This is a genomic window from Pseudoxanthomonas daejeonensis, assembly GCF_010093205.1.
GTDB classification, from domain to species: Bacteria; Pseudomonadota; Gammaproteobacteria; order Xanthomonadales; family Xanthomonadaceae; genus Pseudoxanthomonas; species Pseudoxanthomonas daejeonensis.
Window position 1 is genome coordinate 1 of the sequence record NZ_PDWN01000017.1, and the last position, 54,588, is coordinate 54,588.

Below are 54,588 nucleotides of genomic sequence, written 5' to 3' on the forward strand. Positions count from 1 at the left end.
ATAGTTAGTAGATATGTGAGAGTAGTAGTACTTGAATGATTAGAGTCAGTATTTTTTTTTAAAGAAGAAGACGGCAAACGAGTTTGGCTTTGGTCTGGTGGGCTGGGAGTTGGTAATAGAAGACAGGGGCGGGGGTGGGCGGGCTGAGGTCGAAGCGGCTCATGGCGTCTCCATCGGGACCGGGGGCAGGGGAGGGTGGATCGAAGGCCTTGCGGCCTGTCGATGATGCACGACCCGCGTCTCCACCATATGGAGGCGCGGCGCCGTTCGCGCAAGCCGCGACGCGGCTCCCTACGAAATCCTGACGAAGCGTGCGCGGCGCGCTAACACCCGGGTTCCTACTTTCGGGGTGGGTTCCCTCTCGCCGGAAGTTTCCCACCCCCAATTCCAACCCACCTACAAGGAGAAACCATGCGCAGGCTCCCCCGCGAAACCTGGGTGCTGGTCGCCGATGGCGCGTCCGCGCGCCTGTTCCGCAACCTCGGCAGTGAAACCGGCGCGGTCAGGCTGCACCAGGAAGAAGCGCTGGCGCTGGATCCGGCCGAAGGGGTGATGCCCTCGGTCCTTCCGTCGGACACGCCGGCGCGCGAGGCCGACGAGGCGTCCTTCGCCCGCCAGCTGGCTTTGCGGCTCAACCACGACGCGCTGGGCGGGCGCTACACCCACCTGGTCCTGGCCGCCGATCCACAGACCCTGGGCCAGATCCGTTCGCTGCTGCACGAACAGGCGCGCAGCCGGGTGGTGGCCGAACTGCCCAAGAACTACACCAACGCCCCGCGCGAGCAGATCGAGCGCGCGCTGGCGCCGGAGTTCTGAATCAGCCGGCGTCGCCGCGGGCCACCGCCTGCGGCGACGGCAGTTCGCGCCGCAACCAGTCGTCGATCATCCGCTTCTCGTAGCGCAGGTTGTCGGTGTTGATGGTGGAACCGGTCTGCAGGTAGCTCATGTCCGACAGCTTGCGCTCGCCCTCGGCCAGGACCTGTCCATCGGCGCCGGTGATGCGCAGGTTGAGGGTCATCCGTGGCGGATAGATTTCGCGCATCACCCGGATATGGCTGTAGTTGATGCCCGCGCCCGGCTCGTAGCGCCCGGCACGCTGGATGTCGGTGATGGTCACATCCATCCGCTGGCCGGCGGGCAGGCGCGCCTGGGCGCGTTCCTGCAGGTGCCGCGCGAGCTGGGTGACCCAGTCGCCTTGCTGGGCTTCCCAGCGGTTGTTGCTGAAGCGCAGGTCGGAAAACTGCGCCGGGTCGGTCCATTCCACACTGACCGCGCCATCGGCGGGAAGGGCGCGTGGCAGCGATGGATCGGTGACGGTGCGCGCGGCATGCGCCGGGGCGGCCACCAGGGCGGCAATCAGGGTGAGCAGGAAGAGCGGTCGCATCGTGGCGGCCCTCGCATGACCTGGGCCCGATTCTGCGCCGCCCGCTGTTTCCGGTGAAGGCCCCCGCGCCTGCCGTTGCCGCCGCTTCAGGCGCCGGCAGCGACGCGTCGATGCAACGCTGTATCACTGCTGCGCGGGCATTTGCGGCGCGATCGGGCAGGGGCGCTGCATTAGAATCTGCGTCCGTCCCCCGCGGTCTTTCCCCATGTCCGTCTCCGCACAGGCTCCGGCGCGCGCCGCCGGCCTGGCCGTCGTCGTCGCCCTGGCCATCGTCTACGTGGTGTGGGGGTCGACCTACCTGGCGATCCGCTTCGCCCTGGAAGGCGGCTGGCCGCCGCTGCTGGCGGTGTCGGGCGCCCGCTTCGTGGTTGCCGGCGGCGCCATGTACGCCTTCCTGCGCTGGCGCGGTGTCGCCGCGCCCACGCGCGCGCAATGGAAGAACCTGGCGGCGATGGGCGCGATGCTCCTGCTGCTGGGCAATGGCTGCGTGGTCCTGGCCGAACAGCATGTCTCTTCCGGCCTGGCTGCGGTGGCGGTGGCGTCGGTGCCGCTGTGGATGGGCTTCTTCGGCCTGTTCTACGGGGCGCGGCCGAGCCGGATCGAATGGGTCGGTATCGCGATCGGTTTCGCCGGCGTGGTCTGGCTCAACGCCGGCAGCAGCCTCAGCGCCAGCCCGACCGGGCTGGTGATGCTGCTGGTCGCGCCGCTGGGCTGGGCCTTCGGCTCGGTGTGGTCGCGCGGACGCGACCTGCCGTCGCCGTTCATGGCCGCGGCGGCGCAGATGCTGTGCGGCGGCGTCCTGCTGGTGGGCGTGGGCCTGCTGCGCGGCGAAAGCTTCACCGCGGTGCCGACCCTGCACGGCACGCTGGCGCTGCTGTACCTGGCCGTGTTCGGTTCGGTCATCGCCTTCAGCACCTACGTCTGGCTGCTGCACCACGTGCGTCCGGCGCTGGTCAGCAGCTACGCCTACGTGAACCCGGCGATCGCGGTGGCGCTGGGCGCGTGGCTGGCGAGCGAGCGCTTCACCGCGCATGACCTCGGCGCGATGGCGGTGATCCTGGCCGGCGTGGTGATCATCACCCTGGCCAAGGTATTGCGCCGGTGAGCGCGGCCGCCGCGGCGCAGCCGGGCATGGACCGCCGCGGCCTGGCGGTCACCGCCGCCACCTTCGTCATCTGGGGCGTGGTGCCGCTGTACTGGCACCTGCTCAAGGCGGTGCCGGCGCTGCAGATCATGGCCCACCGCGTGGTCTGGAGTGCGCTGCTGGTGGTCGGCTGGCTGCTGCTGCGCGACGGCTGGGGCTGGCTGCGCAGGCTGGCTGCGCAACCGCGGGTGCTGCCAGCCCTGGCGGTGAGCAGCGTGCTGATCGCGGTCAACTGGGGGTTGTACATCTGGGCGGTCAATGCCGGCCACGTGGTCGAGACCAGCCTGGGCTATTTCATCAACCCGCTGGTCAACGTGGTGCTGGGCGTGCTCGTGCTGCACGAGCGCCTGCGCCGGCTGCAATGGATCGCGATCGGTTGCGCCGCCGCGGGCGTGGCCTGGCTGACGGTCAGCGCCGGTTCGCCGCCGTGGATCGCGCTCGGACTGGCCGCGTCGTTCGGCCTGTATGGACTGGTGCGCAAGCTGGTCTCGGTTGATCCGGTGGCCGGGCTCGGGCTGGAGAGCCTGTACCTGTTCCTGCCGTCGCTGGCGTACGTGGTGTGGGCCGAGAGCGGACACGGCGGTGGCTTCACCGGCGACTGGAGCCTGCGCACCGACCTGCTGCTGGTGTTCGGCGGCGTGGTCACCGCGGTGCCGCTGATCGGCTTCGCCTACGGCGTGCGCCGGATCCCGCTCAGCGTGGTCGGCCTGCTGCAGTACATCGCGCCGACGCTGCAGCTGCTGCTGGGCGTGTGGTTCTTCCACGAACCATTCGACGCGGCGCGCGCGCTGGGCTTCGGCGCGATCTGGCTGGGCCTGGCGATCTACGCCGGCGAAGGCCTGTGGCGCAGCCGGCGCAGGGTGCCGGCTGCGGAATAGACGAGCGAGTCGAGACGCATCGCGGCTTCGTGCTTTTGCAGGAGCGGGCACGACCGCGACACCGACATCCTTTGAATCACGACGGCGTCGCCCGTACCCAGGGCGTCGGTGTCGCGGTCATGCCCGCTCCTACGCGACGGGGTATGTGGGCTGTCGGTCCGTACGGCGGAACCAGCGCGCCGTCGCCGCGCCGTACGACAATCATGACGTGCGTGGACCGGCCACCTCGCCCCGTGCACGGAACTGGCGCAGCACGGCGCACCATGACGTGCGAGGGTCACTGCCTTCTACCTGGATCCGGTGACAGTGCGATGCCAGCGCCGGCTCCGTTCATCGGAGCCGACACCGGATGCCGCGGACCGTCAGAGCGCCCGCAACGCCGTCGTGATCGGCAACCGCGCCGCGCGCAGCGCCGGGAACAGGCCGCCGACCAGTCCAATCCCCAGCGCCCACTTGAGCCCCGACCACAGCAGTTCGGGCGTGACCTTGAACTGGAACACCACCGCGCTGAAGTTGCTGCCCATGGTCGAGGCGCTGTAGCCGTTGAAGATCAGCCACGCCAGCAGCCCGCCAAGGATGCCGCCGAGCAGCGCCAGCAGCATCGTCTCCAGCATCACCGCCATCACCACCGGCAGGCCGCGGAAACCAATGGCGCGCATCGTCGCGATCTCGCGCGCCCGGCCCGCGACCGCCGCGTACATGGTGTTGAGCGCACCGAACACCGCGCCCACCGCCATGATCGCGCCGATCACCGTGCCCAGGATCGTCAGCAACTGGTTGAGCTGGCCGCTCTGCTTGGCGTAGTAGGCCTTGGTGGTTTCCACGTCGAGCTTGAGCCGCGGGTCGCCCGCCATCGCCGCCTTGAACTGCTCGAAGCCGGCCTTGCCCTCGGTGCGCACGCTGACCAGCTGCCAGGCGCCGCGGTTGTAGGTGCTGGCCAGGGTCTGCGCGTCGGTCCAGATCTCCGAATCGTGGACGTCGCCGGAGGCGAACTTGCCCACCACCTGCCACTGCTGGTTGCCCAGGGTGAGCGTGCTGCCCACGTCCAGGTCGCGGAACTGCTTCTGCGCGCCCTGGCCGACGACGATTTCGCGCAAGCCGCTGCCGTACTTGCGGCCCTCGACGATCTTGACGCTGTCGTGCACCGCCCAGCCCAGCTCGCCGACGCCGCGGAACTGCGCGTTGACGTCGTTGCCGTCCTCGCGCGAGACCAGGTTCACGACCTGCGACAGTTCCGGCGACACCAGCGGCCGGCCTTCGCCGTCGCGGGCGATGCCGGGCAGGCTGGAGATCAGCGGGACCTGGTCGCGCATGATCACCGAGTTGGTCTCGGCCTGCGAACCGCCACGCAGCACGATCGCGGTGTTCTCGTTGCCGGTGCTGTTCATGGTCGTCTGGAAGCCTCGGCCCATCGACAGCATCGCCACCAGCACCGCGACCACGCCGGCGATGCCCACGACAATTACCGACGAAGCGCCCCAGCGCTGCGGCAGGCTGGCGATGCCGATCCCGGTGGCGGCCAGCGCCAGCCGCCCTTGGCGGGTCAGGAACAGCCACAGCGCAAGCGCCACGGCGACGGCGAGCACGCCCTGCCAGGGCAGCATGATCCACGCGACCAGGCCCACGACGAGCAGCACGATCGTGAGCAGGTTCCAAAGCCATTGCTTGTTCATGATCAGGTTTCCTCAGCGGCCAGCCAGCGCATCGACGATCTTCAGCCGCTTGGCGCGCAGCGCCGGCAGCACGCCCACCACCAGGCCGATCAGCACGATCAGCACGGCGCCCACGATCCAGGTCTGCAGCGGGATGGTCGCCGGCAGCATGCCCTGCGCCTTGCTCGCCAGGCCCGGCAGGATCACCCGCGCCAGGGCCATGCCGATCACGCCGCCCAGTCCCACCAGCAGCACCGATTCCACCAGCACCAGCCACAGCACCGTCCCGTCCTTGAAGCCCAGCGTCTTGAGGATCGCCAGCTCCGGAATGCGCTCGCGCACCGCCTGGGCCATGGTGTTGCCGGTCAGCAGGAGCAGGGTGAAGAACACCGCGCCCATGATCGAGGTGACGATCAGGCCGATGTCGGCGAACTGCTTGGCGAAGGATTGCTGGAACGCCGATTCGGTCTGGCTCTTGGTCTCGCGGTCGGAGTTCATCGACAGCGCATCGATGGCCTGGGCCACGCGCGAGGCGTGCGCCGGGTTGTCGAGGGTCACCGTGTACCAGCTCACCTGGCCCTTGATGTAGTCGTTGGATTCGTCGAAGTACTTCCAGTTCATCACCAGCTGGCGTTCCTCGCCGCTGGCCGCGGCACGGTCCTTGGAACGGAAGATGCCGACCAGCTGCAGCGGCCAGTCGTTGCTGCCCTGGCGCGGGAAGATCGTCGCCTGCAGCGGAATGGTGTCGCCGACCTTCCAGCCGAATTCCTTGGCCAGCGTCTCGCCGACCACCGCGCCGGTGCGCGTGTCCTGGAACGCCTTGAGCTGCTCGGGCGGCAGCTGCAGGTTGGAGTACACCTCGAAGTAGTTCGGCGCCACCGAGAAGCTCGGGAAGAAGTTCTTCGGGTCCTGGTAGATGCCGCCGAACCACATCGCGTAGGTGGCGTCCTTGACCCCGGGCACGGTGCGGATCTGTTCCTGCAGCCGCACCGGCAGGCTCTGGGTGATCGACAGGCGCGAAGTGGTGACCAGGCGGTTGGCGCCATCGACGCTGCCGCCGGAATTGAACGCCACGCGCACCGAGTCGAGCATCCCGAACAGCAGGAACGCGGTGACCACCGAAAGCAGGGTCAGCAGGGTCCGCGTCTTGCTGCGGAACAGCTGCGCCCAGACGAGCGAGAAGTATTTCATCGCTGCACTCCGTCAGTGCGCGGCCGGCGCATCGGCCAGCTCGCCCTTGTCCAGGTGGATGGTATGGGTGGCGTACTCGGCCGCCTTCGGATCGTGCGTGACCATGATGATGGTCTTGCCGTGCTCGCGGTTGAGCATCTGCAGCAGGTCGAGGATCTCCTCGGCCGAATGCCGGTCCAGGTCGCCGGTCGGTTCGTCGCAGATCAGGAAGGTCGGGTCGGAGACGATCGCCCGGGCGATCGCCACGCGCTGCTGCTGGCCGCCGGAAAGTTCGTTGGGGCGGTGGCTGCGGCGGTCGGCCAGGCCGACTAGGGTCAGCGCGATCTGGGCGCGGCGCGCGCGGTCGGCGCTGCCCAGCTTGGTCAGCAGCAGCGGCAGCTCGACGTTCTTCTGCGCGGTGAGCATCGGCATCAGGTTGTAGAACTGGAACACGAAGCCGACGTGGTGGCTGCGCCAGCTCGACAGCTGCCCGGCCGAAAGGCGGTCGATGCGCTCGCCCTCGATCTCGATCTCGCCGCCGCTGGGCGTGTCCAGGCCGCCGATCAGGTTGAGCAGGGTGGTCTTGCCCGAGCCGGACGGGCCCATCAGCGCGACGAAATCCCCCTTGGGGATGTCCAGGTCGATGCCATGCAGCACCTGCACCTGCTCGGGGCCGCGCTGGTAGGTCTTGGTGACGTTGCGAAGGTTAACCAGGGCCGTCATCGCTTTGCTTCCTTGTCGTGGCCGTCGCGGGTGGCGCGTCGGCGGGTTCGGGATGGTGCGGAACAGTTCGGAAGGTGGTTCGTGTGGCGCGGCGCGTTTGTCACGCGCCGCGGGGTTACTGTCCTTCGGCGCCGGCCAGGCGCACGCGGTCGCCGTCGGCCAGGGTCTCGGGAACATCAAGTACCACCGTTTCGCCGGCGGTCAGGCCCGACAGCACCTGGCGGTCCTGGCCCATGGCGATGCCCGGCTTGACCGCGCGCTGTTCGACCGTGTCCTCGTTGCCGAGCACGAAGGCCACGTCGCTTCCGCCGCGCTGCACGATCGCCGCGGCCGGCACGCGCACGCCCTGCGGCTTCTGCTCGCCGGGTTCGGGAGCCTGCTCGAGGAAGCTCACCCGCACGCCCATGTCCGGCACGATGCGCGCGTCCTTTTCCTTCAGGGCGACGCGCACCTTGACCGTGGCCTTGCCGCGGTCGGCGGCCGGAATGATCGCGATCACCTCGCCGGGAATGCGCCAGTCCGGATAGGCGTTGAGCACGATCTCCACCGGCATCTTCGGCTGCACGCGGCCGATGTAGGACTCGCCGACTTCGACTTCGACCTCCAGCGACTCCATGTCGACGATCGTGCCGATGCCGGTGCGGGTGTAGCCGCCGGTGGCCAGCGGCGAGACGATCTCGCCCGGCTGCGCCGCCTTGGAGGTGACGATGCCCGAGAACGGCGCGCGCACGATGGTGTTGTCCACGCCTTGGCCGGCGATGCGCAGCTGGTCGCCGGCGACCTGCGCGTTGCGTTGAGCGGTCACGAGCTGCGCACGCAGCGCGTCGCGCTGGGCCACGGCCTGCTCGTACTGCGCGCGCGACACCAGCTGCTGGCCCACCAGCGAGGACAGGCGTCGCGCGTTGGCCTCGGCATCGACCAGCTGGGCACGCACGCTGTCGGCCTGGCTATGCGCCGCCGACACCTGCGACGCGGCCAGCGCGCGCTGCGCATCGGCGTCGATCGGATCGAGCCGGGCCAGCACCTGGCCTTCCTCCACGCGCATGCCTTCCTCGATCAGCACTTCCTTGACCCGGCCGGTGACCTTGGCCGACACCGTGGCCATGCGTCGCGCGACGATATAGCCGCTGGCATCCAGGACCGAGGCGCTGGCGCCACCGGCGCCGGAAATGGCGACCACCGGCGCGGTGCGCACTTCGGGCGCCTTCTCGCCACCGAGCACCAGCCATGCGACCACGGCGGCGAGCAGCACGGCGGCGGCCACGGCCAGGCCGATCCACAACCCGCGCCGCGACGGCGGCGGCGTGGACGGTGCCTTGCCGCGTTCGATGCGGAGTTCCTTGAGCAGTTCAGCGGAAGCGTTCATCAGGTTCTCGTTGCGATCCCGGTCCAGTGTCGGCGGCAAGGGTACACGGCGGCCAGCTGCCGGAAGTCACTTTCTGGCGGAGGGCCACCACGCGGGATGGAATACCTCCATGCCAGGACGGACGACGGTGGTGCGGTTCGACACGCCGCCCGGGCACCGGTGCATCCTGCCGATGCGCGGACGCACGGCGTAGTGACAGCTGTCATGCGCTTGGCATGGCATCGACGACTGCCGCCGCCGGCGCGTGCGGCGGACACTGCGGCCACCTGCACGGAGACCGCCAATGGATACCGCCACCCGCGTCGTCGCCCCTGTCGCCGTCCCCATCGCCACGGGCGACACCCGGAAGCCGGCGGCGCGCCTGCCGCTGGCGCGCCTGCACCAGGCCAGCAAGCGCTTCGGCGATGTCCAAGCGCTGGACGGACTGGACCTGGAGCTGCATGCCGGCCAAGTGCTGGCCCTGCTCGGGCCCAACGGCGCCGGCAAGACCACCGCCATCGGCCTGCTGCTGGGCCTGCACGCGCCCGACGCCGGCCGCGCCGAACTGTTCGGCCTGCCGCCGCAGGCACTGGAAGCGCGCCGCGGTATCGGCGTGATGCTGCAGACCGCCGGCATCCCCGACACCTTGAAGGTGCGTGAGCTGGTCGACCTGACCCGCAGCTACTATCCGCAGCCGCGCGACATCGACGCGTGCCTGGCGCTGGCCGGTCTGCAGGACCTGCAGAAGCGTCGCTACGGCCAGTTGTCCGGCGGCCAGCAGCGACGCGTGCAGTTCGCGATGGCGCTGTGCGGCAATCCACGGCTGCTGTTCCTGGACGAGCCGACCACCGGCCTGGACATCGACGCGCGGCAGGCGCTATGGCGCGCGATCCGCGAACTGGCCGCGCAAGGCTGCGCGGTGCTGCTGACCACGCACTACCTGGAAGAGGCCGAGGCGCTGGCCGACCGGGTGGTGGTGGTCGACCACGGTCGCCTGCTGGCGCAGGGAAGCGTCGAACAGATTCGCGCCCGCGTCGCCCAGTGCCGGATCGGCTGCGCCTCCATTCTGTCGGCCGCGGCGGTGGCCGCCTGGCCGGGCGTGCAGGAAGCGGTCGTTCGCGATGGCCGCCTCCAGGTCGTGGCGGCGGACGCGGAAGCGGTCGTGCGCCGGCTGCTGGCCGAAGATCCGTCGCTGTCCGGTCTGGAAGTTCATCGCGCGGGCCTGGCCGACGCCTTTCTCGCCCTCACCGCGCACTCTGGCGCGAAGCAAGCACAGCCCGAAGAGGAGGTCGCCTGATGGACGCCATCGACCGTTCCACGCCCGTGCGTTTCTCCGCCTCGCGCGCCTACATGCAGGAGGCCCGCTACGAATTCCTGCGGCTTTGGCGAACGCCGTCGTTCTCGCTGCCGTGCCTGCTGTTCCCGGCGGTGTTCTACCTGCTGTTCGGCGTGCTGCTGGGTGGCCGCGGCGGGCCGGACGCGGCGCGTTACATGCTGGCCGGCTACAGCGTGTTCGGGATCATGGGCGTGGCCCTGTTCGGTTTCGGCGTCACCGTGGCGATGGACCGCGAGCAGGGACTGCTGACCCTCAAGCGCGCCCAGCCGATGCCGCCGGGCGCGTACCTGGCGGCGAAGGTGGCGATGGCGATGCTGTTCTCCACCGTCATCCTCGCGCTGCTGGCCGCACTGGCCATTGGCGTGGCCGGCGTGCGCCTGGCACCGGCGCAATGGCTGGGCCTGGTCGTGGCCTGCCTGCTCGGCGTATTGCCGTTCAGTGCGCTGGGCCTGTGGCTGGGCACGCTGGTCGGCGGGCGTGGCGCACCGGCGCTGATCAACCTGGTCTACCTGCCGATGGCGTTCCTGTCGGGGCTGTGGGTACCGCTGTCGATGCTGCCCGGGCTGCTGCAGGAACTGGCACCGGCGTGGCCGGCGTACCATCTGTCCCGGATCGCGCAGGCGCAGGTGGGGTTTGGCGACGGCGCGCCGCTGGGGCTGCACGTGCTGGTGCTGCTCGGCGTGACCCTCCTGTTCCTGGCCCTGGCGCGTCGTCGCCTCGCTACCCCCTGATCCGAGTCCCCGCCATGCGCGCTGTCCCGCCCAATCGCTTCGTCCCCGGATGGATCAAGGTCGCGCCCGATTCGCTGCTGGCCGCCAGCCAGTCGCGTGGACAGCCCGCATGGATGGAGTTCATCCACGTGCTGTGGACGATGTGGGTGTTCGTGGTGCCGGTGTTCACCCCGCAGGGCTACAACGCGTTGTGGTGGGCGTTGACCGCGCTGTCCTATCCGCTGTTCCTGGCCCTGTACGCGGGCACGCTGGTGCTGCCGTCGCGCTGGGTCGCGGCGTGCGCCACCGGCATGCTGGTGCTGTGCCTGGCGCTGCTGCGCTGGTACCCGTCGGGCATGAGCTACTTCGTGTTCGGCTGCGTGATGCTCGGCGCGCACCGCTGGCGCAGCGGCTGGCACTACGCGGCGGTCCTGCTGCTGGCCAACGTGTGCCTGGTAGTGCTCGCGCGCTCGATCGGTTATCCGTGGTCGGCGCTGGTGTGGCTGCCGGTGACCACGCTGGTGGTCGGCCTGATCGTGCACGTCGAGCGCCAGCGCCACCACAAGGACGCCGCGCTGCGCCTATCGCAGGACGAGGTCCGGCGCCTGGCCGCCACCGCCGAGCGCGAGCGCATCGGCCGCGACCTGCACGACCTGCTCGGCCATACCCTGTCGCTGGTGGCGTTGAAGGCCGACCTCGCCGGGCGCCTGCTGCAGCGCGACCCGGAGGCGGCGCAGCGCGAGATCGGCGAACTGGGCCAGGTCGCGCGCGATGCGCTGGGCCAGGTCCGGCGCGCGGTCACCGGCATCCGCGCCGCGGGCCTGGCCGCGGAACTGGCGGCGGCCAAGGTGCTGCTGCAGGGCGAGGGCATCGGCTTGCAGGTCGACGTGCCCGCGGTCGCGATGCCGCCGGAACAGGAAACGGTGCTGGCGTTGTGCCTGCGCGAAGCGGTGACCAACGTCCATCGCCATGCGCGCGCCAGCCGGGTACGGGTATCGCTGACGGGCGATGCGCGGCAGTGGCGGCTGTGCGTGGAGGACGACGGCCGTGGCGGCGTGGTCCGGCCGGGCAATGGCCTGGACGGCATGCGCGAACGCCTGCAGGTGCTCGGCGGCGCCCTGCGGATCGAGCCGGCGCCCGGGCGCGGCACGCGCCTGCTGGCCGACCTGCCGCACTGGCAGGCCGGTGCGACCACGCCACCGGCGCATGCCACGCGCACCGACGCCCCGCTGTCGTAGGAGCGGGCAAGACCGCGACACCGACGCCGTAGCGCAGGCGACGCCCCCGCGATTCCGGCGGCGTCGGTGTCGCGGCCTGAAGTCCGCTCCTACAAGGGCGCGTGGTCTCCGCTGTCGTAGGAGCGGGCACGACCGCGACACCGACGCCGTAGCGCAGGCGACGCCCCCGCGATTCCGACAGCGTCGCGTCGCGGCCTGAAGTCCGCCCTTGCAAGGGCGCGTGGTCCCCGCTGTCGTAGGAGCGGGCACGACCGCGACACCGGCGCCATCGCGCAGGCGACGCCCCCGCGATTCCGGCGGCGTCGGTGTCGCGGCCTGAAGTCCGCTCCTACAGGGGCGCGTGGTCTCCGCTGTCGTAGGAGCGGGCACGACCGCGACACCGACGCCATCGCGCAGGCGACGCCCCCGCGATTCCGGCGGCGTCGGTGTCGCGGCCTGAAGTCCGCTCCTACAAGGGCGCGTGGTCCCCGCTGTCGTAGGAGCGGGCACGACCGCGACACCGACGCCATCGCGCAGGCGACGCCCCCGCGATTCCGACCACGCCACCCGTGCGCCTCTGGCGGCCAGCAACCAGGACAGGCACCGCGAGTACGACTTTTGCTACCGTCGCCCCATGCCTGCACTGACCCCATCCCGATGATCCGCGTGCTCCTGGCCGAAGACCAGGCGATGGTCCGCGGCGCGCTGGCCGCGTTGCTGGGCATGGAATCCGATATCGAGGTCGTCGGCGCCGTGGCCGATGGCGAGAGCGCCTGGCGCGAAGTGCAGCGCCTGCAGCCCGAGGTGCTGGTCACCGACATCGAGATGCCCGGCCTGACCGGACTGGAACTGGCGCAGCGCATCCAGCGCCACGAGCTTCCGATCAAGGTGGTGATCGTCACCACCTTCGCCCGCGCCGGATTCCTGCGCCGCGCGCTGGAGGCCGGCGTGGTCGGCTACCTGCTCAAGGATGCGCCGGCCGAACGCCTGGCCGAAGCGCTGCGCAAGGTCCGCCACGGCGGTCGTGCGATTGATCCGGAACTGGCGGTGGAAGCCTGGGGCGAAGCCGATCCGCTCAACGAGCGCGAGCGCCAGGTGCTGCGCCTGGCCGGCGAGGGCAGGTCTTCCGGCGAGATCGCCATCCAGCTGAACCTCTCGCAGGGCACCGTGCGCAACTACCTGTCCGAGGCGATCGGCAAGCTCGGCGTCGGCAACCGCATCGAGGCCGCGCGCCTGGCGCGGCAGAAGGGCTGGCTGTAATCCGGGCGCCTCAGCCGATGCCGAGCAGGCGTCGGCCCAGCTCCGGCCAGGCCTGGCCCTGGCCGATCGCCACCGCCAGCAGTTGCATGCCCACCAGGACCGGGATCGCGACGCGATGGACCGGGTGCACGCTGCCGCGCGTGGCCAGGTCGTAGCCCATCGCGGCGGCGAACAAGACGAGCACCCCGGCGTAGTTGGACAGCCACTCGGCCATGAAGCCCGGTGGCAATGCCGAGGCGATCGCGCCACCCCACCAGCGCGCGAATGCGGCGACGAGGATCACCGTGGTGGCCAGGCACACCAGACGCTTGTGGTACGGCGGCGAGCGCCGCATCAGGAACGCCGCCACCGCGCAGCCGACGAAACCCAGCACGCTGTTCATCGCGATCGGCAGGAAGCGGATGTTCTCCGGGTCGCCCGGCGCATAGAAGCGCTGGCTGTAGAACTCCGCGGCGACCGCCGACCAGGCCATCACCGGCACCAGCAGCATGCCCAGCGTGCCGACCCTGCGGTGCCAGTGCAGGCGGCCGCTGCTGGCCAGCGCCACCTGCAAGGCCAGCAGCACCAGCCAGGCCGAGAACGCCCAGACATGCACTTCCAGCGCGACCGGGGCCGGGTAGTCGGCCTGGCCGGTGAAGCGCGCCGTGACCTGGCTGGCGAACCCGATCACGACCGCGGTCCAGGCGAGCAGGACGAATGCCCAGCCGGAGGCGGTATCCAGCCGATGGCGTCGGGTGAAGCCGGTCCCCATGCGTCCCCCGGTGCGTGCACCGCGCCGCCACGGACGTGGCCGGGCCATCCTAGCGCGCGGAATCGCGGGACGCTCCGGCGGTACGGACCTTGCATGGGGGCTGCCGTTTCACGTCCCGTCCCGCACACTTCCCGCCATGCCCCGCCGCCTGCACCTCGCCAACCGTATCGGCCTGCCCGCCGCCGCACTGATCTTCGCCGGGATCGGCGTGGGCGTGCTGCTGGGCGCGCAGCGCTTCATCGCCGACGCCAACCAGGTGGCGCATACCAACGAGGTGATCGCCAGCGTCGATGCGGTCGAGGCGCGCCTGCGCGACGCCGAGGCGGCCCAGCGTGGCTACCTCCTGACCGGCGACGTCGATTACCTGGCGATCTACCAGGTCAGCCGCGAGCAGACCGCTCCGCAGCTGGACCGGCTGGAACGGCTGGTCCGCGACAACCCGCAGCAGCTGCAGCGGGTCCGGAGCCTGCGCGACCTGCGCGACCGCCGCATCGCCCAGATCGAGGCCAACCTGGGCCGTTACCGACAGGGCGGACTGGCCGCCGCGCAGGCGGGCATCGACCGCGACGTGCTGCAGGTGTCCTCGGCGATCCGCAGCGAGGCCCAGCAGCTGCTCGAGCGCGAGCGCGAACTGCTCGCCGCCCGCGACCTCTCCAGCCGGCGCAGCGCCGACGTGCTGCGCCTGCTGGCCCTGCTCGGCATCCCGCTGGGGATTGCCGTGGTCGGCGCGGTGTACTGGCTGCTCGTGCGCGAGATCCGCCGCCGCGGCCGCGCCGAGCGCTCCGGCGCCGAAGCCAACCTGCGCCTGCGCGAGTCGGTCGGGCAGCTGGAACGGCATACCAGCGACCTGGCCGAACTCAACCGCTACGGCAGCCTGTTGCAGAACTGCCTCAAGCCCGAGGAGGCGGTGGCACTGACCACCCAGCTGCTGTCGCGGCTGCTGCCCGGCACCGGCGGCACGCTGTACCGCATCCGCGCCTCGCAGGACTACGCCGAGGAACTGGCGCACTGGGGCGAACACGTGGCGGCCAGCGCCGCCTTGCTGCCGCCGGAACATTGCTGGGCGCTGCGTCGCGGCCAGCCGCACCTGCTGCGCGCGCATGGCGAGACCCTGCACTGCGCGCACATCGAGCCGCCGGCCATCGACGTCGAGCTCAACACCGCCTGCATCCCGCTGGTGGCGCAGGGCAACCAGCTGGGCTTCCTGTACCTGTCGTCGGCGTCGCCGGCGATGCTGGCGCGGATGGACCTGGTGCAGGCGGCCACCGAGCAGCTGTCGATGGCGCTGCACAACCTGGCCCTGCAGGAACGCCTGCGCATCCAGTCGATCCGCGATCCACTCACCGGCCTGTTCAACCGCCGCTACCTGGAAGAGTCGCTGGCCCGTGAGCTGGCGCGCTGCGAGCGTCGCGCGATGCCGCTGAGCCTGCTCATGCTCGACCTGGACCACTTCAAGGCGTTCAACGACCTGCATGGCCATCCCGGTGGCGACGCACTGCTGGCCGGCTTCGGCCACCTGCTCGGGTCCATCGCGCGCGGCGAGGACATCGCCTGCCGCTATGGCGGCGAGGAGTTCACCCTGATCCTGCCCGAGACCACGCTGGAGCAGGCCGGCCGCCGCGCCCTGGAGATCGGCGACGCGGTGCGGGCGATGCGCGTGGAGCACCTGGGCAGCGAACTGCCGGCGGTCACCGTGTCGATCGGCATCGCCGGCTTCGAAGGCGCTGGCGACGGCGCCGAGATGCTGATGCGACGCGCCGATCGCGCGCTGTACCGGGCCAAGCGCGCCGGTCGCGACCGTTTCGAATGCGAGGCCGCGACCGCATCGTCGGCCTGAGCGCCGAGGGTGCGGGAAGGGCGCCGTGGCCGGTTCGAGCGTGGCCGCGACGCCAGGTTCGTCAGCCGCCGTAGCGCGCCTTCAGCAGCGCCCAGGCCGAACGCAGGCCCAGCGCTTCGCCGCCGGCGGGGCGGCCGGCGCGGCTGCTGTCGTTCCAGGCGTAGGTGTCCAGGTGCGCCCAGGGCGTGCCGCCGGGCACGAAGCGCTCCAGGTACAGCGCCGCGGTGACCGCGCCGGCCATGCGCGAACCGGCATTGGCCAGGTCGGCGACATTGCTGGTCAGGTAGCGCAGGTACGGGCGCCACAGCGGCATGCGCCACACCGGGTCGCGGGTCTGCTCGCCGGCCGCCAGCCAGGCCGCGGCCAGCGCGTCGTCATTGGCGAACAGCGCCGGCAGGTCCGGCCCCAGGGCGATGCGCGCCGCGCCGGTGAGCGTGGCGAAATCCACGATCAGCGCCGGCTTCTGCTCGCCCGCATAGGTCAGCGCGTCGCACAGGATCACCCGGCCCTCGGCATCGGTGTTGTCGATCTCCACGCTGACCCCGGCGCGGGTGGCGATCACCTCGCCCGGCCGGAACGCGTCCGGACCGATCGCGTTCTCCACCGCCGGCACCAGCAGGCTCAGCCGCACCGGCAGCTTGCGCGACATCACCAGCGCGGCCAGCGCCAGCGCGTGCGCGGCGCCGCCCATGTCCTTCTTCATGTTGCGCATGCCGTCGGCCGGCTTGATGTCCAGGCCGCCGGTGTCGAAGCACACGCCCTTGCCGACCAGCACCACGTGCGGATCGGCGCGGCTCTCGGGAGATTCGAAGCCCCAGCGCAGCTCGATCAGCCGCGGCGCGCGGTGCGAGGCGCGGCCGACCGCGTGGATCGCCGGGAAGTTGTGCGCCAGCAGCGATTCGCCGGTCACCACCTCGATGTGCGCGCCGTGTTCGGCAGCCAGCTCGCGGGCGATGGCTTCCAGCTGCGCCGGGCCCATGTCCTGGGTTGGCGTGTTGACCCAGTCGCGCACGCGCATGGTCGCCAGCAGCACGTCCAGCGCTTCGTCGTCGAGCTGCGGCAGGCGCAGCCTCGCCGGCGCGCGCGGCGGAGTCTTGTAACGGTCGAAGCGGTAGCTGCCCAGGCCCCAGCCCAGCTGCAAGGCGACCCGCTGCGCGGCCGGCAGGTCGGTGGCCGGCGCCCATGCACCCGGCGGCAATGCGGTCGGCGCGTGCGCGTAGCTGCACGGATCCAGCGGATCGCCGATCCCGACCACCGCGCCGCCGATCCCGCCTTCGCCCGGAAGCAGCGCCACCGAACCGGCGCCGGGCTGGAATTCCTGCGCATCGAGCCACGCCGCCACGGCGGCCGGCTGCGTCGCGCGCCAGGCACCGTAGCCGTCGCGGTCGAGCAGGTGCATGGGAAGCGCGGAAGCGCCGGTATCGGCGTAATGGGACTGGGGGTTCATGCGGCGTGGTCCGTGGCGATGTCGCGTTCGGGGAGGTGCGCTTCCAGCCAGTCGGCGAGCGCGGTGAGGGTCGTGTACTGCAGGTCGGGCACGATCTCCGCGTGCGCCCATTCGCGCGCCTCGCGGTTGATCCAGCAGCTGCGCAGCCCGGCGCGCGCGGCGCCGGCGACGTCCATCTCGACGTGGTCGCCCACGTGCAGGACATGTGCCGGGGCGCACTCCAGGCGTGCGCACGCGGCCAGGAAGATGCTGGCCTCGGGCTTGGCCGCGCCGTGTTCGCGCGCGCCCAGCTGGAAGGCGAAGTGGTGGGCGATGCCGACTCGCTCCAGGTCCGCATTGCCGTTGCTCAGCGCCGCCACCGGCACCCGCGCCGCGATCCGGGCCAGTGCGTCGAGTGCGTCGGGGTAGTACTCGACCTGGTTGCGCGCGGCGTAGAACGCCTCGTACGCCGGCTCGAGCAGGTCCAGGCTGGCGCCGCTGCGTTCCAGCGCTTCGGCCAGGGTCAGCCGGCGCAGTGCGGACAGGTCATGGTGCAGGTGCGGGTTGTCGCGGAACGAACGCTCGCGCAGTTCGCGCATCGCCGCGACCGGGTACATCGCCGCCGTCGCCGGGCTGTGCACGCCCATCCAGTCGTGCAGCACCTGGTCGATGCGCGCGCCGATCGGCGCGAACGGCCACAGGGTGTCGTCGAGGTCGAGGGTGATGGCGCGGACGATGAAGCTCACGGCGCCATTCTACCGCGCACCGCCGGGCCCGGCCGCCCGCCGCCCTTCGTAGGAGCGGGCACGACCGCGACACCGACGCCGCCCCCGATCGAGGTTGCCGGCATTCCGTCTCACCCCCAACCTGGCCCCGTGTCATGGCCATCAGCCCTGCACGAATGGAACTGCAGACGGATGCAGGGATCATGGCGTCATCGCCGCCGCCACCCGCCCAGGTGTCGCGGTCATGCCCGCTCCTACAGGACATATCCGCCGCCACGCTCCGTACCCCTCCACCGGCTGCGCATTGCAGGAGCGGGCACGACCACAACTCCGGCGCGCCCCCGACCGACGCCCTGGAAATCCCCCTCGCCGCCGTAGGAGCGGGCATGACCGCGACACCGACGCCGCAAAATGACCGACGCCCCAGGATTCCGTCTCACCCCCGACCAGGAATGTCCGCCGCCGCGGCTCCCGTCATGCACGAGCGGACATGCGGCAGGATGGATGCGCGAATCATGGCGGCATCGCGGCCGCCGGCCACCTCGGTGTCGCGGTCATGCCCGCTCCTACAAGAGCTGCGACGGGGCATGCCCTTCAGGCCGCGAAGCGACACCGCCGGAACCGAGGGGGCGTCGCCTGTGCCTTTACTCCAGCAGCTTGGCCCAGCCGCCCATGCCGTCCAGCTGCGCCAGGACCAGCTTCACGCAGACCAGCAAAGGCACCGCCAGCAGCAGGCCGATCAGGCCCCACAGCCAGCCGAACAGCATCAGCGCCAGGATCAGCACCAGCGGCGACAGCGCCATGCGCCGGCCCAGGACAATAGGCGTGATCACCTGGCCCTCCACCGTGTGCAGCAGCAGGTACAGCGCCGCCGGCAGCAGCGAGTGCCAGGTGTCGTCGAAGGCGATGAAGCCGACCAGCAGCATCATGCACATGCCGATCAGCGGCCCCACGTAGGGCGCGTAGTTGAGCAGCATCACCATCGTGCCCCACAGCAGCGCTTCCTGTGCCGGGAAATCCAGCACGTAGAGGATGCCGGCGAAGGCCAGGCCGACCACCGCGTTGATCACGCTGATGGTCAGCACGTAGCGCGAGACCTCGCGCTCGATCGATTGCAGGATCTCGACGGTGAACTTCTTCTGCTGGCGCCCGGGCATCAGCGCGATCGCGTTGCGCTGCAGGTTCTCGCCGTAGACCATGAAGAAGAAGGTGAGCAGCACCACCGCCAGCATCGAAGCGGCCACGCGCGGGGTCCGGGTCAATACCGCATAGGGGTCATCGACGCGGGTGCGCACCACCTGCACCTTGCGGTTCGGATCGCCGGCCGCCGCGCGGGCCATGTCTTCGGCGATGCGGTTGGCCTCGTGCATCGGCCGGGTCAGGTCCTGCAGCTGGCGGCCGAGCTTGCGCGCCTCGCGCGGCGCCTGCTCGGCCCAGGTGGTGGCCGGCGCGGCCAGTTGCACGGCCAGCGTGCCGGCCAGCGCCAGGCCGGCGCACAGCACCAGCAGCGCAGCCAGGAAGCGCGGCACCCAGAGCCGGCGCAGGCCGCGGATCAGCGGATTGCCGATCAGGGCGAAGAACGCGGCCAGCAGCACCGGCAGCAGGATTTCCTGCGCCGCCCACAGCGTGTAGCAGACCGCCAGCGTGGCCAGCACCAGCACGGCCGACGAAGCCCGCGGCCGCGCGAGCGGCCCCTGCGGATCGGCCGCTTCGGGCAGCGGCGGGAGGGGATCGGCGTGCGGCGGCGGGATGGCGGACATGCGGACCCTGGGCGACAGGCCGGAGGCCGGCCGCGGAAGAAGAAGGAAAGGGAGGTCAGCGTTCGGAAACGTCGGTGGCCGCTTCGGCCGGTGCCGGCGCGCGCGTCCGCAACGGGTCGCTGGCCGCGGGCACGGGGGCCACCGGCGCGACCGGCGCCTGCCCGGTCGCCTCGGCCACGTTCTGGTTCGCGGCGGCGGCCTCCTGCGCGGCCACGTCGGCGGCTTCGCCGGCTTCATGCGAAGCGGCGGCCGCCTGCAGCGAGGCGAGCATGCTCGAGACCGTGCCCAGCATCTGCAGCCAGCGCGTACCACCGACCTTGGACAGCGGTTCGGCGCGGCCGACCAGGAACCCCGACAACAGTCCGGCGATCACGATCCGTCCCGGCGACCAGCCGCGGCGCCAGGCCTGGCCAAACTCCTGCCGGTGCACCTGCGCGCGGTCCATGCACGATTCCACGCGCCGCTCCGCGCGCTCGACCCGCTGCCGCAGCAGCTCGAACCTCATCGCGGCCGCTCCTGTGAAAGCGGGTCCTGCGAGGGCGTGGCCGCCGTGGTCAGCGACGCGGCGACCGCATCGGCGCGCGGCGCCTCGCCGTTTCCGTCGTCGTCATCCTCGCCGTGTTCGTCGTGTTCGTCGAACACGCCCATGCGGCTGAGCTGCCGGCGCGTGGCGTGCAGGCCCATGTAGTCGAAGAAGCGCGAGGTGCGCCACGCGGCCAGGCCGGTGATGGCCAGGTTGAACAGCGCCGCGATGCTCAGCGACGCCAGCCAGGACAGGCCGAAGCGCTGCATCAGCGCCACCCCCGCGGCGGTGGCCAGCAGCCACGCCGAGGCGCCGAACACCACGGCGACGCCGGCCCAGGCGATGCCGCGGCCCAGCGCGCTGCGGGCCAGCGCCAGGTCGGCAGAAAGCAGCGCGCGCAGCGAACGCAGCGAGTCCTTCGTCGCGCCCAGCGTCGCCTTGCCGGCTTCGCTGACCGCACGCAGGCTCTCGTCCAGCGGCGGCGGGGGAGTCGCGTCCCCTGCCTGTTCCGTGCGCTCCCCTTCGCTCATCGCCGCGGCGATCCGCTCAGCGGTCGCGACGGGTCAGCGCGGCGACCAGCCAGCCGGCGGCGAAGGCCACGCCGAAGGAGGCCAGCGGGCGCTCGCGGATCAGCTCCGAGGCGCTGTCGATCAGGTCACGGCCCTTGTCCATCAGCGCGTCCATCTGCTCGCGCGCGGCGTCGCCCCCCAGCTCGGCCGCGGCCAGCCCGGCCAGCGCGCTGTCGGCCAGTTCGGCCTTGACGTTGGCACGGCCCAGGCGCAGCTCGTCGGTGGCGGCACCGGCCGCCCCGCGCAGCGCCTCACCGGCGGCACCGGCGGCGGTCTTCAGGTGGGAGCCGGCTTCGCTCAGGTTGTCCTTCATGTTCTCGGTGGAGGTGGGGCTCATCGTGGGTCTCCTTGGCCGGGTAGGGCCTGCTGCAGTGGGTGGCAACGCCATGACGGCGGGACGTGGCCATGGAAGCATGGGCCCGGTGTAGGCCCTGTCATGGAAACTTTGCACGCGACATGCGGAACGCCAGGCCGCGCTCAGCGCATCGGCAGCCTGCCCTGCACGTTACCGCGAGTGACCAGCAGCACCAACTGCGCCGGCGGCTGCGCCAGGCTGCTGCGCAGCGCGGCCAGGTCGTCGACCGCGCCGGCGCTGGTGGCGCCGATCACGTCGCCCGCGCGCAGGCCGTTCTGGGCGGCGCGGCTGCCGGCCTGCACCTCTTCGACCAGCACGCCGCGGCCGCGGGCCTGGCGCTGCGCCTCGGGCAGCTCGGCCAGGCGCGCGCCGGCCAGGCGCGCGTCGACCGAAGCGCCATCCAGCGCACGCGGCTGTTCGCGCAGGGTCGCGTCGAGCTTCAGCGTCTTGCCGTCGCGCAGCACCTGCAGGGGCACCTTCGCCCCGACCGGCTGCAGGCCTTCGAAGTTGTGCAGCGACAGCGGGTCGGCGATGCGCTGGCCGCCGGCCGACACGATCACGTCGCCCGGCTTGAGCCCGGCCGCCGCCGCGCCGGAGTCGGCGTACACCTGGGTCACCAAAGCACCCTGCTGGCCCTCGGCCAGCCCCAGGCTGCGGGCCAGGCGCGGGTCCAGCGCCTGCGTGTCCAGGCCCAGCGTGCCGCGCCGGACCTCGCCGGTGGTGACCAGCTGGTGGACCACGTCGCGGGCGAGGTTGGAGGGAATGGCCAGGCCCAGGCCGATGTTGCCGGCCATCGAGCCGCGCGGGTTGAGGCTGGCGGTATTGATGCCGACCAGTTCGCCGCGCAGGTTGACCAGCGCGCCGCCGGAGTTGCCCGGGTTGATCGACGCGTCGGTCTGGATGAAGTTCTGGTAGCCCAGGCCGCGGATGCCGCTGCGCCCGACCGCCGAAACAATTCCCGAGGTCACCGTCTGGCTCAGCCCGAACGGGTTGCCGATCGCCACCACGTAGTCGCCCACCCGCAGCTGCCCGCTGTCGCCCAGCGGCAGGCCCTTGAGGTCCTGCGCCGGGATCCGGATCAGGGCCACGTCGGTGTCGGCGTCCGAGCCGAGGAACTCGGCCTTGAGCGTGCGCCCGTCGGCCAGGGTCACCGAGACGTTGTCGGCGCCCACGACCACGTGGTGGTTGGTCATCACGTAGCCGCGCTGCGCGTCGATGATCACCCCCGAGCCCAGCGATTCGTTGATCCGCTCCTGCGGCACCTGCGGGAACAGGCGGCGGAACATCGGGTCGTCGAAGAACGGGTTGCGCACCGCCACCCTCTGCTGGGTGTGCACGCTGACCACCGCCGGCATCACCCGCTCCAGCATCGGCGCCAGCGACGGCATCGCCTGGCCCTCGACCAGCGGCGGCAGGCTGGCCGGCTGGGCGACCGGCAGCAGCGGCGCAGGCGCGGGCACCGGCGCGGTGGCCGGGGCGGCTTCGGCGCGGTTCTCCAGCAGTTCGTTCATCGCGGTGGCGGCAAAGCCACCGAACGCGGCGGCGGCAGTCAGGGCGATCAGCAGGGGGGTGCGGCGCATCGGACCGGGTTCCTCGGCAGGGTCGGGGGGTGTCGGGCCGGCCGGGTGCGCGAACGTGCGTGCCGGTGGCCGGTCGATCATGAAGCTGAACGAGTCTGCTGCGCGCGAATTTAACGGCTGGTGAAGTGGGTTTCGGGCACCGGCGGCCGGGGCCGTTTCAACCTCCGCCGACGGCGCCCGCGGCAGGGTCTGGAACACCGTGAGGAGCGTCACGCAAGTGGTTGACACTGCCGGGGACCGGGGGTAGCTTGACGGCCTGTTGCGCCACTAGATGTTGCGGTGCGACGGAATCCAGGCCCAAGCGATGGTGTTTTCCTGAACACGCCTCGCCAAGCCCAATCGCCGGGGGGTGGCGAGCGGATGCAGCAGGAAAACACAGTCGGAAACGGCCTTTCAGGCCATAAGGAACCCACCGTCTGACCCGGCGAGCGGCGCGTACCCACGCGACCCGCCGGCCTTGCCGTCCCCGTTCCATCCGTCCCTCCGGGCTATGAGATCCAGCTGCGGTAAAGGAGAAACCAACAGCATGAGCACGGTGCGCCTCGAAGTGGTCCAGGACAACACCAAAGCCAGCGGCGAAATTCCGCTGCAGCCCGCCTCCCAGGACATCTGGGACAAGAAGTACCGCCTGAAGACCAAGCAGGGCGTTCCGCTGGATGCCGACATCGACGGCACCTACCAGCGCGTGGCCCGGGCCCTGGCCGACGCCGAGGGTACCGACGAGAAGAAGGCCTACTGGTACGAGCGATTCGTCTGGGCGCTGCGCCGCGGCGCGATCCCGGCCGGCCGCATCACCTCCAACGCCGGCGCGCTCGAGCACAAGCCGGCGACCAGCACGATCAACTGCACCGTGTCGGGCACGATCACCGACTCGATGGACGGCATCCTGGAGAAGGTCCACGAGGCCGGCCTGACCCTGAAGGCCGGTTGCGGCATCGGCTACGAATTCTCGACGCTGCGTCCGCGCGGCGCGTTCGTCGCCGGCGCCGGCGCGTACACCTCCGGCCCGATGTCCTTCATGGATATCTACGACAAGATGTGTTTTACCGTCTCCAGCGCCGGCGGCCGCCGTGGCGCGCAGATGGGCACGTTCGACGTCAGCCACCCGGACGTGAAGGACTTCATCCGCGCCAAGCGCGAAGACGGCCGCCTGCGCCAGTTCAACCTGTCCCTGCTGATCACCGACGGCTTCATGAAGGCCGTGGCCGACGATGACGACTGGCCGCTGGTGTTCCCGGTCAGCGCCAAGGAGCAGGGCGACTTCGACCTGGCCGACGCCGACAAGGTGGTCTGGCGCGACTGGCCGACCCACGTCAACTACGTCACCCGCGACGACGGCCTGGTGGCCTGCAAGGTGTACGGGCACATCCGCGCCCGCCACCTGTGGGACATGATCATGGTCTCCACCTACGACTTCGCCGAGCCGGGGTTCATCCTGATCGACAAGGTCAACGAGATGAACAACAACTGGTGGTGCGAGAACATCCGCGCGACCAACCCGTGCGGCGAGCAGCCGCTGCCGCCGTACGGCGCCTGCCTGCTGGGCTCGGTCAACCTGACCACCTTCGTGCGCGACCCGTTCACCGACAAGGCGCGCTTCGACTGGGAGGAATACAAGGAAGTCGTGCGCGTGTTCACCCGCATGCTCGACAACGTAGTCGAAGTGAACGGCCTGCCCCTGCAGCAGCAGCGCGACGAGATCATGCGCAAGCGCCGCCACGGCATGGGCTTCCTGGGCCTGGGCAGCACCCTGACCATGCTCAAGATGAAGTACGGCTCGCCGGAAAGCCTGGAGTTCACCGAGCAGGTGTCGCGCGACATGGCCGTGGCCGGCTGGGAAGTGGGCCTGTCGCTGGCCATCGAGAAGGGCGCCGCCCCGATCATGGAAGAGCGCTTCGAGGTCACCGCGCAGATGCTGCGCCAGCGCCCGGAAATGGCGAAGGACGGCTGGCGCCTGGGCCAGGAAATCCCCGGCAAGGTGCTGCACGCCCGCTACAGCCGCTACATGCAGCGCATCGCGTCGGTGGCGCCGGAGCTGGTGGACGAGCTGGCCGAAGTCGGTTCGCGCTTCACCCACCACAGCTCGATCGCCCCGACCGGCACCATCTCCCTGTCGCTGGCCAACAACGCCTCCAACGGCATCGAGCCGTCGTTCGCGCACCACTACAGCCGCAATGTGATCCGCGAAGGCAAGAAGTCCAAGGAAAAGGTCGACGTCTACAGCTACGAGCTGCTGGCCTACCGCCACCTGGTCAACGCCAAGGCGATGCCGTTCTCCGAAGCTGCCGACGCGCAGCTGCCGGAGTACTTCATCTCCGCCGACGACATCCATCCCAAGGAGCACGTCGACGTGCAGGCCGCCGCCCAGAAGTGGGTGGACAGCTCGATCTCCAAGACCGCGAACGTCCCGACCGACTACCCGTACGAGGACTTCAAGGACATCTACCGCTACGCCTACGAGCAGGGCCTGAAGGGTTGCACCACGTTCCGCTTCAACCCGGCCGCCTTCCAGGGCGTGCTGGTCAAGGAGAAGGACCTGGAGAACACCACCTACCGCTTCGAGCTGGAAGACGGCTCGGTGATGGAGGTCAAGGGCAACGAAGAGATCGAGTACGACGGCGAGACCCACACCGCCGCCAACCTCTTCGATGCGCTCAAGGAAGGGTATTACGGCAAGTTCTGATGCTTGCCAGGGTCGCGGCGCGCGCTTCTTCCGGGCGCCCGCCGCGGCCGGTTCCTCGCAGCACGGCGCCCGGAATGCAGGTGAAGTTGTCCCGATTACCACACAGAGAGCGCCCCCAGGAGGGCTCCCCATGAGCAATGGCAATGGTGTGACGGCGACCCTCTCCGAGGCCGCCGAGTCCGTGAAAGAGAAAGCGGCCGAAGTCGGCCACGCGATCAGTGCCACCGCCAGTGGCGCGGTCGCCAGCGCCGGCAAGAGCGTGACCAAGGCGAAGAAGGCCGCCAAGAAGACCGTGACCAAGGCCAGGAAGGCGGCCAAGAAGACCGTCGCCAAGGCCACCAAGGCGGTGAAGAAGGAAAGCGCCAAGGTGACCAAGGCGGTGACCAAGACGATGTCCAAGGCCAAGAAGAAGCTGACCGCCGCCAAGGACAAGGCCACCGCCGAAGCCGACGCGCTGCGCAAGAAGCTGGGCAAGAAGAAGCCGGCCAAGAAGGCAGCTGCCAAGAAGGGTGCAGCCAAGAAGACCGCGAAGAAGGCTGCCGCCAAGAAGGCTGCACCGAAGAAGGCCGCGGCCAAGAAGGCGGCAGTGAAGAAGGCGCCGGCCAAGAAGGTCGCTGCGAAGAAGGCTGCGCCGAAGAAGGCCGCCGCCAAGAAGGCCGCCGCCAAGAAGGCAGTGAAGAAGGCCGCGCCGAAGAAGGCCGTCGCCAGGAAGGCCCCGGCGAAGAAGGCTGCGCCGAAGAAGGCCGCCGCCAGGAAGGCAGTGAAGAAGGCCGCGCCGAAGAAGGCCGTGGCCAAGAAGGCGCCGGCGAAGAAGGCCGCCCCGAAGAAGGCTGCCGCCAAGCGCGCGCCGGCCAGGAAGGCGCCGGCCAAGAAGGCCGCCAAGAAGAAGTAAGCAGTACCCGTCGCACCACCTTCCCTCCCCAGCCGGGGAGGGAAGGCGGCGGCGTCCCCGCCGCTCCCACGCAACGCTCACAGGACACGCAAGATGGCCGTCAAGATCGACAAGAAAATCAAGGGTTACGCCGTGCTTACCGCCGAAGACAAGGCGCGCGAATCCGCGCCGCCGGTGGTCGCCGCGCCGGTGGACCGGGCCGTGATGGAGGCCGAGGCCGCCAAGGACAACATCATCCACATGCACGAGCGCATCGAGCGCCCGGAAGTGCTGATCGGCAGCACCTACAAGATCAAGTCGCCGATGGTCGAGCACGCCATGTACGTGACCATCAACGACATCGTCCTCAACGCCGGCACCGAGCACGAGCTGCGCCGCCCGTTCGAGGTGTTCATCAATTCCAAGTCGATGGAACACTTCCAGTGGATCGTCGGCCTGACCCGGATCATGTCGGCCGTGTTCCGCAAGGGCGGCGACGTCACCTTCCTGGTGGAAGAGATGAAGGCCGTGTTCGACCCGCGCGGCGGCTACTTCAAGGCCGGCGGCGTGTACATGCCCTCGCTGGTCGCCGAGATCGGCGCGGTGGTCGAGGAGCACATGAAGTCGATCGGCCTGATCATCGACCCGGAGATGAGCGCGCACCAGAAGGCGCTGATCGCCGAGAAGCGCAAGCAGTTCGAAGACCGCTCAAAAAAAAAGAGTGACCTGATCCCGGCGGGCGTTGCTGCCCAAGCGGGCGCCGCGAGCGCCGGCACCGAAGACATCGCCGTCACCGGCGACGGCACCAGCTTCCCGCCCAGCGCCACCATGTGCCACAAGTGCAGCACCAAGGCGCTGGTGATCATGGACGGGTGCGCGACTTGCTTGAATTGTGGGTATAGCAAGTGCGGGTGAGCGTCTGATAAATCGCTAATCGGAAACGAGGGCCAGAAGTTCATCAGTGAACCTGGCCCTTTTTCTTGCCGGATAAAAGAGGGGGTGGCTGATGTCGTATATAAAGCTCTTGTCGAACCTGGGCTTCGATAGCGATCCGTTCGCGAAGACCAATGCGGACGAAGAAGATCGCCTCGTGAGGTACTTCATCTCACCTCCGTTCTTTAACGCGGTCTATGGTGATCCCTCTAGCCCGAAATCTGCTGTGGTGTTTGCGCCGCGTGGCGGAGGCAAGACTGCGCTCAAGCGGCGCATAGAGATAGCGTCTTTGGAATCAAATTTTCTATGTGTGACCTACAACGATTTCAACGTCGCGGGTCTTAAGTTGGCGCAGATTGATGCTAACTATCATCTGCGGAATATCGCTCGCCTCGTCCTCGTGGCTGTCATCACGGCTGCATCCAGTAGGGGGGCCGCACTGACGAATGGGCAGAAGCACATCCTCTTCCTTCTCACGAAGGAGCATCTGTCTGAGATTGACAGGACGACTCTCAACTCCGCGATCTCGTCGATCAAGAATTTTGGCGACAAAGCCAAGGAGGCGTGGAATATGCTCACAGGTCCGATCGGAGTTGTGATCAACGCCGTTCTTGCGAAGGTTGGGGTGGGGGCCGCCGAGATTAGGAGGTTTGAGGGGGAGGGCGGAACGGTAGGTTCGTATCTAGATCAACTTAAAGCGCTTTACTCCATTTCGTCGTCTATTGGTTATCAGTCGATCTACGTTCTGATAGATAAAGTGGACGAGACTGCGATAACAGGAAAGGCATCGAAATCCTATGAATTTATTGCGTCCATTGTTTCCGACCTTCAGCTGTTGGAATTGCCAGGGTTTGCCTTCAAGTTTTTCTTGTGGGATCTGTTGCTGGACGACTACAGGAAGCTAGCTAGGCCGGACAGGGTTAAGTACTACCAGCTTAAGTGGAGCGATGCTCAGTTGACGGCGATGCTTTCCGAGCGACTGAAAGCTTTCAGTTCGGATGCCATCACTTCCTTTGACGAAATTATCGAAGATTCGGGTAAAACCTCGGATCCAGATCAGGTTGTTTCGATGTTTGCGCAGGGATCCCCTCGCAAGATGATCAGGATATGCAAGGAAATTCTCGACCAGCAGAGTGAGCTTTCTTCAGCCGTATCTCAGATCTCGCATGAGGCGTTTGTTGGCGGCATCGACAGTATTGCCGCAAGTCTTTCAACTGAAGAGTTCGATCCTCAACAGTTGCGCGATATGAAGCGAAATCGCCGCGTCGACTTTACGATCAGGCATGTCTATCTGAACGTATTCAAGTTCACTCAGCAGGCGGGGATGAACAAGGTCAAATCCTGGGAGGATTCGGGCGCGGTCGAGTTCCTTGGCACCATCAAAGACACGCAGGGTGCGAAGGCGAGCAACCACTACGGAATTTCTAACTATCTTCTGGCCAAGCATGTTTGCGCAGATCTTCCTGTTTTCGATTTCATTGAGAGGAAGATTCGCCGGTGTCCAAAGTGTGAAGTTGTAGTAATGCGTGACTGGGATCTGTTGAATGAACACCTTTGCCAGTCTTGTCAGGCCGATGTACTGGCATAGGAGGCGGATAACGGGGTCAGGTTCACTTCTTGCAGTTGGGGCAAGCAGGGGTCTGAGTGCACTTCCTGTTCTCCAGAGTTCAGCGTGACTGAGGCATTCCGAATTTCGCATGGCGATTCATATCGATAGCGACGAGTACAAGGCCTGGCATGAAGTCGGTCACGCGACCGTCTGCTTGCATCTGGGCGGTAATCTCCGTGGCATCGAATTCCTTGAGGGGGACGATCGGGGTTTCGCGGTTGCTCGCGGCTGCGACGTCGCGCCAGATAGAGAGCGGAGCGTCGCATGCGGCGGGTTCGCCGCCGAGGTCTACTTGCTACGAGCTGGTTGCGTCGAAGGGGTTGACCCGAATGCCCCCGAAGCGACTGCTGAAGTGAGTGCTCGTGTTTTCAGTAATGCTTGGAGGGATCAACAAGCCTTTTTCCGGCGCACTGTCACCGAAAACAACGACTTCACGAAGGAAGAGTGCGAGGAGTTCATGCGCTACGCGACAGAGCGCGTCGCCCCAATTTTCGATATCTACTTCCCAAGAATGAAGCTCGTCGTGCGCGAGCTTCTTGCCGCGCGGAGGATCGATGGTGCGCGAGTGAGGGACATTCTTCAGATCGGCGTTTACCAGCGGTAACGGGGTCAGGTTCACTTCTGGACGTGAGGACAGGGACAGCACTATGCGGGCTTGGGCATATCTCTTCTTCGTCACGAATCCGCCTTCGGGAAATGAGCCTGGCCTGATAAGTCGCAATCGGTGGATGGCGCGGATTGTCGTGGCGATGCTGGGCATGGCGCTCACGCTGGTCGCGCATGCGACTCCTCTATTGCCTGCGGCGGGCGCTGCGCCGGAGAGCGATGTCCACGCTCGGACCGTGGTCTTCATCGGCCAGAAACTTTCCATCGAGCCGCTTCCGGATCCCTGCGCCGAGAAGGCCAAACAGACCGGCGTGCTGGACTGCATCTCCATGGACAGCCTGTACCGGGCGACCTACCGCGTGGTGCAACCGGTGGTCGGCGAAACAGTGGGCGAGGCGATGACGTTCTCGGTGGCCGACCACTACGGCTTTCCGTATTTCGCCCACTTCACCCATGCGCTGCTGTTCGTGGAGGTCGGCAAGGACGGGGCCTGGCTGCACAAGTACCAGGCCATCCCGATGTTCCGCACTGCCGACGGCCAATGGGCCGCATGCGGTGACATGGACTATCGCAGCGACCAAAAGCCACTTGTCGCACAGGCGCGTCCGATGGCATTCGCCGAGCCGATGCTGACCGTCGGCACGCTGGACGCAGATGCGCGCGAGCGACTGGCCTCCCGATGGAAGCAGGCGCCCGATACCTATCGGGTAACCCGCGGGCAGCTGCATTGCCTGAAGGGTGTCCCGGTCGGGGAGGCCTACGAGATCGTGCGCCAGGGCGTCATGGACGCGCGCGAGGTGCCATTGCCGGCGTGGCCAGCGGGAACCTGAGGCTGTCGAATGCACCGACCATGACGGGGTCGGGTTCACTCCCTGTCTGCGAAGCGGGTCGTTGAGTAGAGTGCGCGCGATAGGGAGAGCAGCATGGACATGGAACACAGACCACCACTGACCTTCGCCGTCCTGGAAGCAAAGATCGAAGCATTGCCCGAGGGGCCGGTCTCGGCGCTCAACACGCCGCGTTGGGCCCGGCATCTCGCGTTGGCCGGCGTGGTCGGGATGATTGCCGCCTTCGTGCCTTCGCTTCTGGTGAAGTGGCTGCCGCCACAACCCTGGATGGTCTTGCTTGCCCAGGCAGGTCTCGTGGTGACGGTTGCAGGCTTCCTGCCCGGTTTACTGCGCAACCTGTGGGTGCTGGTACAGGATCTCCGCCACCATCGCGCCGGTTTGATCGCGCAGTTCGACCATGACGTTGACCAGTTCAAGGCTCTCGCGACTTGGCTTGCCGGCTACCCGCGCGAGACGCTGGAATCGAGCCTGCGCTATGCGCGCATGGGCCATGAGCGCCTGCATTCGCGCCTGGGCATGCTGTTGGGTGGAATCGACCGGCTCGGCTTGCTGCCCGTCCTGGTCTCCCTGTTCGTACTCCTGCGCAACTGGCAGGACCTGCTGCACCTGCCGGGCTGGCTGGCGGTCCTGGGCCTGTTGGCCCCGTTCCTGTGGCTGATCGCCTGGCGCGGCGCCGAGTTCAGCCGTCGCCTCCAGCTGTATGCCTTCCTGCTCGACGAGGCGCTGCGGGCCGAGGGTGCGGCGGACTGATCGCAAAAGCGCAGGCCAGGCAAGTGGAGACGGACACGTTGATCGGGACCGGCGTCAGGGCGCACCTTCGGAGGCTGCAGTCGACAGGGATCGAAGCGATGACCTACCGCAGGCGCGGCATGCAGGGATGGGTGGCACTGTTGTTCGCGCTGTTCGCAGCGCCCTTTGCGGTTGCGGCCGCCCAAGCGGCGACGCAGGAGGATGCGGCGCCCGCGGAGTTGCCCGGCCAGTTCCTCGCACATCCCCTGTTCGCCTCGTCCTATGCCTGCTCCGAGCACGCCTGGGGCGAGCTGCCCTACCTGGGCGACGACCTCGGGCAGGACTGCGTGCCGCAGGAGTTCGTCGACGAGGGCGGCCGGGCCTTCATGAAGTCCTACCGCACCGACGGGCTGGCCAATGTCGACTGGTTCGGCTGGAACCAGCCGGTGCTGTCGCCGTGCGACTGCACGGTGCTGAAGATCAGCCTCAATGCCGTCGACAACGTGCCGGGCGTGCTCGGCAAGCCGCCCGCGTCGCTGATCCTGCTCGAGGCGGCCGACGGAACGAAGGTCGTGCTGGCGCACATCCAGTCGCCGGGCGTGGAGGAAGGCCAGCGCGTGGCGGCCGGCGAGGCCATCGCCCGGGTCGGCAACAATGGCTATTCGCGCAACCCGCACATCCATGTCGGCGCCTGGCTCGAGAAGAGGGCGCTGCAGATCCGCTGGGACCAGCGTCATATTCCCATTCTGTAGGAACGCAGCGCTGGCCCGGGCGGCGTGCATGTTCGCCAGGCACAGGCCGCTCCGCCAGAATGGCGACCCAACCCGATAGTCAGACAACCTCGACCACTGCGAAGGACGCACGATGAAAGCTTTCTCCCGGGTCATGCTGGTGCTGATGGTGGTGTTCAGCGTCGTCCATGCGATCGACTTCATCGTCTATGGACAGAAGCTGCAGAGCGCACTGGCGTGCGTCGGCTTCGGCCTGATGGCCTACGGCGCGTGGCGTAATCCGTGGAACCAGGCGGTCGCCGCCGGCGCCGGGGTGCGCAACCGGACCGCCCAGGTGCTCAGCACGATCGGCATCGTCCTGGTCCTGGTTTCGTTCGTGCTGCGGTACGTTGCCTAGGGACCCGCTGTCCAGCTGCCGCGAACGCGGCAGCCACCAAGGAGACGCCATGTACTTCGTCGAGATCACCCTGTTCGTCGCTGGCCTGGTGCTGTTGTTCACCGGCTACCGCAAGAACCATCGCAACCTGCTGCTGTGCGCGGCGATCACGCTGTTCCTGTCCGCCGGGCTTGGCTCGATGGTGGACGGATTCAGCGAGGGCTACCGGGAGTCGCGCGCGTCCCGCTGAGCGCGGTGGCGTCGCCGCAGAAAACTTCTCCATCGCCGGAGCTTTTTTCCCGGACCGCCGAGCTCAGAACTCCGACGTCGATGAAAATTTCACCGACGCCGCAGCTTTTTGCTCCGGCCGCCGAGCTCCGGGCTCCGACGTTGATGAAATTTTGTCCGACGTCGGAGCTTTTTTCTCCGACCGCCGAGCCCGCAACTCCGACGATGGTGAAAATTTGTCCGACGCCCGAGCTTTTTGCTCCGCGTGTGAGGCAAAAAGCCCCGATTCTGTGGATAACCCGGGCGTGCGGGCCGTTCCACACGACGCCCGGGCAAGGTTCCACGAGTTCCGGAGAACGCGTCCCCTTTACCGCGCCGCCTGCAGCCGCAGGTCGATGCACTGGTAGTACAGGTCGTCGGCGTCCTCGGCGGACGGGTCGTACGGCGACTTGGCCAGCTCGGTCATCACCTGGATGATCTGCAGCGTGCAGTTCTCGCATTCCACGTCCGGCAGTTTGACCTGCGCCGAGTAGCGCTTGCCGTGTGGGCTGTCGTCGTGCCGGCCGAAGTCGTCGACCAGGACGGTTTCGTTGTTGTAGAAATCGCCGTCGCCGCAGTTCGGTTCGCCTGCGGCGCAGGCGCGGCCGGCAGGAGCAATGCTCGCCGGATTGCGGAAGTCGTCGTGGCCATCGCGGTCGAAGGCGATGCGGTAATAGCCCGGATGCCCGACGTACTCGATCCACGACACGTCGATCGTCTGGCCCGGCGCGTAGGCATGGACGTTCTCGCCGCGCTCGCTGTCCGGGCGGCCGCACGGTGCGTTCTTGATTTCGCCCGGCCCATGGCGGGACACATGGGTATCGCCCATGTCCACGGCGAAGTGGGCATGGGCGCTGCCGGCGCACAGGCCGAACGCGACCAGCAGGCAGGCGGAAAGGCGCAGGTGCATGGACGGTTCCTTGGGTGGGGGTGCGATCCGGACATTACACAGCGGGCGACACGAGGGGAACGGGGCTGGCCATCCCCGGCGAGCAGGGAGCGGGGTGAACGGCAGGCCCGTCCGGGCTTTCGCCTGCGGACGGCCGTGCCGCGTGTCGTCACTCGGAGCGCACGCGCCCGGCCTGCTGCTGCGCCAGCGGCCTTGCCCGCTGCACCAGCGTCAGCAGCAGCTTGCCCGGCTCTTCGGCGAAGATCTCGTGGGCGGAGTTCTCGAACCACTCGAAGTGCTTGTACGGCGCGTCCACCGTGTCGAACCACTCGTGCGCGACGTAGGGATTGACGCTGCGGTCGTGGCGGCCGGCAAGCACGATCAGCGGGCAAGCGAGCCGGGTCTGCGCGCTCATGTCCACGCCGATGACGTCGCTGAAGAGGAACTCCTGCGAGAACCCGTTGCCGTCGTACGCGCGCGCGGCTTCGTCGTCGGAGTACTCGGGCGAGAGGCGAACGGCGATGCCGTCGACCTGGCGTTCGCGGTAGGCCATGACGCCGCCGAAATGGTCCGACCAGCGCCGCTCCAGCGCGATGTCCGCCAGCGGGATCGCCGCGCCGGCCTGGGCATAGGGGGCGATGGATTCCAGGTCGGCGATGGCCTGCCGGTTCCCGGTCCGGCGTGCCTGTGCCAGCGCATGCGCGTACCCGCGCCGTTCGCTTTCCGGGCTGTCGATCGCCTGGCCCATGCCGATGTAGGCATGCAGCCACTCGGGGCGGCGCAGGGCGAACTGCAGCCCCACGTAGCTGCCCCACGAGGTGCCCAGCAGGAAGACCTTCTCCTGCGCGAACTCGCTGCGCAGCCACGCGACCAGTTCCTCGGTGTCGTCGACGAAACGCCCCGGGGTCATGGTCGGGCCTACCGTGGCGGGGTCGTTGGCCAGGTGGGTCTTGCCGGCGCCGCGCTGGTCCCAGTGGACGACGGTGAAGTACTCCTCCAGCGGACGCGTGGCCCACCAGGCGATGCCGGACGTGGGGAAGCCCGGTCCGCCGTGGACGACCAGCAGCACCGGGTTGCCGCGGTCCTGGCCGCGGATGCTGACGAACTGGTCGATGCCACCGACCGGCACGTACTCGTACCGCTCCACGCCTGCGGGCGCCACGATCCGCCGCAGTTCGCGGATGACCTCGACCGCCTCGGCGCGACTGGCCGGCCTGGCCGGTTCGGCGGCAGGCGCGAGCGCCGGCGCCAGCAGGGCGATGAGTGCAGCGGCGAGTGCGGCGTGGATCCGGGTCATGGTGCGTTTCCTTCGGCGATCAACGGGTAAGGGGAGTGGGGAAAGGGTAAGCGGGAATGGTGTGAGACCAGGTGCAGGGCACCGTGTCGATGAGGTCCTGCACTCCCCGCGGGCCGTCCACGCTGCGCGCCGCTAGACTGGGCGCCCTTCCACGCATCCACGAGGATCCGCCCATGGCTTTCACCACCACCGCTTCCGGCCTGCAGTACGAAGACACCGTCGTGGGCACCGGCGCCGAAGCCGCGCCCGGCCGCAACGTCACCGTGCATTACACCGGCTGGCTCTACGAGGGCGGCGCGCAGGGCGCCAAATTCGATTCCAGCAAGGACCGCGACGAGCCCTTCATCTTCCCGCTCGGCGGCGGCATGGTCATCAAGGGCTGGGACGAAGGCGTGCAGGGCATGAAGGTCGGCGGCACCCGCGTGCTGGTGATCCCGTCCACCCTCGGTTACGGCGCACGCGGCGCCGGCGGCGTGATCCCGCCCAACGCCACGCTCAAGTTCGAAGTGGAGCTGCTGGGTACCTGAGGCCGTTCCCGCGATGAGCCGGTCGTTCCACATCGACGTCAACGGCCAGTGCGTCGTCGACCGCTTCGTCGTGCCCTGGAAGATCGACTGCGGCACCTGAGCGGCACGGGATCGATTCGCATCGCAGCACAGGGCTGACCGGGGCCCGGCCGGGTCCCGGCAGCCAGCCGCGGAAGCGGGTACGCTCTGCCCGCCAGCCGCAGGTATCGAGGGGAACGACGATGCCCGCGTCCGGCGACAGGGATGCAGGGTGTTCGGGGTGCGACTTCCGGCGCGCGACCGCGCCATCGACCAGGAGCAACGCCATGAGGGGTTTCCTCGTTGTCGTAGGGTTCGTGCTGTCGCTGTACTGCGCCGCGGCGCAGGCCAATCCGCTGAAGGAACTGGTGTCTTCGCGCGGCACCTCCACGATCAAGTACGAACGTGCCGTCGGCAAGCGCGCCGAGTTCGCGCAGTTGTCCGCCGACGGCCCGGCGGCCGGGGTGGCGGTGACGGTGGTGGATGACGGCGGTACCGGCGCCGGCGAGAAGGTCGCCGCTGCCTATCTCGAAGGGCTGCGCAAGGTGCTGCCGCAGTCCGGTCCGTTGGCCGCCGGGGACGGCACCTCGCCGCAGTTCGTGGCGCGCATCGCCCTGTCCGCACACGAGGGCCGGGCCGGCGAGGCGACGAAGCTGATCGTGGGCGCCCAGGGCACCACCTGCATGCAGGTGAGCAAGGACAAGATGCAGTGCCAGGAGATCGGCCCCGCACCCAACGCGATGGGCAAGACCGCGGCCACCTGGATCAACCCGGAACTGACCGTGATGATCCGCCTGTACCGGTTCGATCCCCGGGACAGTTCGGTGGCGCCGGTGGTGGTGTTCGAAGACCTGTATTCGCTGTCCTATGTCCAGACCGAATGCACCGATCCGGGTGCGGCCGCGGCCGCGGTGGCGCGCCTGCTCGGCGAGACGGCCCTGTCCAGCCGGGCGGTCAACATCGACTTCCCTACCACCCCGCGCGCGCTGGGCTGCAACGCCAAGACCTGACCGCCGCGGGTGCGGGCAGGCACGCGGGAAAACCGATGAAGGAAGCTCCATGAGGTCGAACGTCGCGCTGTGCCTGGCCGCGCTGCTGCTCCCGGGTGCAGCGCTGGCCTGCGATCCCGCGGGCGCCTACGGCATCGCGTTCGGCGACAAGCCCGGCCGCGATGCACGCAAGCAGCCGGGCAGCGGCACGGTGACGATCTGGTACCAGGTCACGCCGCCGCAGCCCGACACGCGCTTCGACCGCTACCTGGTGCGCACCGACGCGGCCACCGGCAGGATCTACCAGGTCGATGGCGTCAGGACGATCATCCCGCTGGAGCGTTCGGAGGGCCTCACCGATGCACAACGCGCGGCCGGCGTGCAGCAGGCCGAGGCGTTCGCGCAGGATTACTTCGCATCGCTGCCACCCGATATCCGGTCGCGACTGGTCGACGAATACGGCACCTCGCACCGGGAAGGCGCGATCGCCGACGGCACGTGGATGACAGTGGACGTCAATTTTTCCTGGGACGTCACCGTGTCGTGCCGCGACCTGGCCGGCGAACGGGTGATGGGAGAGCGGGTGCTGCCGGAAATGTTCAGGTAGCGGGTCCGATCCAGGCAACAGTGGAACTAGAACCCGTTCAACAGCGAGGACGCCATGGCCAAGTACCTGATCTCCTTTCCCGGCGCGGCGATGGTCGCGCGCGGCGACGAACTGGAGGCTGCGGGCCGCGACTCGCGCGCGGTGATCGAAGCGGCGAAGGCCGCCGGGGTGTACGTGTTCGCCGGCGGCCTCGACGAATCCGTGCGGCCGGTGCTGGTCTCGGCGGACGGGACGATCCGCGAAGGCGGCTATCCGTGGGGACCGTCGCTCGATGGCGGCTTCACCGTGCTGGAACTGCCCACGCGCGAGGACGCCATCGCCTGGGCCGCGCGCATCGCCAAGGCCTGCCGCTGCGCGCAGGAGCTGCGGGTGTTCATGTTCGACCCGGCGTCCTGACGGCCGCGTGCACACCGTCGACCGAACAGTGCGCAACACCACGCAGGAAGAAGGACCGATATGGCACGAAGCACCTGCATTTCGCCGCTGGCCTGGATGCTGGCCACCCTGGTGGCTATCGCGTTGTGCATTGCCGACGTCGCCGCCCAGCCGGGCGCCAGGCAACCCGGCGACTATCCGCTGACTGCCGACTCGCGGGTCCAGGCCGGCGTGCCGCATGGCCGGCTGGAGGGGCCGTTCGAGTTCCACAGCCGCGTCTTCGCCGGCACCGTGCGCCGCTACTGGATCTACGTGCCGGTGCAGTACGACGGCAGCCGGCCGGCGAGCCTGCTGGTGTTCCAGGATGGCCAGCGCGCGACCAATCCGCAGGGGTCGCTGCGCGTGCAGAACGTGCTGGACAACCTGATCCATCGCGGCGAGATCCCGGTGACCATCGGACTGTTCATCACCCCCGGCAATCGCTCCGCGCACTATCCCGACGACCTGGGCATGTCCAACCCGGACCATCGCGCAGAAGAGTACGACGCGCTCGACGACCGCTATGCGCGCATGCTCGTCGAGGAGGTGCTGCCGCTGCTCGACGCCCGCTTCCGGCTCGCCGACGATCCGGCGCAGCGGGCGATCGGTGGCACCAGCAGCGGCGCGATCTGCGCGTTCACCGTCGCCTGGCATCGGCCCGACGTGTTCGGCAAGGTCATCAGCATGATCGGCAGCTACACCTCGATCGGTTACCGGCCCGCGCAGGACGGCAAGCCCATGGTGCCTGGTGGCGACCTGTATCCGGGGCTGGTCCGCAAGAGTCCGATCCGGCCGCTGCGGATCTTCCTGCAGGACGGTGCGAACGACCTCGACAACGAGCACGGCCACTGGTTCCTGGCCAACCAGCAGATGCTCGCCGCGCTGCACTGGGCCAACGCCCATGCGGACAGCGAAGGTGATCGCGGCCCGCGCTACGACGTCGCCCATGCCTGGGGCGACGGCGGCCACTCCGACGCGCATGGCGGCGCGCTGCTGCCGGACATCCTGCGCTGGCTGTGGCGGGATGCGCCGACGGCCGCGGAGCCGCCCGCAGGTTGAGGCCGTCGCGTCCGGGACACCGCGTCCGGCGATGCGCGCACCCCTGCCATGCACGCTGCGTCGCCCGCCGCTGGCCCGACCGCGGGCCGCACCCGGGTCGCACCGGCGCGCTGGCAGTCACCGCGCGCTTTAGGCGGATGCCCTGATGCCGCAGTGGCGCGGTCGATCGGGAACACGCAGATGAAGACGCAGGTCATGTGGGGGCTGGCGATGCTGTCGCTGGCCACGTCTACCGGTGCCTGGGCCCAGGACGCCATCGTCGGCGAGAAGGGAACGGCCGCGGACGAGGGCATCGTCGGCGAGAAGCGACCGGCCAATGAGCAGGGCGTCATCGGCGAGAAGCGCCCAGCCAACGAACAGGGCGTCATCGGCGACAAGACCCAGCGTGGCAATGGCGTCGTGGGCGAGAAGGGGCGCGCCACGCAGAGCGGCGCCACGTCGGTCCCGATGCTGTTGCCGGAGGCCAGCCGGCTGCTGCGGCAACCGACGACCGCGGTGCGCTATCGGCCGCCCGCAGTGAAGTTGCAGCAGCTGCCCGCCGAGGTCAGGACCACGCAGTTGCAGACCAGCGACCTGGGCACGCCGTTCCGGATCGAACCGGCAAGCCCGCCCGGTACCGACCGGCAGTGGTATGCCAGCCAGATCTCAAGCCTTACCAGCGCGATGGACGTGATGGAACTGGTCAGCAGCGGTGGCCGCAATGGCGGCGGCTTCGGCGTGGCGTTCCCTGTGCAGGCCGGCTACCGCTACCTGGTCGACTGCGCGATGGCGCGTGCCACCGATTTCGAGTTCAGCCATTCCGGCCTGGGCCCGGTCTGGAGCGCGGGCCGCGTCACCGCCAACGACGGGATCGTGACCCTGGTGTCCGCGCCGGTGACCGGCGCTGGACGGGCGCGGGTGGAGTTCGAGGCGCTCAGTGCACCGGGTGCGACCTGGCAGTGGCGCGGCTGCGAGATCACGCCACTGCGGGTGCGTTGAGGGGACGGGGCCGGCGCGGCAGCGCGGTCTTCGCGCTGCCCGCCGCGCCACGTTGCGCAACCCTGTCGATCCGCAGGCCGAAGCTGTCGGCGATGCGGAAGGCCAGCCGCTGAGCCGCCCGTACGGCGAACTCCCGGCTGAACGGGACGGCCGTTTGCCAACCAATGGCAGGGTGGAAGCGCCGCGGCTCGCCTCTAGCCTGAGCGTCACTTCCGACGGATGGCCGCCTCCATGCGCACGACTGCCCTTGCTGCGACTGCCTTGCTGCTGGTCGCCCCGCTGTCGGCCTGCACCCCGGCGCAGCTGCGCATGCCCGAAGGCTTCGGTGCGGACACAGTGGCGTACGAGGTGAGCGGGCATTCGCCGCGGCGGTTCAACGAGCCGGTGCGCTTCGGACCCTACAGCGCGCTGGAAATGGAGGAAGGTTCGACCTTCGCCTGGGCGGTGCCGCTGCCGGGATTCGACGTGGGCCGCACGAGCAAGCCGTACGCCTACACACTGGTGGCGCGCGACCTGCCGCCGGTGCAGGTGCAGTGCCTGACGCGTGCGTGGACGGCCGGCGCCGGACGCGAATCGCGACGCGCCACGGTCGACCTGACCCCGCTGTCCGGGCCCCTGCTGGCCTGTGGCCTGCAGCTGGATGGCGAGGCGGCGCAACCGCTGGAGGTCGCCCGCGAGGGCCGCCACCTGCAGGGGCGGCTGCTGGCGCCGTGGGGCCACGAGTACGCCGTGCACGGCTTGAACGGCTACGAGGGAACGCCGATCACCGCGGCCGAGCCGACCGGCTACGCCATCGTCGATGGCGCCACCACGCTGGCCGTGGTCGACGTGCTCAACGGCGGCCGCGTGCACCTGGCGCGCACGCTCGACGACGAGCAGCGCGTGTACTTCGCCGCCACCGCGGCCGCGCTGCTGCTGCTCGATCCGGCGCTCGGCGAGGGCTGAGGGCGAAACGACCGGGCATGGTTCGGGTGCGGAAAAGGATCGCTGCCACTATCCTGACCCGGTCCTTTCCAGGTGCCGCCCAACGATGAAGTTGCCGATCGCGTCCAAGGTCCTGCTCGCCTGCCTGCTCGCCTTTGCCATCGCCGGCTGCAGCAAGGCGCCACCGGAGGCCACCGCTGAAGCCGCGGCCCCGCTGGCGCAGATCGTGCCGTTGCCGCAGTCGGTGGAGATGAAGTCCGGCGCGTTGGAGTTCTCCGATGCGGTGGCGCTGGATCTGCCGGTCACCGCACCCAACGCACGACGCGCACTGGAAGAGCTGCTGGCCGGCCTGGGCATCAGGCAGGACGATGCGGCGCCGGTGCGCATCCGCCTGCAGCAGGTGGACGAACCGGCGCTGGGCGCCGAAGGCTACCGGCTGGTGGTGGGCGAGGGCATCGACCTGGTCGCCAACAACGACACCGGCCTGCTGCATGCGGTGCAGAGCCTGCGCCAGCTGCTGCCCGCGCAGGCGCAACCCGGATACCGGCTGCCACGCATGGCGGTCACCGATGCGCCGGCGTACCCGTGGCGCGGCGTGTCGCTGGACGTGGCCCGCAGCTTCCTGCCGGTGGCGTACCTGGAAAAGCACATCGACCGCATGGCGATGTTCAAGATGAACCGGCTGCACCTGCACCTGACCGACGACCAGGGCTGGCGCATGGAGATCAAGCGCTATCCGAAGCTGGTGGAGATCGGCGGTGCCAGCGCGGTCAAGGGCGGGCGCAGCGGCTGGTACACGCAGGACCAGCTGCGCCACCTGGTCGCCTACGCGCAGGCGCGCGGCATCACCATCGTGCCGGAGATCGACATGCCCGGCCACGTGCAGGCTTTGCTGGCCTCGTACAACGAACTGGCCTGCGACGACGAGGACAACCTGTCGACCTACGACGGCCTGGAAGTGGGCTTCAGCGTGCTGTGCCTGGATAAGCCCGAGGTGGTCTATCCGTTCGTGCGCAACGTGCTGGAGGAAGTGCTGGCGGTGTTCCCCTCGCAGGAGATCCACATCGGCGGCGACGAGATCAAGCACCCGCTGTACGCGCAGTTCGTCGCCCGCACCGCGGCGATGGTGCAGGAGATGGGGCGCACGCCGATCGCGTGGGAAGAGGGTTCGGTGGCCGACACCACGCCCGAGGTGATGCTGCAGCTGTGGAACGACGGCTACGCCATCGACGCGGCGGTGGAGAAGGGCCACCCGCTGATCCTGTCGCCGTGCACGTACTTCTACGTCGACCACGGCAACTACGCCGGCCAGCCGCAGACCTACGACTGGTGCCGCAAGGAAGGCGTGCCGATGGCGCGGATCTACAGCTTCGATCCGTCGAAGTTCAAGACCGCGGTGGGCGTGGAAGCGGCGCTGTGGACCGAGCTGGTCCACGACGATGCGGCCGCCGACAACCGGCTGTGGCCGCGACTGGCCGCCGTGTCCGAAGTGGCGTGGACGCCGGTCGCACGGCGCGACTACGCCGGCTTCGTCCAGCGCATGGGCGCGCTGCGCCCGCACCTGGACGCGCAGGGCATCGGTTACCACGCCGAACCGGACCTGGGCTGGGACAAGGCGCAAGGCGCACGCTGATCCGACCGTGCATTTCCCCGTCCGCACCGGCAGGGTTTACCTGCCGGCGTGCGGCGGATCACCAGGCCGCACGGCACACCTCGATCTCCAGAGGCGCGCCTGCATCGGCGACGACCTCGCTTGAGGGCTCTTGCCGCCGCCCGGGATGACGGCCGCCGGATGGCCGGTCAGATCCAGTGCACCACCCACCGCCAGGAGCACCGATGCAGATCGCTTTCATCGAAGACGCCGCCGGCATCGACCGCAGCTTCGAGCTGATGTCGCGGTTGCGGCCGCGCCTGTCGCGCGAGGACTATCTCGCCGCGGTGCCGCGGCTGATGGCCACCAGCGGTTACCGGCTGGTGGGGCTGGAGGACGGGGGCCTGCGCGCGCTGGCCGGCATCCGCATCGGCGAGTGGCTGCACGGCGGCCGCTACCTGGAAATCGAGGAACTGGTCACCGCCGAGGCCGACCGTTCGCGCGGTTACGGCCACGCGCTGCTGGCCTGGATCGCCGCGTACGCACGCACGCAGGAGTGCCGCCAGCTGCGCCTGGTTTCCGGCGTGCAACGCAGCGACGCGCACCGCTTCTACGCGCGCGAAGGCATGGCCTGGGAAGCCAAATATTTTTCGATGGACCTGGCCTGACCCAAGCCATCGCCGGTCCGGCCGTCATTTCCATCCACTGATGCTTCGATCCATTGATGCAAGGAGTCGTCCATGTCCTTCCTGGCCCTCGTTCTCGCCGCCGCATCGACCGCTGCCGCGCCTGTCGCGATCGAACCTGCCACCCGTGCCGCGCTCGAGGCGACCTGCCTGGACTATGTCGACGGCCAGCTCGAGGGTGATCCGGCGCGCGTGGCGCGCGCGCTGCATCCGGACCTGGCCAAGCGGCGCGTGCTCGGCGAAACGCCCGACGAACGCCTGGGCCTGCGCCGGATGGGCAGGGAGGAGCTGGTCGAACTGACCCGGCAGGGCGCGCTGAAGACGCCGCGGGAACAATGGAACCGCAGTTGCACCGTGCTCGACGTCGCTGGCGATGCGGCGGTGGTGCGCGCCGAGACGCCGTGGTTCGTGGACTTCTTCCACGTGGGCCGTTTCGGCGAGCGCTGGATCATCGTCAACGCGCTCTGGTACCAGAAGCCGCGCGACAAGTGACCGGCCACCCTGGCAGCGCCGCGTCGATGTCGCCCGCCCTGCCGGAACGCATCGCCAGGAACGCCTGATCGGGCGTGCTCGACGCCGGCCTGCGCCGCGGCCTAGGTGGCGGACACGGCTCCGCCCTGCACATCGTGCAACCGAACCCCAAGCCGCGCTGAACCGCTTTCCTTCCTTTGCAACCGACCGCCGACGTGCGACGCGCGTTTCACGTGCTGCCGTCCACGTTGTCCGCACCTGCACGCTGCAGGGACGCCCGGACACGGGCGACTCGACAGAAAACGACAGAAGGAAATGCATCGTGGACAACAACAAGAATGAAACCCGCGACCTCAATCGCGATCCGATCAGTGGCACGCCGGGCTCGCATCCGGTCGGCGTCGGCGTGGGTGGCGTGGGCGGGGCGGCGGCGGGCATGGTGGTCGGCGCGCTGGCCGGGCCGCTGGGCATGCTCATCGGCGGCGGCATCGGCACGCTGGTCGGCGCGGCCGCCGGCAAGGGCGTGGCCGAGCGCATCGATCCCACCGGCGAGGAAGCGTTCTGGCGCGAGACCTACACCTCGCGTCCGTACCATGACGCGAACTTCGACTACGAGAACGATTACGCACCGGCTTACAGCTATGGCGTGGACGCGCGCAGCCGCATGACCGGGCGCCAGTGGGACGACAGCCTCGAGCGGGAGCTGGGCACCGGCTGGGGCCAGGTCCGCGGCCAGTCCAAGCTGGAATGGGACCACGCCCGCGACGCGGTGCGCGACGCCTGGGATCGCAGCGACCGCACCTATCGCGCCTACGATGCCAGCGACCGGCATTACGCCAGCCAGTTTGATGGGGTCGATTACCGTGACGGCGAAGCGTCCTACGAGGACTATCGCCCGGCGTACCGCTACGGCACCCAGGCCCGCGCCCGGTACGCGGACCGGCAGTGGGACGATCGCCTGGAGAGCGAGCTCGGCCAGGGCTGGGACAAGGTCAAGGGCAACTCGCGCCTGGGCTGGGAGAAGGCCAAGGCTGCGACCCGCGATGCCTGGCACGGCGTTGAGCGCGTGCTGCCGGGTGATGCCGACGGCGACGGCCGCTGAGTCGCGGCGACCTGGCGTGATGACGAAGAAGGCACCGTTCGCGGTGCCTTCTTTCCTTGTCCGGGCGAGGGTGACCGCAGCGGGGCGGTGCCGGTGCCTCGGTCAGCGACTGCCCGGTACCTCGCCGAACGCCCACAGCACCATGCCCACGATCACCGCGCAGGCGAGGATCAGGCCGATCATCAGTCCCAGTGCCAGGCGCGGCGGCTTGTCTTCGGTGGGATGGCGCGCTTCGGGTGGCGCACCCAGGCGGGTGTCGTTTTCGGGTGCCATGGCTGTCTCCGGTGGGGGGCGCGCGAGGACGCGGCGCGCGTCCGTCGATAGTGCGCCGCACCGGCGTCACGGGGGCGTGCAGCGCGCATGCGCGACCGGCGCAGGCACGCAGGCACGCATCCAGGCGCTGCACCCGCTCAGGCGGAGGCGTTCCATCCCTCGTCCGCGCGCGGTTCGCGCAGCGGGCAGTGGTTGAACCGGCTGCGGAACTCGCGCGAAGTCGCCATCACCACGCGGCGTGCACGGTTGAGCGCGCCCAGCGGGCGGTGCGCGGCCAGGGCATGCCACGGCGAGAACGCCAAGGCGTCCTCGGCATGCGGGCTGACGCTCGAATCCCAGGCCAGCTGCGAAGACACGGACAGGCGCGCCACCGGTTGCCACGGACTGTCGGCCTCGTCCCATTCCACCGAGGCATCTTCGATCGGCATGCGCTCGAGGTCACGGCACAGCTGCGCCCGCAGGATCCATTCCACCGGTGCATCGAGGTGGTTGAAGAAGGTGCAGATCGCCTCGCGCTGCGCGTCCTCGTCCGGCTCCAGCGGCTGGCCACGCAGTGCGACCAGTGCCGGCGAGGCCGGCTCCAGCGAGAACTTGGCCATGTACGGTCCGAGGAGGAACGGCACCTGGGTGAAGTAGGTCTCGCCGAGGGGATGGTGCTGCGGTTCGCCGCCCAGGCCGCGCAGGCGCGTGCCGTCGGCGCCGGCGGCCTCGAGCACCGCCTCCACGCCGCGCAGCGTGGCCGAGATGACTTCCTTGGTCCGCGGCATGCGCTCGGTGGTGGCGGCCAGCAGGCGTGCCGCGCGCAGGAAACCGTCGAGGCCCGGGCTGGAGAACGTGGGTCCGTTGACCATCAGGAAATCCTGCGAGTGCTGCTCGCCGCCGCCGTCCACGCGTGGTCCGTCGACGCCCGACACCTTGATCGCCAGCGCGCGCGGCGTGGACACGGTGTCGGGCAGCTGCTCGGCCGGGGGCGAGGACATCCGCACCAGCGCCGGATAGTTGGCCGGATACGCGAACAGGCCGTGGCTGAAATCCGGGGGCAACGCATCGAGTACCTGCAGGCGCGCGCGCAACAATGCATGGCCCTTCGCATGCACCGCACGGTGCGCATGCTGCTCGTGCCCGGCCACCGTCCGTGCCATGCCCTCGAACAGGCGCGCCAGTTCTTCGATGGTCCGGGCTTCCTCGCCGTCGGCATGTTCCAGGTCCGGCCGGTAGCGGACCGGAGGGAGGGGCTCGGCCATGGTCATCTCCTCGCGCATCTGACCGCCGAGCAGACACCGGGGGCGGTTAAGCCGACGCAAACGGAACCTGCATTCCGGGGCCCGCCGCTGCGCGGACGCGATGCGTCGCATGCGGCGGCTGCGGACGTTGCGCCCCTCGGCGCGCACGCCACGCGTGCCGGGCCCCTCACGCGGCAGTGGGTCCTGCGACGCTAGGCTGGATCCGATTTCCCTCCGCAGGTGCCACGCATGGCCGGCAAACGCAGATCGCGCAGGACGTCCAGCGTGGGACAGATGCTGGAACTGGGCATGGCCGCGCCGCAGGTGGTCGCCCATCGGCTGGCGCGGATGGCCGCCGCCGGGGCCGCGCCGTCGGCACGCGACCGCAAGGAGTTCGTCGGCATGGTCCTGGAGAAGCAGGCCGCCTTCGCCCAGGGCTGGACGGCGATGTGGATCGAGGGCTGGCTGGCGCAGCAGAAGTTCGCGCTGGCGTGGATGAGCGGCAAGCCCTGGACCTCGCGCGACACCGCGCGCGCAAGCGCCGCCCTGGAGCGCATCGCCACGCGCGGCATCGCGCCGGTGCATCGCAAGGCGGTAGCCAATGCACGGCGCCTGGCGCGCAGCCGGCAGGATTGATCGCGCGACTGCAGGCGACGGCGGCAGGAGCGCCTGCCGCCCCAGTTCCCGGGCCGGAAACGGCGCGCCTCCGAGCAGGCCGGCGCCGGGCCGTCGGCGAGGTTCCCGACTGCGCCGTGGTTCCGGATGCCAGTGCGTCGACCGGGCCTGGGCCGCTGACGGCCTGTCGATTCCCCGGGTGCTGGCCCGTCATGGCAGTGACATCGCACGGAACCGCCACCCATGCCTGCTGCCCCCCCACCCGCCGCACCCGCCATGGACCGCAACTGGGCGCTGGTGGCCGCCGGCGCGGTGCTGGGCTGCGTCGGCGTTGGTGCACTGTTCTCGCTTGCGGTGCTGCTGCAGCCGATGGGCACGGACACCGGCTGGTCGCGCACGGGCCTGTCGGCGGCGATGACCCTGGCGTTCCTGGCCAGCGGCTTCGCCGGCTTCGGCTGGGGCGCGCTGAGCGATCGCATCGGGCCGCGCCCGGTGGTGACCGCAGGCGCGCTGCTGCTCGGCCTTGCGCTGGTGCTGGCCAGCCGCGCGACGACGTTGCTGCAGTTCCAGCTGGCGTTCGGCGGATTGTTGGGCGTGGCGGTCGCCAGTTTCTTCGCGCCGGTGATGGCGGCCACCGCGGCTGCGTTCGATCGCCGGCGCAACCTGGCCGTGTCACTGGTGTCGGCCGGTGTGGGCGTGGCGCCGATGACGATGTCGCCGCTGGTGGCGTGGCTGCTCGCGCATTACGGCTGGCGCGAAACCTTGCTTGTGATCGGCGTGCTGGCGTGGGCCCTGACCTTGCCGGCCACGTGGTTCGTGCGCACGGCGCCCATCGCGGGCGACGGCACCGCGGCCGCGGATGCACCGGCCGCGGGCATGACCCTGAGGCAGGCGCTGCGTTCGAAGGCATTCCTGGTGCTGGGCCTGGCGTTCTTCGCCTGCTGCGCCGCGCACTCCGGGCCGATCTTCCACACGGTGAGCTACGCGGTCGGCTGCGGGCTGTCGGTCACCACGGCGGTGACGATCTACAGCATGGAGGGCGCGGCCGGGCTCGGCGGGCGCCTGCTGTTCGGCGTGCTCGGCGACCGCTTCGGCGCCAAGCCCGTGCTGGTCGCCGGCCTGGCCACGCAGGCGGTGGCGGCGGTGTCGTACCTGGCGGTCAGCCAGGTCGGGGGCTTCTACGCGGTGGCGCTGGTGTTCGGCCTGGCCTACGGCGGCACGATGCCGCTGTACGCCTCGCTGGCGCGCGACGCGTTCCCGCCGCGCATCCTCGGCAGCGTCATCGGCGCGATGACGCTGCTGTCGGGCCTGGGCATGGCCCTGGGTCCGCTGCTGGGTGGCTGGCTGTTCGACCGCCATGGCAGCTACGCGTGGATGTACATCGGCGCGCTCATGCTGGGCCTGGCCGCCGCGGGGATCGTCTCCCAGTTTCCGGGCCGGCGCGCGGGGCGGGCGGGACCGGGCGGTAACGACCTCGGCCTGGCATCCGGCTAGCGGCGCGGGCGGCGTGCATTACCGCTTCGACACGCCGATACGGTAGCGTTCCCGCACCGCATTCCGCGGTCCGGAGATTTCGCCATGCGCCTGATCGGTCCGACGTCCGTCCTTGTTATTGCACTGGTGGCGCTCGCCGCCTGCAGCAGCTCGCCTTCCTCGAAGTCCACCGCGCCGGTCACGCTCGCGTCCGAGCAGGTGACGCTCGAAGGTTCGATCACGCGCGTCGACCGTACCCAGCGCATGGTGACCATCCGCGGTGCCGACGGCGGCGAGGTGGACTTCTTCGCCGGCGAGCAGGTCCGCAACTTCGAACGGCTCCAGGTCGGTGACCGGGTCGCCCTCGACTACACCACCGCGGTTGCCCTGGAGATCCAGCCGGCCGGCAGCGCCGAGGTGGGCGCGACGATCGAGCAGGGCCGGTCGATCCCGGCGGCGGGCGCACGGCCGGGCGGCGCGGTGTCGGAGACCGTCACCGTGGTGGCCGAGGTCGTCGCCGTCGATGCGGCGGCCAACACCGTCACCGTGCGCGGCCCGCGCGGCAACGTCGTCACCCTGGATGTGGTCCGCGAAGACCTGCGCGCCGGCTTGCGGCGGCTCAAGGCCGGCGACCTGTTGCGCGTGACCTTCAGCGAGGCGGTCGCGGTGGATATCCGTCCCCGTCCGCAATGACCGGCGTGGTGGTGCGTGCGGCCAAGGATGTCCTGGTGGCACGCACCATGCGCAGTGCGGCACCGGTCCGGATTCGCCGTCGGCGAAAGCGCGCCGGGCGGCAGCGGGGCTGAACCTCGCGATGCGCCGGTACTCGTCCGGCGCATCATCCGCGAGTGCTCAGCTCACTCGGCGGGAGCCGGCTCGCCGGTGCGGAAGCGCAGGGTCAGGCCCTTGAGGAAGTTGCGCAGGATCTGGTCGCCGCAGGGGCGGTAGTGCTTGTGCCCGGGCTGGCGGAACAGTGCGGTCAATTCCGGCTTGGTGATCGGGAAGCCGGCGGCATTGAAGGTGTCGTGCATGTCCACGTCCTTCAGCTGGAAGGCCACGCGCAGCTTCTTCAGCACCAGGTTGTTGGTGATCCGGCCTTCGACCGGGCGCGGCGGCAGGCTCTCGTCGCGGCCGCGGTAGTAGACCACCAGCCCGTCGAGGAAGCGGGCCAGCAGGGCATCGCTGCATATCACCGCGCCGTCCTCGTCCTCCTTCTTCACCAGCGCCGGGATGTCGGCCTTGTCGAGCGCGAATTCCGGGTCGGCCAGGTGCGTGACCTCCACGACCTTGGCGTCGCTGAAGTCCAGCATGTAACGGATGCTGCGGAGGACGTCGTTGTTGATCATCGCGAGGGCTCGGGGCGGCAGGCGTCCGGGGCGCGCAGTCTAGCGCCTGGCGGGGGCGCGGCGCGTCGCCGTGCTGCCCGCGGGAGCCCCGTGGGTCCATCGGGGGGATTACCACCAGCACATCGCTGGCCGCTGCATGCGGTGCTGTAATCGCCGTACAGGCCGGCCATCCGCCGGACCGTCAACCACGGGCAGGAGAGCGAAAATGAAGCATCCGAGGCGCGTGGTCTCCGGTACGCGGGCACTGCCGTGGCATGGCTGGATGGCCGGTGGCCTGCTGCTGCTGTTCGGCATCGCGGCCGCCTTCGACCATGGAATGAGCCTGGCGCTGGGCGAGGAGTTCTACCGCGCGTCCGGGATGAGCGAGGCGCAGGTCGGTTACTTCGCCGCGGTCCCGGCCTGGGCGATCGCGGGCTGGACGCTCTCGGTCTGGGGCGGGCTGCTCGGGGCCGCGGCGCTGCTGCTGCGCCGGCGCCAGGCGGGATGGCTGTTCGCCGCCTCCCTGCTGGGCGGGCTGGTCTACATCCTGTACGTGCTGGTGCTCTCGGAAGGGCGCCAGGCGATGGGCGTGCTCTGGATGATGCCGCCGGTCATGGCGGCCATCACCGCGCTGATGGTGCGCTACTGCCAACGGCTGGTGCGTCGCGGCGTGCTGCGCTGAGGCAGCCCGTGGCCCGGCGCCGGCCGGGGTGGGGGCTGCCGGCCGGGTCTACACTGCGTCCGTAGCAGCGGACGGGGAAAACCGTGAACGACCAGTTCCAGCACGTCATGGTGCTGATCTCGATCATCATCGGCCTGGCGATCACCCACCTGCTGTCGGGCGTGGTCGATGCGGTGGATCGCGCCAACGACGAGGACGATCCGGAGATCTACAGCCTGCTCGGCGCGCTCTGGGCGACCACCGTGTTCTTCTGGATGGTCAACTTCTGGTGGTTCCAGTTCCGGCTGCTGGCGATGGAGGGCGCATGGACGCTGTGGCGCTACCTTTTCATCATCCTGTACTCGGTGGCGCTCTACACCCTCGCGGTCATCCTGGTGCCGCGCAACTGGGATGCGATCAAGCGCTACACCGAGTACTTCATGCGCAACCGGCGCTGGTTCTTCGCCGCGCTGCTGCTGGCGAGCGTGGCCGACGTGGCCGATGCCTGGCTCAAGGGCGGATGGGATTACGTACTGGGCATGGGTCCATTCAACAACCTCGTGGCGGTGTTGACGGTTCCCGTGGTCGCCATCGGCATCGCGTCGAAGAAGATCCGCACGCAGACGGTCGTGGCGGCGATCTATTCGGTGCTGTTCCTGATCGCAGTGTTCGAGTACACGCCGGTGCTGGTTTCGCCCGGGCACACCATCTAGGCAGCCGTTCGAACCATGGATGCCGGCTGGACCGCCGGGGCAGCGGCGTCAGCCCATCGCCGTCTGCTGGGTGATCCGGAAGATCATGAACTCGGCGGGCTGGATCGCGGCCACGCCGACCAGGCACACCACGCGACCGTGGTCGAGATCGTCCTGGGTCATGGTGCTGCGGTCGCAGCGCACGAAGTACGCCTGCTCGGACCGCGTTCCGAGGAGCGCGCCATTGCGCCACTCGTTGTGGAGGAAGGCATCGATGGTCGTGCGCAGCTCCGCCCACAGCGGCTCGCCGTTGGGCTCGAGCGCCGCCCATCGCGTGCCGCGGTCGAGCGAGGCTTCCAGGTAATTGAAGTAGCGCCGCATCGGCACGTACTTCCACTCCGGATCGGAGGACAGCGTGCGTGCCCCCCAGACGCGATTGCCGCGTCCCGGGAACGTGCGCAGGCAGTTCACTCCTTCTGGATTGAGCAGGTCCTGTTGCGCGGCGGTGACCGGTGCGTCGAAGCGCAGGGCCGAGCGCACCACCTCGTTCGCCGGCGCCTTGTGCACGCCGCGCTGGACGTCGTTGCGCGCGAAGATGCCGCAGATGAAGCCGGCGGGCGGAAGCGCCAGCTCGGCGGGGATGTCGGCGCGGCGCGGCGCGGCGGCGGGATTGGCCACGACCACCCAGGGGTAGTACAGGGCGGCATGCTTCGAATCGAGCGTGCGACGCAGCGCGCGAACCGATGCGACGTCCAGCCCCGGCGGCGTTTCCAGTACCGCCATGCGCCAGGCGCGCGCGTGGCTGGCGTGGTCGATCTGCAGTTGCAGGACGCGGGCGGCGTTCCCGGCATCGCCCAGAGCCGTGGCACCGGGTGCGGCGAACGTGGACACGTCTTCCAGCGCGTCGATCGCCGCCAGTGCGTCCACGTAATCGGCGGCCTGAGGCGCGGGGCCATCGCCACCTCCGGACAGGTCGTCGCCCTGCGCTCGGCCGGCGGCCACGCGCGCGGCATACAGCCGGACGCCACCTTCTTCGAAGTAGGCGCGCACTGCGTGGGCCAGGTAGTTCGGGACGACCCTGTCGCCGAACCGCAGGTCGGCGGCACTGCCATAGATGCGCTCGAACTCGGCGACGCTGGTGAGCAGTTCCGGCGCTTCGTTGCCGGCGACCGGCCCGCTGCGGGTCGGGCCGACGAAGGCGCAGGTGGTCGTGGAGACAGCCTGGATCGCGCGGCTGCGGTAGGCGGTCTCCTCGACATAGACGCCGGGGGCGAGGTACTCGGGCATGGCGCCGTCCTGTGGCCAGCAAAGTCCGGTGTATACACGGGATTGCGTGTGAACAGGAGACACGGACCGGTTCGCGGTCGCTCCAGGGAGGAGAAATGGGCATCAGCTGCCACCTGTCGTTCGATGGCGAATGCGCGGTGGCGTTCCGCCGCTACCAGCGCATCCTCGGTGGCGAGTTCACCACGCTGTTGACCTACGGCGAGTCGCCGCTGGCGCGCCAGGTCCCACGCGAATGGCAGTCGCGGATCCTGCACGCCACGCTCATGGTCGACGACCAGGAGCTGCTGGGCTCCGACGCGTTTCCCGGCACCTACGTGAAATTGCAGGGTTTCTCGGTCACCTTGCACGTACCCGTGCACGAGGCCGCGCGCGTGTTCGTGTCGCTTTCGGAAGGCGGCAGCATCCGCATGCCGTTCGAGCCGACGTTCTGGTCGCCGGGCTTTGGGATGCTGGTCGACCGTTACGGCATCCCGTGGGAAATCAACGGCGAGCGCGTGCACCGCGCGTAGTCATTTCGCTGTCCTGTTCAGGTTTCCGCCTGTTCGCCCAACGGCGCTGTCCGTTGCGCGCAAGGCGCCGCGTTGCAAACGAGGCGAGCCGCGGCAATCCGTCGCGGCGGGTACAAGGGACTGCACCCGGGGGAGCTTCCGGAGCAGCGACATGAGCGACACGCAAACCACCCTCGACCACGACCGCCTCAACCAGTTCCTCGGTGCCGCGGTGGTCGACCTCGGCGCGGCGATCAGCGCCAGCCTGGTGCTGGTCGGTGACCGGCTGGGCTTCTACAAGGCGCTGGCGCAGGCGCCGGCCACGCCGGCGGAGCTGGCCGCGCGCACCGGTACCCACGAACGCTACGTGCGCGAATGGCTCGGCAACCAGGCCGCCGGCGGCTACGTGCAGTACGACCCCGCCGATGGCCGCTACCGCCTGGACCAGGCGCAGGCGCTGTGCCTGGCCGATCCGGGTGGACCGGTCGACCTGCCCGGCGCCTATTACCTGATCGAGGCGACCTTCCATGCGCTGGACCGCACCGTGGAAAATTTCCGCAGCGGGCGCGGCATGGAGTGGGGAGAGCACCATGCCTGCCTGTTCCACGGCACCGAGCGCTTTTTCCGTGCCGGCTACAACGCACACCTGCTCGGCGAATGGCTGCCGGCGCTGGAGGGCGTGACCGCCAAGCTCGAGCAGGGTGCGAAGGTGGCCGACATCGGTTGCGGCCATGGCGCCAGCACCGTGCTGATGGCGCACGCCTATCCGCGTTCGGAATTCATCGGCTACGACTACCACGCCGAATCGATCCGCATCGCCAACGAGCGCGCCGCCGCGGCCGGGCTCGGCAATGCGCGCTTCGAGGTGGCCGATGCGACCGGTTACGCGGCGCGCGGCTTCGACCTGATCGCCTTCTTCGATTGCCTGCACGACATGGGCGACCCGGTCGGCGCGGCGCGGCATGCACGCCAGGCCCTGGCCGACGATGGCACCTGCCTGCTGGTGGAGCCGTTCGCCGGCGACCGCGTCGAGGACAACCTCAATCCGGTCGGCAGGGTCTACTACGGTGCGTCCTCGCAGATCTGCGTGCCGGTGTCGCTGGCCCGCAACGGCCCGGCGCTGGGCGCGCAAGCCGGCGAGGCGCGCCTGCGCCAGGTGATGACCGAAGCGGGTTTCAGCCGCTTCCGTCGCGCGACTGAAACACCCTTCAACCTGGTGCTCGAAGCGAGGCCGTAGCGGCTTGAAGTCGTGCGGACCCATCGCGCCGGGCGATTGCGAGGCATAACCGCCTCGGCCTGCAGGTGGGTGCGGGCGCGAGGGCCTTCCCGAAGGCCGTCGCCGACCCGCGCCGCGGATAGGCCCGGTTGCTGGTCCGCCGCGACTTCTTCCGTCGACGCTACTGCGGCGAGAGCCGCAGTACCACCACGCCGTGCGCGGGAAGGGTCGCCGTGTACACCGTGCCGGTCGAACCGGAGCCGCCGTTCCACACGTCGCGCCAGGCGAAGCGCTGCTTGTTGAAGTCGATCGCGCGCCCGCTGATGTCGTCCTTCATGCCGTTGAACGCCCAGTCCAGGGTGTAGTCGCGTGGTACATCATCGCGGTTGAGGAACAGCACCGCATACCCGCCGCGATCCAGCGGCTTGATGTAGACCTCCACGTCGCCTTCGTCGAGCCATTTCATCGCCTGGATGCCGAGGCGGTCCTGGTTGATCGCGATCATGCCGGGGTGGGTGAGGATGCGCCGGGTGGCATCACTCATGCTGCGCAGGTCGTTGCCGGCGATCAACGGCGAGGCGAGCATCGCCCACAGCGAGAAGTGCGAACGGTCCTCCTCCTCGCTCATGCCGTTGCCCACTTCCATCATGTCCATGTCGTTCCAGCGACCGGGGCCGGCGTACTTGCGCAGGCCCGCCTGCTTGTCGAGGATCGGCAGCACGCCCAGCGAGGACCATGAGCCGTGGCTGTGCTCGCAGCGCCAGCACGGGAAGATGTCGCCGGTGGTGCGCCAGGAATGGCCCAGGTCGGCGGCCCACTCCCAGGGCTTGTTGTCGCCCCATTCGCAGATGCTGAAGAGCATCGGCCGGCCGGTGGCGCGGATCGCGTCGCGCATGGTGGTGTAGGCCGACGCCGGGTCGATGCCCTTGGTGTCGCACCAGTCGTACTTCACGTAGTCGATGCCCCAGCGCGCGTAGGTCAAAGCGTCCTGGTACTCGTGGCCGCGGCTGCCGGGCCTGCCGGCGCAGGTGGTGTTGCCGGCATCGGAATAGATCCCCAGCTTCAGCCCGCGCGCATGCACGTAGTCGACCAGTGCCTTCATGCCGGACGGGAAGGTCTTCGGGTCGGCCTGGATGTTGCCGTCGGCATCGCGCGTGCCGTGCCAGCAGTCGTCGATGTTGAGGTACTCGTAGCCGGCGGCCTTCATCCCGCTGGCGACCATGGCATCGGCCATCTGCCGGATCATCTTCTCGTCGACGTTGCAGCCGAAGCTGTTCCAGCTGTTCCAGCCCATCTGCGGCGTATGCGCGAGCTGCTCGAATTTCTGCGCCGCCGCCGGCGTGCACAGCAAGGCCAGGATGCTGGCCAGGCCCAGGCGAACGATCGGGTGGCAGGTCATCGGGATCCGTCGCGAGATGTCGAAGGAGGGCGAGCATAGCGGCTGGAGGATGCCGCGGGTCTGGTTTCGTCCGATGTTTCTTGCCGTATGAAGCATGGCGATAGCTCGCCTCGGTTTTCGGAATAAGCACCGCCAGCCGTGCGCGGTTACCCTCGCGGCGGGGACTCACATGGAGATGGGGAATGAAGCCTGTGTCGATGCTGGCCTGTGCCGCACTGCTGTGCGCGTCGAGCGCGCATGCGGCCAATCCACTGAAGGAATTGCAGTCCGTGCGTGGTGGCGTGGTCGTGGAGTACGAACGCGCGGTGGCGGGCGACGACGAGTTCGCCAGGCTCCCCGGCACGGATGCGGTGGTGGTGGCGCTGGCCGAAGGAACGCCCGATGCG

At 69.1% G+C, this 54,588-nt stretch carries 58 protein-coding genes (1 of these 58 only partly in view); 38 read left to right on the plus strand and 20 right to left on the minus strand.

Going from position 1 to position 54,588, the window contains the following annotated elements; genetic code table 11:
• Positions 1-411: 411 nt before the first annotated feature.
• On the plus strand, positions 412-816 hold the full coding sequence (locus tag CSC65_RS14710) for a host attachment family protein (RefSeq protein ID WP_162411338.1): 405 nt from the start codon (positions 412-414) through the stop codon (positions 814-816).
• A gap of 1 nt (position 817) precedes the next feature.
• Here the strand turns inward: CSC65_RS14710 and CSC65_RS14715 are convergent, their stop codons facing one another.
• Positions 818-1,384: a DUF3016 domain-containing protein gene (locus CSC65_RS14715; RefSeq protein ID WP_162411339.1), complete on the minus strand. Its 567-nt coding sequence runs from the start codon at positions 1,382-1,384 to the stop codon at positions 818-820.
• A gap of 205 nt (positions 1,385-1,589) precedes the next feature.
• Between CSC65_RS14715 and yedA the strand changes: the two genes are divergently transcribed.
• Together yedA and rarD are read left to right on the plus strand one after the other, a co-directional pair.
• Positions 1,590-2,489, plus strand: a complete 900-nt coding sequence (yedA, locus tag CSC65_RS14720; protein WP_162411340.1) for a drug/metabolite exporter YedA — start codon at positions 1,590-1,592, stop codon at positions 2,487-2,489.
• Positions 2,490-2,515: 26 nt separating this feature from the next.
• The gene (rarD, locus tag CSC65_RS14725; protein ID WP_162411417.1) at positions 2,516-3,406 is read left to right on the plus strand and encodes an EamA family transporter RarD; all 891 of its coding nucleotides are present in this window, start codon (positions 2,516-2,518) and stop codon (positions 3,404-3,406) included.
• A gap of 362 nt (positions 3,407-3,768) precedes the next feature.
• On the opposite strand, the gene CSC65_RS14730 is transcribed toward rarD, so the two are convergent.
• From CSC65_RS14730 to CSC65_RS14745, 4 genes are all read right to left on the minus strand, one after another.
• Complete coding sequence (locus tag CSC65_RS14730; RefSeq protein WP_162411341.1) at positions 3,769-5,079, minus strand: ABC transporter permease; 1,311 nt, start codon at positions 5,077-5,079, stop codon at positions 3,769-3,771.
• Positions 5,080-5,091: 12 nt separating this feature from the next.
• Positions 5,092-6,249 (minus strand): ABC transporter permease, encoded by a 1,158-nt coding sequence (locus CSC65_RS14735; protein ID WP_162411342.1) that lies wholly within the window; start codon positions 6,247-6,249, stop codon positions 5,092-5,094.
• A gap of 12 nt (positions 6,250-6,261) precedes the next feature.
• Entirely contained in the window at positions 6,262-6,951 is a 690-nt protein-coding gene (locus tag CSC65_RS14740; RefSeq protein WP_162411343.1) for an ABC transporter ATP-binding protein, read from the minus strand.
• A 115-nt stretch (positions 6,952-7,066) separates the two neighbouring features.
• On the minus strand, positions 7,067-8,317 hold the full coding sequence (locus tag CSC65_RS14745; RefSeq protein WP_162411344.1) for an efflux RND transporter periplasmic adaptor subunit: 1,251 nt from the start codon (positions 8,315-8,317) through the stop codon (positions 7,067-7,069).
• Positions 8,318-8,600: 283 nt separating this feature from the next.
• On the opposite strand from CSC65_RS14745, the gene CSC65_RS14750 reads away from it, so the two are divergent.
• The 4 genes from CSC65_RS14750 to CSC65_RS14765 all read left to right on the plus strand — a co-directional run bounded on the left by CSC65_RS14750 (position 8,601) and on the right by CSC65_RS14765 (position 12,819).
• On the plus strand, positions 8,601-9,593 hold the full coding sequence (locus CSC65_RS14750; protein WP_162411345.1) for an ABC transporter ATP-binding protein: 993 nt from the start codon (positions 8,601-8,603) through the stop codon (positions 9,591-9,593).
• Positions 9,593-10,363, plus strand: coding sequence for an ABC transporter permease (locus tag CSC65_RS14755; protein WP_162411346.1), 771 nt, complete (start codon positions 9,593-9,595; stop codon positions 10,361-10,363). Before CSC65_RS14750 ends, CSC65_RS14755 begins: the two co-directional genes overlap by 1 nt.
• A 14-nt stretch (positions 10,364-10,377) precedes the next feature.
• Complete coding sequence (locus tag CSC65_RS14760) at positions 10,378-11,580, plus strand: sensor histidine kinase (protein WP_162411347.1); 1,203 nt, start codon at positions 10,378-10,380, stop codon at positions 11,578-11,580.
• A gap of 636 nt (positions 11,581-12,216) precedes the next feature.
• A complete protein-coding gene (locus tag CSC65_RS14765; RefSeq protein WP_162411348.1) occupies positions 12,217-12,819 on the plus strand; it encodes a response regulator transcription factor in 603 nt (200 codons plus the stop codon).
• Positions 12,820-12,829: 10 nt separating this feature from the next.
• Here CSC65_RS14765 and CSC65_RS14770 read toward each other — a convergent pair whose 3' ends face one another.
• Positions 12,830-13,570, minus strand: coding sequence for a hypothetical protein (locus CSC65_RS14770; protein ID WP_162411349.1), 741 nt, complete (start codon positions 13,568-13,570; stop codon positions 12,830-12,832).
• Between the two features lie 136 nt (positions 13,571-13,706).
• Here CSC65_RS14770 and CSC65_RS14775 point away from each other — a divergent pair, with 136 nt between their 5' ends.
• Positions 13,707-15,407, plus strand: a complete 1,701-nt coding sequence (locus tag CSC65_RS14775; protein ID WP_162411350.1) for a diguanylate cyclase — start codon at positions 13,707-13,709, stop codon at positions 15,405-15,407.
• 61 nt (positions 15,408-15,468) lie between these two features.
• Here the strand turns inward: CSC65_RS14775 and CSC65_RS14780 are convergent, their stop codons facing one another.
• The 7 genes from CSC65_RS14780 to CSC65_RS14810 form a co-directional block, all read right to left on the minus strand.
• Positions 15,469-16,854 carry a leucyl aminopeptidase family protein gene (locus tag CSC65_RS14780; protein WP_162411351.1) on the minus strand — a complete coding sequence of 462 codons (1,386 nt, stop codon included), beginning with the start codon at positions 16,852-16,854 and terminating at the stop codon, positions 15,469-15,471.
• Positions 16,851-17,579 (minus strand): HAD family hydrolase, encoded by a 729-nt coding sequence (locus CSC65_RS14785; protein ID WP_162411352.1) that lies wholly within the window; start codon positions 17,577-17,579, stop codon positions 16,851-16,853. Before CSC65_RS14785 ends, CSC65_RS14780 begins: the two co-directional genes overlap by 4 nt.
• 623 nt (positions 17,580-18,202) lie before the next feature.
• The gene (locus tag CSC65_RS14790; protein WP_162411353.1) at positions 18,203-19,318 is read right to left on the minus strand and encodes an AI-2E family transporter; all 1,116 of its coding nucleotides are present in this window, start codon (positions 19,316-19,318) and stop codon (positions 18,203-18,205) included.
• Positions 19,319-19,373: 55 nt separating this feature from the next.
• On the minus strand, positions 19,374-19,823 hold the full coding sequence (locus CSC65_RS14795; RefSeq protein WP_162411354.1) for a protein sip-5: 450 nt from the start codon (positions 19,821-19,823) through the stop codon (positions 19,374-19,376).
• Positions 19,820-20,371, minus strand: coding sequence for a phage holin family protein (locus tag CSC65_RS14800; protein WP_238390421.1), 552 nt, complete (start codon positions 20,369-20,371; stop codon positions 19,820-19,822). The genes CSC65_RS14795 and CSC65_RS14800 overlap by 4 nt, the downstream gene beginning before the upstream one ends.
• A gap of 16 nt (positions 20,372-20,387) precedes the next feature.
• Complete coding sequence (locus CSC65_RS14805) at positions 20,388-20,747, minus strand: hypothetical protein (RefSeq protein WP_162411355.1); 360 nt, start codon at positions 20,745-20,747, stop codon at positions 20,388-20,390.
• A gap of 140 nt (positions 20,748-20,887) precedes the next feature.
• Positions 20,888-22,345, minus strand: a complete 1,458-nt coding sequence (locus tag CSC65_RS14810) for a Do family serine endopeptidase (RefSeq protein WP_162411356.1) — start codon at positions 22,343-22,345, stop codon at positions 20,888-20,890.
• Positions 22,346-22,871: 526 nt separating this feature from the next.
• Here CSC65_RS14810 and CSC65_RS14815 point away from each other — a divergent pair.
• From CSC65_RS14815 to CSC65_RS16390, 11 genes are all read left to right on the plus strand, one after another.
• Entirely contained in the window at positions 22,872-25,028 is a 2,157-nt protein-coding gene (locus CSC65_RS14815; protein WP_162411357.1) for an adenosylcobalamin-dependent ribonucleoside-diphosphate reductase, read from the plus strand.
• Positions 25,029-25,158: 130 nt separating this feature from the next.
• Positions 25,159-25,920 carry a histone H1-like repetitive region-containing protein gene (locus CSC65_RS14820; RefSeq protein WP_162411358.1) on the plus strand — a complete coding sequence of 254 codons (762 nt, stop codon included), beginning with the start codon at positions 25,159-25,161 and terminating at the stop codon, positions 25,918-25,920.
• A 93-nt stretch (positions 25,921-26,013) separates the two neighbouring features.
• Positions 26,014-26,814 (plus strand): TSCPD domain-containing protein, encoded by an 801-nt coding sequence (locus CSC65_RS14825; protein WP_162411359.1) that lies wholly within the window; start codon positions 26,014-26,016, stop codon positions 26,812-26,814.
• A 91-nt stretch (positions 26,815-26,905) separates the two neighbouring features.
• A complete protein-coding gene (locus CSC65_RS14830) occupies positions 26,906-28,420 on the plus strand; it encodes an anti-phage protein (protein ID WP_162411360.1) in 1,515 nt (504 codons plus the stop codon).
• 109 nt (positions 28,421-28,529) lie between these two features.
• Positions 28,530-29,045, plus strand: a complete 516-nt coding sequence (locus tag CSC65_RS14835) for a M50 family metallopeptidase (protein WP_162411361.1) — start codon at positions 28,530-28,532, stop codon at positions 29,043-29,045.
• Between the two features lie 124 nt (positions 29,046-29,169).
• Positions 29,170-29,877, plus strand: a complete 708-nt coding sequence (locus tag CSC65_RS14840; protein WP_162411362.1) for a hypothetical protein — start codon at positions 29,170-29,172, stop codon at positions 29,875-29,877.
• Positions 29,878-29,970: 93 nt separating this feature from the next.
• Positions 29,971-30,645, plus strand: a complete 675-nt coding sequence (locus tag CSC65_RS14845) for a hypothetical protein (protein ID WP_162411363.1) — start codon at positions 29,971-29,973, stop codon at positions 30,643-30,645.
• Positions 30,646-30,743: 98 nt separating this feature from the next.
• Positions 30,744-31,376 carry a M23 family metallopeptidase gene (locus CSC65_RS14850; RefSeq protein ID WP_162411364.1) on the plus strand — a complete coding sequence of 211 codons (633 nt, stop codon included), beginning with the start codon at positions 30,744-30,746 and terminating at the stop codon, positions 31,374-31,376.
• Positions 31,377-31,488: 112 nt separating this feature from the next.
• Positions 31,489-31,752 carry a hypothetical protein gene (locus tag CSC65_RS14855; protein WP_162411365.1) on the plus strand — a complete coding sequence of 88 codons (264 nt, stop codon included), beginning with the start codon at positions 31,489-31,491 and terminating at the stop codon, positions 31,750-31,752.
• A gap of 49 nt (positions 31,753-31,801) precedes the next feature.
• Positions 31,802-31,981: a hypothetical protein gene (locus tag CSC65_RS14860; RefSeq protein WP_162411366.1), complete on the plus strand. Its 180-nt coding sequence runs from the start codon at positions 31,802-31,804 to the stop codon at positions 31,979-31,981.
• 5 nt (positions 31,982-31,986) lie between these two features.
• A complete protein-coding gene (locus CSC65_RS16390) occupies positions 31,987-32,436 on the plus strand; it encodes a hypothetical protein (protein ID WP_425501372.1) in 450 nt (149 codons plus the stop codon).
• On the opposite strand, the gene CSC65_RS14865 is transcribed toward CSC65_RS16390, so the two are convergent.
• Positions 32,327-32,908: an SCE4755 family polysaccharide monooxygenase-like protein gene (locus tag CSC65_RS14865; protein ID WP_162411367.1), complete on the minus strand. Its 582-nt coding sequence runs from the start codon at positions 32,906-32,908 to the stop codon at positions 32,327-32,329. The genes CSC65_RS16390 and CSC65_RS14865 overlap by 110 nt on opposite strands.
• A 148-nt stretch (positions 32,909-33,056) precedes the next feature.
• Positions 33,057-34,184, minus strand: a complete 1,128-nt coding sequence (locus CSC65_RS14870) for an alpha/beta hydrolase (protein WP_162411368.1) — start codon at positions 34,182-34,184, stop codon at positions 33,057-33,059.
• A 173-nt stretch (positions 34,185-34,357) separates the two neighbouring features.
• On the opposite strand from CSC65_RS14870, the gene CSC65_RS14875 reads away from it, so the two are divergent.
• From CSC65_RS14875 to CSC65_RS14925, 11 genes are all read left to right on the plus strand, one after another.
• Positions 34,358-34,711, plus strand: a complete 354-nt coding sequence (locus CSC65_RS14875; protein ID WP_162411369.1) for an FKBP-type peptidyl-prolyl cis-trans isomerase — start codon at positions 34,358-34,360, stop codon at positions 34,709-34,711.
• Positions 34,712-35,016: 305 nt separating this feature from the next.
• Positions 35,017-35,739, plus strand: coding sequence for a hypothetical protein (locus CSC65_RS14880; RefSeq protein ID WP_162411370.1), 723 nt, complete (start codon positions 35,017-35,019; stop codon positions 35,737-35,739).
• Between the two features lie 49 nt (positions 35,740-35,788).
• Positions 35,789-36,325, plus strand: coding sequence for a hypothetical protein (locus CSC65_RS14885; protein ID WP_162411371.1), 537 nt, complete (start codon positions 35,789-35,791; stop codon positions 36,323-36,325).
• Positions 36,326-36,379: 54 nt separating this feature from the next.
• Positions 36,380-36,721 (plus strand): YciI family protein, encoded by a 342-nt coding sequence (locus CSC65_RS14890; RefSeq protein WP_162411372.1) that lies wholly within the window; start codon positions 36,380-36,382, stop codon positions 36,719-36,721.
• A 60-nt stretch (positions 36,722-36,781) separates the two neighbouring features.
• Positions 36,782-37,798 carry an alpha/beta hydrolase gene (locus CSC65_RS14895; RefSeq protein ID WP_238390422.1) on the plus strand — a complete coding sequence of 339 codons (1,017 nt, stop codon included), beginning with the start codon at positions 36,782-36,784 and terminating at the stop codon, positions 37,796-37,798.
• 180 nt (positions 37,799-37,978) lie between these two features.
• On the plus strand, positions 37,979-38,776 hold the full coding sequence (locus tag CSC65_RS14900; RefSeq protein WP_162411373.1) for a hypothetical protein: 798 nt from the start codon (positions 37,979-37,981) through the stop codon (positions 38,774-38,776).
• Between the two features lie 231 nt (positions 38,777-39,007).
• On the plus strand, positions 39,008-39,721 hold the full coding sequence (locus CSC65_RS14905; protein WP_162411374.1) for a hypothetical protein: 714 nt from the start codon (positions 39,008-39,010) through the stop codon (positions 39,719-39,721).
• Between the two features lie 85 nt (positions 39,722-39,806).
• Positions 39,807-41,333 carry a beta-N-acetylhexosaminidase gene (locus tag CSC65_RS14910; protein ID WP_162411375.1) on the plus strand — a complete coding sequence of 509 codons (1,527 nt, stop codon included), beginning with the start codon at positions 39,807-39,809 and terminating at the stop codon, positions 41,331-41,333.
• 203 nt (positions 41,334-41,536) lie between these two features.
• The gene (locus CSC65_RS14915; protein ID WP_162411376.1) at positions 41,537-41,959 is read left to right on the plus strand and encodes a GNAT family N-acetyltransferase; all 423 of its coding nucleotides are present in this window, start codon (positions 41,537-41,539) and stop codon (positions 41,957-41,959) included.
• Positions 41,960-42,031: 72 nt separating this feature from the next.
• Positions 42,032-42,469 carry a nuclear transport factor 2 family protein gene (locus CSC65_RS14920; RefSeq protein WP_162411377.1) on the plus strand — a complete coding sequence of 146 codons (438 nt, stop codon included), beginning with the start codon at positions 42,032-42,034 and terminating at the stop codon, positions 42,467-42,469.
• A gap of 301 nt (positions 42,470-42,770) precedes the next feature.
• Positions 42,771-43,550 (plus strand): hypothetical protein, encoded by a 780-nt coding sequence (locus tag CSC65_RS14925; RefSeq protein ID WP_162411378.1) that lies wholly within the window; start codon positions 42,771-42,773, stop codon positions 43,548-43,550.
• Between the two features lie 102 nt (positions 43,551-43,652).
• Here the strand turns inward: CSC65_RS14925 and CSC65_RS14930 are convergent, their stop codons facing one another.
• On the minus strand, positions 43,653-43,823 hold the full coding sequence (locus CSC65_RS14930) for a hypothetical protein (protein WP_162411379.1): 171 nt from the start codon (positions 43,821-43,823) through the stop codon (positions 43,653-43,655).
• Between the two features lie 137 nt (positions 43,824-43,960).
• A complete protein-coding gene (locus tag CSC65_RS14935; protein ID WP_162411380.1) occupies positions 43,961-45,067 on the minus strand; it encodes a catalase family protein in 1,107 nt (368 codons plus the stop codon).
• 264 nt (positions 45,068-45,331) lie between these two features.
• Between CSC65_RS14935 and CSC65_RS14940 the strand changes: the two genes are divergently transcribed.
• The 3 genes from CSC65_RS14940 (at position 45,332) to CSC65_RS14950 (ending at position 47,827) form a co-directional block, all read left to right on the plus strand.
• Positions 45,332-45,682 (plus strand): polyhydroxyalkanoate granule-associated phasin, encoded by a 351-nt coding sequence (locus CSC65_RS14940; protein ID WP_202922898.1) that lies wholly within the window; start codon positions 45,332-45,334, stop codon positions 45,680-45,682.
• Between the two features lie 222 nt (positions 45,683-45,904).
• Positions 45,905-47,155: an MFS transporter gene (locus tag CSC65_RS14945; protein WP_202922899.1), complete on the plus strand. Its 1,251-nt coding sequence runs from the start codon at positions 45,905-45,907 to the stop codon at positions 47,153-47,155.
• A gap of 84 nt (positions 47,156-47,239) precedes the next feature.
• On the plus strand, positions 47,240-47,827 hold the full coding sequence (locus CSC65_RS14950) for a hypothetical protein (protein WP_162411382.1): 588 nt from the start codon (positions 47,240-47,242) through the stop codon (positions 47,825-47,827).
• Between the two features lie 164 nt (positions 47,828-47,991).
• Here CSC65_RS14950 and CSC65_RS14955 read toward each other — a convergent pair whose 3' ends face one another.
• Positions 47,992-48,480, minus strand: a complete 489-nt coding sequence (locus CSC65_RS14955) for a YehS family protein (protein ID WP_162411383.1) — start codon at positions 48,478-48,480, stop codon at positions 47,992-47,994.
• Positions 48,481-48,685: 205 nt separating this feature from the next.
• Between CSC65_RS14955 and CSC65_RS14960 the strand changes: the two genes are divergently transcribed.
• Both CSC65_RS14960 and CSC65_RS14965 read left to right on the plus strand, forming a co-directional pair.
• Positions 48,686-49,141: a hypothetical protein gene (locus CSC65_RS14960; protein ID WP_162411384.1), complete on the plus strand. Its 456-nt coding sequence runs from the start codon at positions 48,686-48,688 to the stop codon at positions 49,139-49,141.
• Between the two features lie 83 nt (positions 49,142-49,224).
• Entirely contained in the window at positions 49,225-49,833 is a 609-nt protein-coding gene (locus CSC65_RS14965; protein ID WP_162411385.1) for a hypothetical protein, read from the plus strand.
• 48 nt (positions 49,834-49,881) lie between these two features.
• On the opposite strand, the gene CSC65_RS14970 is transcribed toward CSC65_RS14965, so the two are convergent.
• Positions 49,882-51,099 carry a phage tail sheath family protein gene (locus CSC65_RS14970; RefSeq protein ID WP_162411386.1) on the minus strand — a complete coding sequence of 406 codons (1,218 nt, stop codon included), beginning with the start codon at positions 51,097-51,099 and terminating at the stop codon, positions 49,882-49,884.
• A gap of 95 nt (positions 51,100-51,194) precedes the next feature.
• On the opposite strand from CSC65_RS14970, the gene CSC65_RS14975 reads away from it, so the two are divergent.
• Positions 51,195-51,608 (plus strand): VOC family protein, encoded by a 414-nt coding sequence (locus tag CSC65_RS14975; protein WP_162411387.1) that lies wholly within the window; start codon positions 51,195-51,197, stop codon positions 51,606-51,608.
• A 151-nt stretch (positions 51,609-51,759) separates the two neighbouring features.
• A complete protein-coding gene (locus tag CSC65_RS14980; protein ID WP_162411388.1) occupies positions 51,760-52,824 on the plus strand; it encodes a class I SAM-dependent methyltransferase in 1,065 nt (354 codons plus the stop codon).
• Between the two features lie 160 nt (positions 52,825-52,984).
• Here the strand turns inward: CSC65_RS14980 and aga27 are convergent, their stop codons facing one another.
• The gene (gene aga27, locus CSC65_RS14985) at positions 52,985-54,202 is read right to left on the minus strand and encodes an alpha-galactosidase Aga27 (protein ID WP_162411389.1); all 1,218 of its coding nucleotides are present in this window, start codon (positions 54,200-54,202) and stop codon (positions 52,985-52,987) included.
• A 182-nt stretch (positions 54,203-54,384) separates the two neighbouring features.
• Between aga27 and CSC65_RS14990 the strand changes: the two genes are divergently transcribed.
• Positions 54,385-54,588 carry the beginning of a hypothetical protein gene (locus tag CSC65_RS14990; protein ID WP_162411390.1) on the plus strand. The gene runs 504 nt beyond the window's last position, so 204 of the gene's 708 nt are visible here — the first part of the coding sequence; its start codon is at positions 54,385-54,387; its stop codon lies off the right edge, out of view.

Coding starts and splice junctions, on each gene's coding strand:
- CSC65_RS14960 (WP_162411384.1), top strand. CDS start 48,686: ATGAAGCATCCGAGGCGCGTGGTCTCCGGTACGCGGGCACTGCCGTGG.
- CSC65_RS14775 (WP_162411350.1), top strand. CDS start 13,707: ATGCCCCGCCGCCTGCACCTCGCCAACCGTATCGGCCTGCCCGCCGCC.
- CSC65_RS14970 (WP_162411386.1), bottom strand. CDS start 51,099: ATGCCCGAGTACCTCGCCCCCGGCGTCTATGTCGAGGAGACCGCCTAC.
- CSC65_RS14820 (WP_162411358.1), top strand. CDS start 25,159: ATGAGCAATGGCAATGGTGTGACGGCGACCCTCTCCGAGGCCGCCGAG.
- CSC65_RS14930 (WP_162411379.1), bottom strand. CDS start 43,823: ATGGCACCCGAAAACGACACCCGCCTGGGTGCGCCACCCGAAGCGCGC.
- CSC65_RS14760 (WP_162411347.1), top strand. CDS start 10,378: ATGCGCGCTGTCCCGCCCAATCGCTTCGTCCCCGGATGGATCAAGGTC.
- CSC65_RS14765 (WP_162411348.1), top strand. CDS start 12,217: ATGATCCGCGTGCTCCTGGCCGAAGACCAGGCGATGGTCCGCGGCGCG.
- CSC65_RS14900 (WP_162411373.1), top strand. CDS start 37,979: ATGAAGACGCAGGTCATGTGGGGGCTGGCGATGCTGTCGCTGGCCACG.
- CSC65_RS14890 (WP_162411372.1), top strand. CDS start 36,380: ATGGCCAAGTACCTGATCTCCTTTCCCGGCGCGGCGATGGTCGCGCGC.
- rarD (WP_162411417.1), top strand. CDS start 2,516: ATGGACCGCCGCGGCCTGGCGGTCACCGCCGCCACCTTCGTCATCTGG.
- CSC65_RS14800 (WP_238390421.1), bottom strand. CDS start 20,371: ATGAGCGAAGGGGAGCGCACGGAACAGGCAGGGGACGCGACTCCCCCG.
- CSC65_RS14850 (WP_162411364.1), top strand. CDS start 30,744: ATGACCTACCGCAGGCGCGGCATGCAGGGATGGGTGGCACTGTTGTTC.
- CSC65_RS14840 (WP_162411362.1), top strand. CDS start 29,170: ATGGCGCGGATTGTCGTGGCGATGCTGGGCATGGCGCTCACGCTGGTC.
- CSC65_RS14975 (WP_162411387.1), top strand. CDS start 51,195: ATGGGCATCAGCTGCCACCTGTCGTTCGATGGCGAATGCGCGGTGGCG.
- CSC65_RS14915 (WP_162411376.1), top strand. CDS start 41,537: ATGCAGATCGCTTTCATCGAAGACGCCGCCGGCATCGACCGCAGCTTC.
- CSC65_RS14770 (WP_162411349.1), bottom strand. CDS start 13,570: ATGGGGACCGGCTTCACCCGACGCCATCGGCTGGATACCGCCTCCGGC.
- CSC65_RS14950 (WP_162411382.1), top strand. CDS start 47,240: ATGCGCCTGATCGGTCCGACGTCCGTCCTTGTTATTGCACTGGTGGCG.
- CSC65_RS14955 (WP_162411383.1), bottom strand. CDS start 48,480: ATGATCAACAACGACGTCCTCCGCAGCATCCGTTACATGCTGGACTTC.
- aga27 (WP_162411389.1), bottom strand. CDS start 54,202: ATGACCTGCCACCCGATCGTTCGCCTGGGCCTGGCCAGCATCCTGGCC.
- CSC65_RS14710 (WP_162411338.1), top strand. CDS start 412: ATGCGCAGGCTCCCCCGCGAAACCTGGGTGCTGGTCGCCGATGGCGCG.
- CSC65_RS14815 (WP_162411357.1), top strand. CDS start 22,872: ATGAGCACGGTGCGCCTCGAAGTGGTCCAGGACAACACCAAAGCCAGC.
- CSC65_RS14875 (WP_162411369.1), top strand. CDS start 34,358: ATGGCTTTCACCACCACCGCTTCCGGCCTGCAGTACGAAGACACCGTC.
- CSC65_RS14790 (WP_162411353.1), bottom strand. CDS start 19,318: ATGTCCGCCATCCCGCCGCCGCACGCCGATCCCCTCCCGCCGCTGCCC.
- CSC65_RS14745 (WP_162411344.1), bottom strand. CDS start 8,317: ATGAACGCTTCCGCTGAACTGCTCAAGGAACTCCGCATCGAACGCGGC.
- yedA (WP_162411340.1), top strand. CDS start 1,590: ATGTCCGTCTCCGCACAGGCTCCGGCGCGCGCCGCCGGCCTGGCCGTC.
- CSC65_RS14830 (WP_162411360.1), top strand. CDS start 26,906: ATGTCGTATATAAAGCTCTTGTCGAACCTGGGCTTCGATAGCGATCCG.
- CSC65_RS14780 (WP_162411351.1), bottom strand. CDS start 16,854: ATGAACCCCCAGTCCCATTACGCCGATACCGGCGCTTCCGCGCTTCCC.
- CSC65_RS14805 (WP_162411355.1), bottom strand. CDS start 20,747: ATGAGCCCCACCTCCACCGAGAACATGAAGGACAACCTGAGCGAAGCC.
- CSC65_RS14730 (WP_162411341.1), bottom strand. CDS start 5,079: ATGAACAAGCAATGGCTTTGGAACCTGCTCACGATCGTGCTGCTCGTC.
- CSC65_RS14735 (WP_162411342.1), bottom strand. CDS start 6,249: ATGAAATACTTCTCGCTCGTCTGGGCGCAGCTGTTCCGCAGCAAGACG.
- CSC65_RS14910 (WP_162411375.1), top strand. CDS start 39,807: ATGAAGTTGCCGATCGCGTCCAAGGTCCTGCTCGCCTGCCTGCTCGCC.
- CSC65_RS14750 (WP_162411345.1), top strand. CDS start 8,601: ATGGATACCGCCACCCGCGTCGTCGCCCCTGTCGCCGTCCCCATCGCC.
- CSC65_RS14825 (WP_162411359.1), top strand. CDS start 26,014: ATGGCCGTCAAGATCGACAAGAAAATCAAGGGTTACGCCGTGCTTACC.
- CSC65_RS14810 (WP_162411356.1), bottom strand. CDS start 22,345: ATGCGCCGCACCCCCCTGCTGATCGCCCTGACTGCCGCCGCCGCGTTC.
- CSC65_RS14865 (WP_162411367.1), bottom strand. CDS start 32,908: ATGCACCTGCGCCTTTCCGCCTGCCTGCTGGTCGCGTTCGGCCTGTGC.
- CSC65_RS14920 (WP_162411377.1), top strand. CDS start 42,032: ATGTCCTTCCTGGCCCTCGTTCTCGCCGCCGCATCGACCGCTGCCGCG.
- CSC65_RS14845 (WP_162411363.1), top strand. CDS start 29,971: ATGGACATGGAACACAGACCACCACTGACCTTCGCCGTCCTGGAAGCA.
- CSC65_RS14740 (WP_162411343.1), bottom strand. CDS start 6,951: ATGACGGCCCTGGTTAACCTTCGCAACGTCACCAAGACCTACCAGCGC.
- CSC65_RS14870 (WP_162411368.1), bottom strand. CDS start 34,184: ATGACCCGGATCCACGCCGCACTCGCCGCTGCACTCATCGCCCTGCTG.
- CSC65_RS14795 (WP_162411354.1), bottom strand. CDS start 19,823: ATGAGGTTCGAGCTGCTGCGGCAGCGGGTCGAGCGCGCGGAGCGGCGC.
- CSC65_RS14860 (WP_162411366.1), top strand. CDS start 31,802: ATGTACTTCGTCGAGATCACCCTGTTCGTCGCTGGCCTGGTGCTGTTG.
- CSC65_RS14855 (WP_162411365.1), top strand. CDS start 31,489: ATGAAAGCTTTCTCCCGGGTCATGCTGGTGCTGATGGTGGTGTTCAGC.
- CSC65_RS14885 (WP_162411371.1), top strand. CDS start 35,789: ATGAGGTCGAACGTCGCGCTGTGCCTGGCCGCGCTGCTGCTCCCGGGT.
- CSC65_RS14835 (WP_162411361.1), top strand. CDS start 28,530: ATGGCGATTCATATCGATAGCGACGAGTACAAGGCCTGGCATGAAGTC.
- CSC65_RS14905 (WP_162411374.1), top strand. CDS start 39,008: ATGCGCACGACTGCCCTTGCTGCGACTGCCTTGCTGCTGGTCGCCCCG.
- CSC65_RS14945 (WP_202922899.1), top strand. CDS start 45,905: ATGCCTGCTGCCCCCCCACCCGCCGCACCCGCCATGGACCGCAACTGG.
- CSC65_RS14755 (WP_162411346.1), top strand. CDS start 9,593: ATGGACGCCATCGACCGTTCCACGCCCGTGCGTTTCTCCGCCTCGCGC.
- CSC65_RS14880 (WP_162411370.1), top strand. CDS start 35,017: ATGAGGGGTTTCCTCGTTGTCGTAGGGTTCGTGCTGTCGCTGTACTGC.
- CSC65_RS14715 (WP_162411339.1), bottom strand. CDS start 1,384: ATGCGACCGCTCTTCCTGCTCACCCTGATTGCCGCCCTGGTGGCCGCC.
- CSC65_RS14935 (WP_162411380.1), bottom strand. CDS start 45,067: ATGGCCGAGCCCCTCCCTCCGGTCCGCTACCGGCCGGACCTGGAACAT.
- CSC65_RS14980 (WP_162411388.1), top strand. CDS start 51,760: ATGAGCGACACGCAAACCACCCTCGACCACGACCGCCTCAACCAGTTC.
- CSC65_RS14895 (WP_238390422.1), top strand. CDS start 36,782: ATGGCACGAAGCACCTGCATTTCGCCGCTGGCCTGGATGCTGGCCACC.